At 66.3% G+C, this 55,931-nt stretch carries 53 protein-coding genes, 2 tRNA genes and 2 pseudogenes (2 of these 57 running past the window's edge); 29 read left to right on the top strand and 28 right to left on the bottom strand.

Annotated elements, in window-relative coordinates; all coding sequences use genetic code 11:
• The 3 genes in view from H2037_RS04100 to H2037_RS04090 are tightly spaced (each overlapping or abutting the next) and all read right to left on the bottom strand, a layout consistent with a single transcriptional unit that may run on beyond the window.
• Window positions 1–2,054, bottom strand: partial view of a cbb3-type cytochrome c oxidase subunit I gene (locus tag H2037_RS04100; RefSeq protein WP_292118043.1) — the 5' portion only. The gene continues 484 nt to the left of window position 1, outside the view; only the first 2,054 of its 2,538 coding nucleotides appear in the window; it begins with the start codon at window positions 2,052–2,054; its stop codon lies beyond the left edge, outside the window.
• Window positions 2,051–3,010 carry a cytochrome c oxidase subunit II gene (gene coxB / locus H2037_RS04095; RefSeq protein WP_292118040.1) on the bottom strand — a complete coding sequence of 320 codons (960 nt, stop codon included), beginning with the start codon at window positions 3,008–3,010 and terminating at the stop codon, window positions 2,051–2,053. Before coxB ends, H2037_RS04100 begins: the two co-directional genes overlap by 4 nt.
• Window positions 3,003–3,350: a c-type cytochrome gene (locus tag H2037_RS04090; protein ID WP_292118038.1), complete on the bottom strand. Its 348-nt coding sequence runs from the start codon at window positions 3,348–3,350 to the stop codon at window positions 3,003–3,005. The genes coxB and H2037_RS04090 overlap by 8 nt, the downstream gene beginning before the upstream one ends.
• 248 nt (window positions 3,351–3,598) lie before the next feature.
• Between H2037_RS04090 and H2037_RS17400 the strand changes: the two are divergent.
• Window positions 3,599–4,057: pseudogene (locus tag H2037_RS17400) on the top strand (c-type cytochrome); the annotation flags it as partial.
• Here the strand turns inward: H2037_RS17400 and H2037_RS04085 are convergent.
• Together H2037_RS04085 and H2037_RS04080 are read right to left on the bottom strand one after the other, a co-directional pair.
• Window positions 4,050–4,784 carry a cytochrome b gene (locus H2037_RS04085; RefSeq protein WP_292118036.1) on the bottom strand — a complete coding sequence of 245 codons (735 nt, stop codon included), beginning with the start codon at window positions 4,782–4,784 and terminating at the stop codon, window positions 4,050–4,052. The pseudogene H2037_RS17400 and the gene H2037_RS04085 sit on opposite strands and share 8 nt — an antisense overlap.
• Window positions 4,781–5,515: a cytochrome c oxidase assembly protein gene (locus tag H2037_RS04080; RefSeq protein ID WP_292118034.1), complete on the bottom strand. Its 735-nt coding sequence runs from the start codon at window positions 5,513–5,515 to the stop codon at window positions 4,781–4,783. The genes H2037_RS04085 and H2037_RS04080 overlap by 4 nt, the downstream gene beginning before the upstream one ends.
• A gap of 114 nt (window positions 5,516–5,629) precedes the next feature.
• Between H2037_RS04080 and H2037_RS04075 the strand changes: the two genes are divergently transcribed.
• Together H2037_RS04075 and H2037_RS04070 are read left to right on the top strand one after the other, a co-directional pair.
• Window positions 5,630–6,451, top strand: a complete 822-nt coding sequence (locus tag H2037_RS04075; RefSeq protein ID WP_292118031.1) for a TIGR02587 family membrane protein — start codon at window positions 5,630–5,632, stop codon at window positions 6,449–6,451.
• On the top strand, window positions 6,451–6,858 hold the full coding sequence (locus H2037_RS04070; protein WP_292118028.1) for a hypothetical protein: 408 nt from the start codon (window positions 6,451–6,453) through the stop codon (window positions 6,856–6,858). Before H2037_RS04075 ends, H2037_RS04070 begins: the two co-directional genes overlap by 1 nt.
• A 236-nt stretch (window positions 6,859–7,094) precedes the next feature.
• On the opposite strand, the gene H2037_RS04065 is transcribed toward H2037_RS04070, so the two are convergent.
• The gene (locus tag H2037_RS04065) at window positions 7,095–9,533 is read right to left on the bottom strand and encodes a TonB-dependent receptor (protein ID WP_292118026.1); all 2,439 of its coding nucleotides are present in this window, start codon (window positions 9,531–9,533) and stop codon (window positions 7,095–7,097) included.
• A gap of 150 nt (window positions 9,534–9,683) precedes the next feature.
• On the opposite strand from H2037_RS04065, the gene H2037_RS04060 reads away from it, so the two are divergent.
• The 4 genes from H2037_RS04060 to H2037_RS04045 all read left to right on the top strand — a co-directional run bounded on the left by H2037_RS04060 (window position 9,684) and on the right by H2037_RS04045 (window position 16,056).
• On the top strand, window positions 9,684–11,279 hold the full coding sequence (locus H2037_RS04060) for a tetratricopeptide repeat-containing sulfotransferase family protein (protein WP_292118024.1): 1,596 nt from the start codon (window positions 9,684–9,686) through the stop codon (window positions 11,277–11,279).
• Window positions 11,280–11,529: 250 nt separating this feature from the next.
• On the top strand, window positions 11,530–12,291 hold the full coding sequence (locus H2037_RS04055) for a GntR family transcriptional regulator (RefSeq protein ID WP_292118022.1): 762 nt from the start codon (window positions 11,530–11,532) through the stop codon (window positions 12,289–12,291).
• Window positions 12,292–12,430: 139 nt separating this feature from the next.
• The gene (locus H2037_RS04050) at window positions 12,431–14,614 is read left to right on the top strand and encodes a TonB-dependent receptor (RefSeq protein WP_292118021.1); all 2,184 of its coding nucleotides are present in this window, start codon (window positions 12,431–12,433) and stop codon (window positions 14,612–14,614) included.
• A gap of 92 nt (window positions 14,615–14,706) precedes the next feature.
• On the top strand, window positions 14,707–16,056 hold the full coding sequence (locus H2037_RS04045) for a citrate:proton symporter (protein WP_292118018.1): 1,350 nt from the start codon (window positions 14,707–14,709) through the stop codon (window positions 16,054–16,056).
• A gap of 12 nt (window positions 16,057–16,068) precedes the next feature.
• On the opposite strand, the gene H2037_RS04040 is transcribed toward H2037_RS04045, so the two are convergent.
• The gene (locus tag H2037_RS04040) at window positions 16,069–16,848 is read right to left on the bottom strand and encodes a class II aldolase/adducin family protein (RefSeq protein WP_292118015.1); all 780 of its coding nucleotides are present in this window, start codon (window positions 16,846–16,848) and stop codon (window positions 16,069–16,071) included.
• 89 nt (window positions 16,849–16,937) lie between these two features.
• Between H2037_RS04040 and H2037_RS04035 the strand changes: the two genes are divergently transcribed.
• A complete protein-coding gene (locus H2037_RS04035; RefSeq protein ID WP_292118013.1) occupies window positions 16,938–17,627 on the top strand; it encodes a Crp/Fnr family transcriptional regulator in 690 nt (229 codons plus the stop codon).
• Window positions 17,628–17,656: 29 nt separating this feature from the next.
• On the opposite strand, the gene H2037_RS04030 is transcribed toward H2037_RS04035, so the two are convergent.
• The 7 genes from H2037_RS04030 to H2037_RS04000 all read right to left on the bottom strand — a co-directional run bounded on the left by H2037_RS04030 (window position 17,657) and on the right by H2037_RS04000 (window position 27,475).
• Window positions 17,657–18,733: a tartrate dehydrogenase gene (locus H2037_RS04030; RefSeq protein WP_292118011.1), complete on the bottom strand. Its 1,077-nt coding sequence runs from the start codon at window positions 18,731–18,733 to the stop codon at window positions 17,657–17,659.
• 11 nt (window positions 18,734–18,744) lie between these two features.
• Window positions 18,745–20,037, bottom strand: a complete 1,293-nt coding sequence (locus H2037_RS04025; protein WP_292118009.1) for a glycerate kinase — start codon at window positions 20,035–20,037, stop codon at window positions 18,745–18,747.
• Window positions 20,038–20,040: 3 nt separating this feature from the next.
• Window positions 20,041–21,042, bottom strand: a complete 1,002-nt coding sequence (locus H2037_RS04020) for a phosphoglycerate dehydrogenase (protein WP_292118007.1) — start codon at window positions 21,040–21,042, stop codon at window positions 20,041–20,043.
• 24 nt (window positions 21,043–21,066) lie between these two features.
• The gene (locus H2037_RS04015; RefSeq protein ID WP_292118004.1) at window positions 21,067–21,381 is read right to left on the bottom strand and encodes a DUF4387 domain-containing protein; all 315 of its coding nucleotides are present in this window, start codon (window positions 21,379–21,381) and stop codon (window positions 21,067–21,069) included.
• Window positions 21,381–22,766: an acyclic terpene utilization AtuA family protein gene (locus H2037_RS04010; RefSeq protein WP_292118002.1), complete on the bottom strand. Its 1,386-nt coding sequence runs from the start codon at window positions 22,764–22,766 to the stop codon at window positions 21,381–21,383. Before H2037_RS04010 ends, H2037_RS04015 begins: the two co-directional genes overlap by 1 nt.
• Window positions 22,767–22,983: 217 nt before the next feature.
• Entirely contained in the window at window positions 22,984–25,470 is a 2,487-nt protein-coding gene (locus H2037_RS04005; RefSeq protein ID WP_292118000.1) for a TonB-dependent receptor, read from the bottom strand.
• Window positions 25,471–25,681: 211 nt separating this feature from the next.
• A complete protein-coding gene (locus H2037_RS04000; RefSeq protein ID WP_292118219.1) occupies window positions 25,682–27,475 on the bottom strand; it encodes a methyl-accepting chemotaxis protein in 1,794 nt (597 codons plus the stop codon).
• A 1-nt stretch (window position 27,476) separates the two neighbouring features.
• Here H2037_RS04000 and H2037_RS03995 point away from each other — a divergent pair, with 1 nt between their 5' ends.
• The 9 genes from H2037_RS03995 (at window position 27,477) to H2037_RS03955 (ending at window position 34,624) form a co-directional block, all read left to right on the top strand.
• The gene (locus H2037_RS03995) at window positions 27,477–27,632 is read left to right on the top strand and encodes a hypothetical protein (RefSeq protein ID WP_292118232.1); all 156 of its coding nucleotides are present in this window, start codon (window positions 27,477–27,479) and stop codon (window positions 27,630–27,632) included.
• A 304-nt stretch (window positions 27,633–27,936) separates the two neighbouring features.
• A complete protein-coding gene (locus tag H2037_RS03990) occupies window positions 27,937–29,022 on the top strand; it encodes a DUF2332 family protein (protein WP_292117997.1) in 1,086 nt (361 codons plus the stop codon).
• 197 nt (window positions 29,023–29,219) lie between these two features.
• Entirely contained in the window at window positions 29,220–30,365 is a 1,146-nt protein-coding gene (locus H2037_RS03985) for a zinc-dependent alcohol dehydrogenase (protein ID WP_292117995.1), read from the top strand.
• A gap of 10 nt (window positions 30,366–30,375) precedes the next feature.
• On the top strand, window positions 30,376–30,915 hold the full coding sequence (locus tag H2037_RS03980; protein WP_292117994.1) for a hypothetical protein: 540 nt from the start codon (window positions 30,376–30,378) through the stop codon (window positions 30,913–30,915).
• 285 nt (window positions 30,916–31,200) lie between these two features.
• Window positions 31,201–32,367: an alpha/beta hydrolase gene (locus tag H2037_RS03975; RefSeq protein WP_292117993.1), complete on the top strand. Its 1,167-nt coding sequence runs from the start codon at window positions 31,201–31,203 to the stop codon at window positions 32,365–32,367.
• Window positions 32,368–32,606: 239 nt separating this feature from the next.
• Window positions 32,607–32,879 (top strand): hypothetical protein, encoded by a 273-nt coding sequence (locus H2037_RS03970; RefSeq protein ID WP_292117990.1) that lies wholly within the window; start codon window positions 32,607–32,609, stop codon window positions 32,877–32,879.
• A gap of 32 nt (window positions 32,880–32,911) precedes the next feature.
• Entirely contained in the window at window positions 32,912–33,292 is a 381-nt protein-coding gene (locus H2037_RS03965; RefSeq protein ID WP_292117988.1) for a DUF1622 domain-containing protein, read from the top strand.
• 95 nt (window positions 33,293–33,387) lie between these two features.
• On the top strand, window positions 33,388–33,579 hold the full coding sequence (locus tag H2037_RS03960) for a hypothetical protein (RefSeq protein WP_292117985.1): 192 nt from the start codon (window positions 33,388–33,390) through the stop codon (window positions 33,577–33,579).
• A gap of 100 nt (window positions 33,580–33,679) precedes the next feature.
• Entirely contained in the window at window positions 33,680–34,624 is a 945-nt protein-coding gene (locus H2037_RS03955) for a DUF5655 domain-containing protein (protein WP_292117982.1), read from the top strand.
• A 242-nt stretch (window positions 34,625–34,866) separates the two neighbouring features.
• On the opposite strand, the gene H2037_RS03950 is transcribed toward H2037_RS03955, so the two are convergent.
• Window positions 34,867–34,956 (bottom strand) — tRNA-Ser (locus tag H2037_RS03950).
• A 139-nt stretch (window positions 34,957–35,095) separates the two neighbouring features.
• Here H2037_RS03950 and msrA point away from each other — a divergent pair.
• The 6 genes from msrA to H2037_RS03920 all read left to right on the top strand — a co-directional run bounded on the left by msrA (window position 35,096) and on the right by H2037_RS03920 (window position 42,747).
• On the top strand, window positions 35,096–35,746 hold the full coding sequence (gene msrA / locus H2037_RS03945; RefSeq protein WP_292117980.1) for a peptide-methionine (S)-S-oxide reductase MsrA: 651 nt from the start codon (window positions 35,096–35,098) through the stop codon (window positions 35,744–35,746).
• 85 nt (window positions 35,747–35,831) lie between these two features.
• The gene (locus H2037_RS03940) at window positions 35,832–37,160 is read left to right on the top strand and encodes a VOC family protein (protein ID WP_292117978.1); all 1,329 of its coding nucleotides are present in this window, start codon (window positions 35,832–35,834) and stop codon (window positions 37,158–37,160) included.
• Between the two features lie 67 nt (window positions 37,161–37,227).
• The gene (locus H2037_RS03935; protein WP_292117976.1) at window positions 37,228–39,111 is read left to right on the top strand and encodes an acyltransferase family protein; all 1,884 of its coding nucleotides are present in this window, start codon (window positions 37,228–37,230) and stop codon (window positions 39,109–39,111) included.
• Window positions 39,112–39,262: 151 nt separating this feature from the next.
• Window positions 39,263–41,239: a glucans biosynthesis glucosyltransferase MdoH gene (gene mdoH / locus H2037_RS03930; RefSeq protein ID WP_292117973.1), complete on the top strand. Its 1,977-nt coding sequence runs from the start codon at window positions 39,263–39,265 to the stop codon at window positions 41,237–41,239.
• Window positions 41,240–41,382: 143 nt separating this feature from the next.
• On the top strand, window positions 41,383–41,700 hold the full coding sequence (locus H2037_RS03925; protein ID WP_292117971.1) for a hypothetical protein: 318 nt from the start codon (window positions 41,383–41,385) through the stop codon (window positions 41,698–41,700).
• Window positions 41,701–41,760: 60 nt separating this feature from the next.
• Window positions 41,761–42,747, top strand: a complete 987-nt coding sequence (locus H2037_RS03920) for an SDR family oxidoreductase (protein WP_292117968.1) — start codon at window positions 41,761–41,763, stop codon at window positions 42,745–42,747.
• Here the strand turns inward: H2037_RS03920 and H2037_RS03915 are convergent.
• The 7 genes from H2037_RS03915 to H2037_RS03885 form a co-directional block, all read right to left on the bottom strand.
• The gene (locus H2037_RS03915) at window positions 42,732–43,118 is read right to left on the bottom strand and encodes a hypothetical protein (protein WP_292117966.1); all 387 of its coding nucleotides are present in this window, start codon (window positions 43,116–43,118) and stop codon (window positions 42,732–42,734) included. The two genes, H2037_RS03920 and H2037_RS03915, sit on opposite strands and share 16 nt — an antisense overlap.
• 67 nt (window positions 43,119–43,185) lie before the next feature.
• Complete coding sequence (locus H2037_RS03910; protein ID WP_292117964.1) at window positions 43,186–43,470, bottom strand: GNAT family N-acetyltransferase; 285 nt, start codon at window positions 43,468–43,470, stop codon at window positions 43,186–43,188.
• Window positions 43,471–43,531: 61 nt separating this feature from the next.
• The gene (locus H2037_RS03905) at window positions 43,532–43,915 is read right to left on the bottom strand and encodes a hypothetical protein (protein ID WP_292117962.1); all 384 of its coding nucleotides are present in this window, start codon (window positions 43,913–43,915) and stop codon (window positions 43,532–43,534) included.
• Between the two features lie 10 nt (window positions 43,916–43,925).
• Entirely contained in the window at window positions 43,926–44,579 is a 654-nt protein-coding gene (locus H2037_RS03900; protein WP_292117959.1) for a hypothetical protein, read from the bottom strand.
• Between the two features lie 78 nt (window positions 44,580–44,657).
• On the bottom strand, window positions 44,658–45,038 hold the full coding sequence (folB, locus tag H2037_RS03895) for a dihydroneopterin aldolase (protein ID WP_292118217.1): 381 nt from the start codon (window positions 45,036–45,038) through the stop codon (window positions 44,658–44,660).
• Window positions 45,039–45,060: 22 nt separating this feature from the next.
• Window positions 45,061–45,822 (bottom strand): SDR family oxidoreductase, encoded by a 762-nt coding sequence (locus H2037_RS03890; protein WP_292117956.1) that lies wholly within the window; start codon window positions 45,820–45,822, stop codon window positions 45,061–45,063.
• Window positions 45,823–46,016: 194 nt separating this feature from the next.
• Window positions 46,017–46,274, bottom strand: coding sequence for a hypothetical protein (locus H2037_RS03885; RefSeq protein WP_292117953.1), 258 nt, complete (start codon window positions 46,272–46,274; stop codon window positions 46,017–46,019).
• A gap of 279 nt (window positions 46,275–46,553) precedes the next feature.
• On the opposite strand from H2037_RS03885, the gene H2037_RS03880 reads away from it, so the two are divergent.
• The 4 genes from H2037_RS03880 (at window position 46,554) to H2037_RS03865 (ending at window position 49,035) form a co-directional block, all read left to right on the top strand.
• Entirely contained in the window at window positions 46,554–47,366 is an 813-nt protein-coding gene (locus H2037_RS03880; protein ID WP_292117949.1) for a sulfotransferase, read from the top strand.
• 28 nt (window positions 47,367–47,394) lie between these two features.
• Window positions 47,395–47,868: an NUDIX domain-containing protein gene (locus H2037_RS03875; RefSeq protein WP_292117946.1), complete on the top strand. Its 474-nt coding sequence runs from the start codon at window positions 47,395–47,397 to the stop codon at window positions 47,866–47,868.
• Between the two features lie 52 nt (window positions 47,869–47,920).
• A complete protein-coding gene (locus H2037_RS03870; protein WP_292117943.1) occupies window positions 47,921–48,799 on the top strand; it encodes an alpha/beta hydrolase in 879 nt (292 codons plus the stop codon).
• 160 nt (window positions 48,800–48,959) lie between these two features.
• Window positions 48,960–49,035: transfer RNA gene (locus tag H2037_RS03865), tRNA-Ile, on the top strand.
• A 28-nt stretch (window positions 49,036–49,063) separates the two neighbouring features.
• Here H2037_RS03865 and H2037_RS03860 read toward each other — a convergent pair.
• The 6 genes and pseudogenes from H2037_RS03860 to H2037_RS03835 form a co-directional block, all read right to left on the bottom strand.
• Window positions 49,064–49,351 carry a hypothetical protein gene (locus H2037_RS03860; protein ID WP_292117940.1) on the bottom strand — a complete coding sequence of 96 codons (288 nt, stop codon included), beginning with the start codon at window positions 49,349–49,351 and terminating at the stop codon, window positions 49,064–49,066.
• A gap of 66 nt (window positions 49,352–49,417) precedes the next feature.
• Window positions 49,418–50,730 (bottom strand): annotated as a pseudogene (locus H2037_RS03855) (Hsp70 family protein).
• A 53-nt stretch (window positions 50,731–50,783) separates the two neighbouring features.
• On the bottom strand, window positions 50,784–51,017 hold the full coding sequence (locus H2037_RS03850; RefSeq protein ID WP_292117937.1) for a hypothetical protein: 234 nt from the start codon (window positions 51,015–51,017) through the stop codon (window positions 50,784–50,786).
• A gap of 75 nt (window positions 51,018–51,092) precedes the next feature.
• Window positions 51,093–51,932, bottom strand: coding sequence for a CoA ester lyase (locus H2037_RS03845; protein ID WP_292117934.1), 840 nt, complete (start codon window positions 51,930–51,932; stop codon window positions 51,093–51,095).
• The gene (locus tag H2037_RS03840) at window positions 51,932–52,609 is read right to left on the bottom strand and encodes an SDR family NAD(P)-dependent oxidoreductase (protein WP_292118214.1); all 678 of its coding nucleotides are present in this window, start codon (window positions 52,607–52,609) and stop codon (window positions 51,932–51,934) included. The genes H2037_RS03845 and H2037_RS03840 overlap by 1 nt, the downstream gene beginning before the upstream one ends.
• 39 nt (window positions 52,610–52,648) lie before the next feature.
• Window positions 52,649–53,146 (bottom strand): GAF domain-containing protein, encoded by a 498-nt coding sequence (locus tag H2037_RS03835; RefSeq protein WP_292117931.1) that lies wholly within the window; start codon window positions 53,144–53,146, stop codon window positions 52,649–52,651.
• A 248-nt stretch (window positions 53,147–53,394) separates the two neighbouring features.
• Here H2037_RS03835 and H2037_RS03830 point away from each other — a divergent pair, with 248 nt between their 5' ends.
• Complete coding sequence (locus H2037_RS03830; protein WP_292117930.1) at window positions 53,395–54,894, top strand: tetratricopeptide repeat protein; 1,500 nt, start codon at window positions 53,395–53,397, stop codon at window positions 54,892–54,894.
• A gap of 15 nt (window positions 54,895–54,909) precedes the next feature.
• On the top strand, window positions 54,910–55,931 hold the 5' portion of the coding sequence (locus H2037_RS03825) for a hypothetical protein (protein ID WP_292117927.1). The gene runs 430 nt beyond the window's last position; only the first 1,022 of its 1,452 coding nucleotides appear in the window; the start codon lies at window positions 54,910–54,912; its stop codon lies beyond the right edge, outside the window.

Genomic DNA, 55,931 nt, shown 5'->3' with positions numbered 1-55,931 from the left:
ATGGCCAGCACCATGCCGGCGACGATCAGGGTGGTGACCATGGCCCACCAGCCATGGCTGGAGGGGCCGCTGACATAGGTGGGGACGCGGATTCCGGCCCCGATATCGACCTCGTCCTCGATCCTGGGTCGGTCCAGCATCCAGCACCAGCGCATCACGCACCAGACCGCCAACACGCCGCTGATGGCCGAGGCCATATAGGCCTGGATGGTCAGCAGCAGGAAAAACCCGGCCGTGAACACCGCCGCCCAGACATGCCAGGGCGAAGGCACGGGGATTCGCTGAAGATACTGGGGTTCTGCGTTCAGGGTGGAGGTGACGAGGGTTTCGCGGCCATGGGTCGGGGCGTCGGGCAGCATATAGCGGCCCGCCTCGACGTCGCGCGCCAGAGCCTTCTGTTCCCACAGCGGGTAGAGGCTGCTGATCACGGGGATCGAGCGCACCGAATAATTGCCGGTCGGCAACCACTCCAGCCCCGGCGCGTCGTGCGGATTGCCGGCGGTTCCGGACCCGAAAGGGCGGAAGTTCCGCGCCATGTCGACGATCCACAGGATGACGCCGACAGAGACCACCACCGTCCCAACCGTCGACAGCAGATTGGGCAGTTCCAGCCCCCGGCCGGGCAGATAGGTGAAGACCCGACGCGGCATGCCCATCAGGCCGCTGAAATGCATCGGCAGGAAGGTGATGTGGACCCCGGAGAAGATCAGCCAGAAGACCCACCGCCCCAGCCGCTCGCTCAGCGCCCGGCTGGAGGACATCGGCAGCCAGTAGTAGATGGCGGCGAAGAAGGGCAGGACCATGCCGCCGATCAGCACATAGTGCAGGTGGGCGACGATGAAATAGGTGTCGTGCACCTGCCAGTCGAACGGAACCATGGCCACCATGACCCCTGTCAGGCCGCCCATGGTGAAGGTGATGATGGCCCCCAGCACGAACAGGCCGGCCACCGAGAACCGCATCCGCCCCGCCGCTATCGTGGCGATCCAGGCGAAGACCTGGATGCCCGCCGGAATCGACACCGCCATCGAGGCTGCCGAGAAATAGCTGGTCGAGATGGTCGGCATGCCGGTCGTGAACATGTGGTGGGCCCACACGCCGAAACTGATGAAGCCGGTCGCCAGTATGGCCAGGATCACCGCCGTATGTCCGACCAGGGGGGCGCGAACTATGCCGGGGATCATGGTCGACATGGCCCCCGCCGCCGGCAGGAAGATGATGTAGACCTCCGGGTGGCCGAAGAACCAGAACAGATGCTGCCACAGCATCGGGTCGCCGCCCTTCAGCGGGTCGAAGAAGGGCCAGCCGAAGACGCGCTCCAGCTCCATCAGGGTCGTGGCCAGAATGACCGACGGGAAGGCGATGATGATCATCCCGGCGAAGATCAGCATGGCCCAGGCGAAGACCGGCATCCGGGCCAGGGTCATGCCCGGCGCGCGGTTGCGCAGGACGCCGACGATGATCTCGATGGCCCCGGCGATGGCCGAAATCTCGATGAAACCGATCCCCAGCAGCCAGAAGTCCGCGTTTATGCCCGGCGAAAAGGCGGTGGACGACAGCGGCGGATACATGAACCAGCCGCCGTTCGGGGCCAGGCCGAAGAACAGCGAACAGAAGAAGGCCAGACCGCCGATCAGATAGGCCCAGAAGGCGTAGGCCGAGAGGCGCGGGAACGGCAGGTCCCGCGCGCCCAGCATCTGGGGCAGCAACAGCACCGACAGGGCTTCCACCGCGGGCACGGCGAACAGGAACATCATCATCGTGCCGTGCACGGTGAAGATCTGATTATAGGTCTCGGTCGGCAGGATGCCGCTCATCGGCACGGCCAGCTGGGTGCGGATCAGCACGGCCAGGATCCCGGCCAGCACGAAGAACAGCATGGCGGCGCCGACGTAATAGACGCCGATATAGTTGTTGTTGATGGCCGTGATCCACTGCCACCCCTTGGGCGCGCACCACAGGGCTTCGAGCTCTTTCAGCTCCTCGGCCGGACGCTCGCCCGCGGTCGGGAACCGCTCGTATTGCTTGCTGTCGAAGCCGGTTTCGGAGGTCACTTCAGGCTCTCGAGCCAGGCGGAGACGTCCCGCAACTCCTGACCGGTCAGCACCGGATAGGCGGGCATGCGATTACCCGGTTTGATCGCCTGACTGTCGGAAATCCAGCCGACCAGCGTCCCCTGATTGTTCGGCAATATGCCGGCGCCGAGGGTGCGGCGCGATCCCACATGGCTGAGATCCGGCCCGGCTTGTCCGTTGAACACCGTGCCCGCGACCGTGTGACAGGCCCCGCATCCGGCCCGCTGGAACACCTGCATGCCCGGCATCGGAATGGCGACCGTTGCGGCGGGCTGTGACTGACGCGCGAACCAGGCCTGATAGTCCGCCGGCGCGTGGGCCACGACCACCAGCCCCATCAGGGCGTGGGGACCGCCGCAGTATTCGGCGCACTGGCCGCCGAAGGCCCCGGGAGCGTCAGCCTGGATGCGCATCAGGTTCCGCCGTCCGGGGATCATGTCCACCTTGCCCGCCAGACGCGGGACCCAGAAGCTGTGGATCACATCCGCCGAGTCCAGTTCCAGCACCACCGGCTGGCCCGTGGGGATATGAAGTTCATTGGCGTCCTGGAAGGCTTCGCGCCCTTCTCCGTCCAGATACGCGACCCGCCACCACCACATTTCGCCCGTCACCCGGATCCGCATCTCGCCCGGCTCGGGCTCCTGGGTCAGGTGGCTGGTCAGGCCGAGGCCGTAGATCAGCAGTCCGCTCAGCACCACGACCGGGAAGGCCAAACCGCCGATCCAGACCAACTTGCGTCCCCCCAGCCGGTCGCGCCATCGCCGGGGACCGAACAGGGCGACCGCCAGGGCCGCCACGACGATCAGGGTGACGATCAGGCCCATGCCGAACAAGACCCAGGACAGGGTGTGCAAAGGCTCCGCGAACGGGCCTGCGGGGTCCAGGGCGGGCGGCGGCCAGGAGGCCGTTCCATCGGGGGCGGCGGATCTAGTCATCGAGGTCATACAGATAGGCGGCTATGTCCCTGGCCTCGCTCCGGCTCAGGGGCATGGCCGGCATGCCGGTGGTCGGCGCCAGCGACGGCGCGTCGATCAGCCAGTCGACGAGGATGTCCGGTCGGTTCGGGAACCGGCCCGCCACCATCGAACGCTGCGCGAACCCTTCAAGGGATGGACCGGCGCGGCCCTGGGGCCAGGCCACGCCAGGAATGACATGGCAGGAGGCGCACCCGACCGACTGCATGACGGACAGGCCGCGCGCCTTGTCCGCGCCCGCGATCGTGCGCGACGGATCGCTCTTGTCAGAGCAGGCGCACAGCAGCGCCGCGAGGGACAATAGGCCCCACCTCACGCCGATCCCTGCTGGACTTGCCGCTTCACCATCGATCCCCTCGTTCCGGGTTTCAACCCCCCGATCCGGTCAAGGTTCCGGCCCGACCCCCAAGCGGAACCGCAGCCAGCCGCCCGTGTTGGTCATTCGTGCGCGCCCTGGTCCCGTCTCTGTTGTTGCTTGCAGCCGCCGGCTGCTCCCCCGCGACCAATGAAACCGGCGCGGCCTTCACGCGCACCGGTCAGATCATCGCCATGAGCGGCGGCGAAGGCGGCCCAGCCAACGCCTGTTTCACCTGTCACGGTCTGGATGGCGGGGGCGACGGCGTCAGCGTGCCGCGTCTGGCCGGTCTGGACTCGGGCTATCTGCAGAAACAGATGGAGGACTACGCCAACGACGTGCGCCAGAACGTGGTGATGACCGAGGTGGCGCGCTGGCTCGACGACGGGGATCGCCGGGCGGTCTCGGCCTGGTACGCCTCCCTGCCCGCTCCGCCGCGACCGACCGTGACATCGGTGTCGCCGCCGCGCCTTTATCTCGAGGGAGATCCCAGCCGCGGCGTGGCCCCCTGCGCCTCATGCCACGGCGTCGCCGGCGAGGGCGTGGGCACGGGCAATCCCGCTATCTGGGGCCAGCCCGCCGCCTATACAATCGACCAGTTGCACCTTTGGCGGAGCGGCCAGCGTCGTAACGATCCCCGCAACGTCATGAGCCAAGCCGTCGCCGGTCTGACCGATGGAGAAATCCGGGAACTAGCCGTCTGGCTGCAGAACGCACCCGCTTCTCGATCGCCCGGTACCGACGTTGCCAGCGCGTCCGCCGCCGCGACAGCTGCGGCACGACCGGCAACATCCCATGGAATACGTCGTCCCGATCGATGATCTGGTGCTTCAGCGCCGCCCCGACATGGATCGGGATCAGCACCAGAAGCGTGATCACCAATCCCCAGTGCATCCACTCCGCCACCGCCTCGACCTGCCAGCGCTGGACGTTGGACAGATCCTGCATCGGCATCAGGGGCCAGGCGGCGAGGCCCAGCAGCGTCAGATCCTGCTCGCGCGCCGTCGCCGAGATCATGGCCCAGCCGGTCAGCGGCAGGCCGAACAGGCAGATGTAGAACAGATAATGGGTCAGGCTGGCGGCGGTGCTTTCCCAGCCCGGCTTGTCCGCGTCGTTGATCGGCCCCGGCGCCAACAGTTTCCACGCGCCGCGCCCCATGGCCAGGACCAGCATCAGCACCCCGATCGCATAATGCAGGTCGTGCGCCGCGACCTTGCCGCCCCCGACCGGCTGGCGCCCCATCCACCAGCCCCAGAACAGCTGGAAGATCATCAGCCCGGCCATGCTCCAGTGGAACAGGATGGCGACGGGGGAATAGCGGCCCTCATCCGTGTGCCCGGCGGCCCATTCCAGGATGTTTCCGATCAGCCGATCGATCACGGGCGGACGTCCGCAGGGGTCATCGGACGCTCGTCGCCGATCCATCTCCCCAGCACCAGAAGGGCCGCCGCCAGATAGACCGCCGCCGCCGGCGCCCACATGATCAGTCCGGCCGTCTGCTGGTCCTCCAGCGGCGTCAGACCCCAGGCCTGGGTGGTCGCCAGGTGCGGCGCATAGACCGCCTGGTTGGCGAATGTCAGCAGGGCGCCCAGCAGGCCCATGGCCACCATGGCGATCAGCAGATGCCCCACCGCCGACGGCAGGGAGGCCGCCCGGACCCCGGCCCAGAACCACAGGGCTGTCGCCAGAAGGCTGATCTGCATCAGCCAGTAGATTCCATCATGGGACAGGGCCGCCGCATAGGCCGTCGGCGCGTGCCATCCCCACAGCACCACCGCCTGAACCGCCGTCGCCAGGCCCAGCGGCCCCGCCCGACGCAAGGGGCCGGCCCAGGCCAGCAGGGGCGCGACCGCCGTCACCAGCAGGACGTGGTGGACGGTCCTGGCCGAGAACAGGGCCGAACTCAGGGCGCAGAGCGGGGAGATGAAGATCACGACCAGTACGCCGACGGCCGCCAGACCCAAGGTGCGCGGACGCCCGGACGTGCGCCAGACGGTCAGGGCCAAGGCCGCCAGCAAGACGGCGATCAGGACCGGATCCAGATTCCAGCGCCACTCCCCCGCCAGGGGCGCGGCCCCGCAATAGGGTATCCAGACGGTGTTCGCGGTCATCGGCTCAACCTCCCCAGGGTATCGGAGATAAATAGTCGGCCCCGCCCCAGGGTTCCGCGCGATCCCAAGCCCCTGGGAAGCGGAGCGGTTTTTAGAGTGCCGCGTTGACGTCCCATGACCACGCACGCGCTCGAAGCCGCACGCGAGACCCACTACCGGCGCGATCTCGGTCGGGCCTTCGGCGGGGCGCTGCTGTTCGGCCTTCCTCTGCTGATGACGATGGAGATGTGGCGTTATGGTCTGACGCTCGATCCCGTGCGCCTGGCCGTCTTCCTGCTCAGCGGCCTGCCCCTGCTTCTCGGCCTCGCGGTCTTCGCCGGGTTCAGCCGCAGCCAGGGGCTTGTCCACGCCTTGGTGGATGTCTTCGCCGCCCTGGCCGTCGGCTTCGTCACCACCGGATTTCTGCTGGTCCTGATCGGCGTGATCGACGGCGAAGCCCCGTTGCGGCCCGCGACGGGCCAGATCGTCCTGCAGGCGGTCCCCGCCGCCATGGGCGCCCTGTTGGCCCGTCGCCAGTTCGGCGCCGACCGCAACGACGCCGAAAAGGCCGAGAGCCGCTATTCCGGTGAACTGTTTCTGATGGTCGCCGGCGCCCTCTTCCTGTCCCTGAACATCGCTCCGACCGAGGAGACCCGCTTGATCGCCTATCGTCTGGCGCCGTGGCCAGCGGTCGGCCTGATGCTGCTGTCCGTCGGCCTGATGCACGCCATCGTCTATCTGGTCGGCTTCGCGGGCCAGGAGGAACAGGGTCATCCCCTCACCGCCTTCGTCCACTTCACCCTGGCGGGCTACGGCCTCGTCCTGCTGACCGGCGTCTATGTCCTGTGGCTGTTCGGGGCGTTGGACGGGCACGGCGTCTTCGAGACGGCCAAGACCATCGTCGTGCTCGGATTTCCCGGCGCGATCGGCGCCGCCGCCGCCCGGTTGCTTGTCTGATGGCCGCCGCCCCGAAAAAGAAGAACGCCGGATCGGCCAAGCCGGACACGGAGCCGGGACCTCCCGTCCTGGCCTGGATCATGGGCGGCCTGGGTCTGGCGCTTCTGCTGACCTGTCTCGCCGTCATCCTGTCCCAGGGCCTGGGCGAAACCCGCCCCCCAGACATCCGCCCCCGCCTCGTCGAGGTCCGCGCCGCGGACGGCCAGTGGCTGGCCGAGATCGAGGTCCGCAACACGGGCGGCGAAACGGCGGCGGACGTTCAGATCGAAGGCCGGGCCGGCGGCGAGACCGCCTCCGTCACGGTCGACTATGTCCCCGCCGGCGGCAAGGCCGCCGTGGTGCTGGGCTTCACCCAGAACCCGCGATCAGACCTTCACTTGCGCGTGCGCGGCTGGACCGAACCGTGATGGCGCGCGGCCTCGATCATGGCCAAGCGGGCTTAAATGCAGCTCCACAATCAAAGGTAGGGTAAGTTCCGAGCCCCAGCAGCAAGCTCACAAAGGTGGCCAAGACAGCGTTCGGAGGGATGATTTGAACGTTCTCGATCCTGTACGAGCAGGGCCTAGCAAGGTCGCCTTCTTCAAATCGGACAGTATCCATCCCGCAAGGGCGTGAGGGTGTACCGCCCTCACGCCGCTCGGTGTTAAAGGCCGAATTTCTTGGTGAACCGCAGTCCGAATTTACGGGGCGGCAGTACGTTGGTGAAGAAGTTGCGGGCGTAGACCGGGCCGCCGTTTGCGTCCTCCAGCACCTGGTTGGCGAGCGGGGTCGAACGCGCGCCTGTCTCCGCGTACTCGTCCCAGACATTGTCGACATAGGCTGTAATCGCCCAGTCGGCGCCCGGCGCGCTCAACCGAACCGAGGCGTTGTGGATTTGGTAGGCGGATAAGGAGACGCCGCCGCCGCGCCCGCCCGTCCGGGTCAGCACATCGCCGGACGCGGTGAAGCCATACGCGAAATCAAGGTCGAGGCCGCTGGAGAGCGGCAGATTGTATTCTGCGTAGAGGCTGGCCTGATACTCCGGCGAGCCAGGCAGACGGTCGCCCTCCTCGCCGTCCACATAGACTGTGCCGAAACCGGGCGGATCAAGCGCCGTGATGAGGTTTAGCGCATCGTCCGTCAGTTCCGCCTGGGCGTAGGAGTAGCTGCCTCTCAGGCTGAACCGTTCGGTCACCGCCGCGTCGAAACTGACCTCGAAGCCCTTGGTCTCGGCGCCTTCCCCGTTCTTGGTGATCGGCGACAGGCCGACCAGGGTCGCGCCCGAGACCTGGGGATCCTTCCAGTCGATGTAGAAGACCGCGCCGTTCAGCGTCAGGCGGTGGTCGAACAACCGGCTCTTGATCCCGATCTCATAGTTGCGGGTCTTCTCCGAGGTGTAGACCATCTCGTCCGGTTGGGCGCAGACGTTCTGCTGGCCGCCCGAGTCGTCGCAAAGGGTCAGGTTGTTGTTTCCTCCGGCGCGGAAGCCGTCGCTGATCGTGCCGTAAAGCAGGACGTCGGGCGTCAGCTCATAAGAGGTGTTCAGTTTGTACAGCCACCCGTCTTCGTCATCACTGCTCGACTCGTAGTCCAGCACGAGGGACTCGGGATCGCGGCCATAGAATACCGTCTCCAGCAGCGGCAGGTCGGTGGCGCTATTGGTTTTCAGTTCATAGGTGTAGCGGCGGGCGCCGCCGGTGATCTGCCAGCCGCGCGCGATCTCCCACGTCAGTTCACCGAACAGCGCCGTTTCGGTGACCTCGCCATAGCTGACGGAATAGTATTCCAGGCTGTCGGGTCTCAGTTGAACCCCGTCCCAGTTGTCGACGACGAATTGGTCGAAGTTCGGCGTATATTCCGCGGATGAGTTCCAGTAGTCGTTCTTGCTGTAGTAGCCGCCGACGATCCAGCTGAGAGCGCCGGAATCCGGTTTGGACGTCAGCCGCAGTTCCTGGGTGAAGGTGTCGTCATCCTCCAGCTCCTGCGTATAGGCGGTGAAGGCGGGAAAGGCCTCATAACTGTAGCCTAGGCTGATCAGCAGATCCGTCTGGTCGCGCTTTCCGTCTCCTTCGAACGTCTGATAGCCCGTGGCGCTGATCAGGTCGGCCCAACCCAGGTCGAACTGCATCTCCAGCGCGACGAGGTCGCTGGTGCGCTCGTTGGGCTCCTCCACACGCTGGATCGCCTCGTACTTCCCGACCTCCACGGGGAAGGAATCCACCCGACGCCCGGAGACCTGGCGGCCGCCCACGTCCGAATGCTGGTAATTGTAGGACAGGGTGGCGTCGAACCATTCGGTCGGCCGCCAGCGCAGGGCCGCGCGCCCCGACAGCACCTCTTCGGTATTGACGTCCTTCTTGCCGTAAAGGTTCTCGGCGATGGCTTCAGGACTGGAGAAGTCATTGGCCAGAGAGACGCCGATCTCGCGCACCAGATAGGGCTGGTCGATGAAGCCCTGGTCGTTCAGCTGGTCCAGGTTGGCGCGGAACGACAGGGTGTCGCTGATCGGCAGGTTGGCCGTGAAGCCGAAGTCGGTGGAGACGCCCTCTCCTTCCGAATAGCCGTAGGCGTCGCCCCGGACGGTGACGAACGGTTCGTCGAACACAGGCGCATTGGGAATGTAGCGAATGGCCCCGCCCAGCGTGCCGGCGCCATAGAGGGTGCCTTGCGGTCCAAGCAGGAATTCGACGCGTTGGACATCGTTCAGCTTCAAGTCGATCGAGATCGGAACCTCGCCCAGATAGGTGGCGACCGTCCCGCCTCCGCCCTGGCCCACGGACTCTCCGAGAGGGTCGATGTTCAAGCCGCGCACCACGATGCGGTTGGCGTTCCGCGGCCCCTGGTCGACGATGTAGAGGCCAGGCACGTAACGTGAGATTTCGGCGAGGTCGCCCACGCCCAGCTGTTCGATCTGCTGGGCGCCGATGGCCGAGATGTTGATCGGGGCGTTCTGGACGGTGGAAGCGCCCCTCAGCGTCCCGGTGACGATGATGTCATCGACGATGGCGGATTGAGCCTCTTGCGCCTGGGCCGCGCCTGTCGCCAGCGTCATCGCGCTGACCGACGCCAGCAGACCCCACTTCACTCCACGTGACTTCGTCATGCGAACATCCCCTTTCGCTTTGCAGAAGGTTGATGCTGCGATGCAGAAAAAGCGGCCGTCAAGTTGCCAAGCTGACGCGAAACCGCCACCAAAGCGTCAAACACCATTTTTCGGACGTTTTCACCGCCAGGTGTGCGATTAATGAAACGAATGTCTGACGAGAAACTTCAAAGCCGCACCCTTCAGCAAGCTTCCACCCTGATCGCACGAGGCGACCACAGGGCGGCGCATGACTTGTGCCTGGTTGCACTGCAGAGAGAAGAAGCGCCTGCCCAGGCCCTGTTTCTCCTCGCCTTGATCGCGGCCGACCATCAGAACCCCGCCAAGGCGTTGCAATTGACGGATAGGGCTCTGTCGTTCAGCGGGGAACATACAGGCGCTCGGGCTCAACGCGCCCGTGCCCTGCTCGCGCTCCATCGCCAGGCCGAAGCACGCGCCGAGGCGGAGGCCACGGCGGCGCTGGATCCGCGCGAGGGCCATGTGCTGGACACGCTCGGCGTGGTGCTGAGCCGCACCGGCGCCTATCACGCAGCGGCGGCTCTGTTTCGAAAGGCGGTCGCGCGACGCCCGGACCATGCCGGTTGGCAGTATAATCTGGCCTCGGCCCTGCAGTTCACCGGCGACCTCGAGGGCGCCCGCCGCGCCTATGAGGCGGCGCTGGCGATCGCCCCCGATCACCACCGGGCGCTGTCGTCCCTGGTCGCCCTGTCGCGCCAGACCGGAGCCGACAACCGGATCGCGGCCTTGGAATCACTGTTCGACGACGCCGATCCAGATCCCGCTCGCCAGCAGCACCTGGGCCACGCCCTGGCGAAGTCTTTCGAGGACATGGGCGACTATCCGACCGCTCTAGCCTGGCTGATCCGCGCCAAGGCGGGCCGGCGCCGCACATTGGGCTACACTGTCGCGCGCGATCGCGCGCTGTTCGAAGCGGCGGCGCACACGGCCGCAAGACCCGCCCTCAAGGGCTGCGACGACGCCGCGCCGATCTTTATCGTCGGTCTGCCGCGCACGGGGACCACCCTGCTCGACCGGGTGCTGTCCAGCCATCCCGACATCGTCTCGGCCGGCGAGCTGGGCGACTTCTCCTTGTTGGTGAAGCGGATGACCGGCACGCCCTCGCCGATGGTGCTGGATGTGGAGACGTTCGAGGCGGCGGAAAGACTGGATTTCGCAGCCTTGGGCCGGGCCTATGTCGAACGCGCTCGCGCGACTGTGGAGGACGGCGCGGGCGCGAGCGCAGCCCGCGTCATCGACAAGATGCCGCTGAACGTGCTGAACGCCGGCCTGATCCACCGGGCCTTGCCGAACGCCCGAATCGTGTGCCTGCGACGCCACCCGGTCGACAGCGCCCTTTCCAACTACCGTCAGCTGTTCGCGACCGACTTTCCATATTATGACTACGCCTTCGATCTGGGCGACGCAGGCCGCTACTACGCCCTCTTCGACCGGCTGGTCGGCCATTGGCGCGACACTCTTGCCTCAGATCGGTTCACCGAAGTCGCCTATGAGGATCTGGTCGCGGATCTGGAAGGCCAGACGCGTCGGCTGCTCGACTTCGTCGGTCTTCCGTTTGATCCGGCCTGCCTGTCGTTTCAGGACAACAAGGCGGCTGTATCGACCGCCAGTTCGGTCCAGGTCCGTTCCCCGCTGTATTCGACCTCGATCGGCCGCTGGAAGCGCTATGGCGACGGATTGAAACCGTTGATCGACGCCCTGCGCGAAGAAGGGGTCGCGGTGAACTGAGGCCTCTTCGCCCATGAGCGGACGGACACCCGATCAACCGTCCGTCCTCCGGCGCTCTCTTGCCGAGACACATGCCGCTTGGGCGGCGGCCGCTGCCGGAGATCAGGGGTTAGACCAGATCCGAGCCGTGGCGGAAAACCTGACAGCGGGTGTCGGCAGGGGTTAACCTGCCAGCATACGCCGGTTCCCGGTTGTCACGCCGGGGGGGAGCCGTCACCATAAGATACTGATTTCAGACGAGCCGCCCTTGATGTCCGACGCAGCCCCCCCTGATCCGATCGACTTCCTGAGCGATCCTCCGAGCACGGAGCCGGCGACCCATACCGTTCTGTCCACCCTGCGCGAGAAGATCCTGACCGGCGAGATCGCTCCCGGATCCCGCCTGCGCGCCGAGGCGCTGGCGACGGAGATGAACGTCTCTCGCACGCCGATCCGAAGCGCCCTGGCGGTTCTCTCGGCGGAGGGGATCGTCCAGTACAGCGTGAACCGGGGCTATACGGTGCGATCCGTCACCATCGGCGACATCCTGGCCGCGGTCGAGGTGCGCGCCGCCCTGGAGGGGACGGCCGCGCGGATGTCGGTGGACCTGGGCTGGACGCCGGGCGACCTCGCCCGCCTGGAGGACTGTGCGAAGAAGGGCCGCGAGATCGTTGACCGGGGCGACTGGTCGGAAGAGATCGAATTCGCCTGGTACGAGCTGAACTGGATCTTCCATCGAACGATCAACATCGCCGCGCGCAATCCCGTGCTGAGGACGGCGATGCGCATGACCATCCTCAGCCCGGTCTCGGGCGACGTCATCCACACCTCGCCGGTGGTCGCGGCCCATGTGCCCCAGCGACTGCGGCAGATCCCCCAGACCACGCCGGAACATGTCCAGCGCTCCCAGGCCGATCACGAGGCGATCCTGGCCGCGATCCGGGCGGACGACGCCGGGCTGGCCGAGCGGCTGATGACCGCCCATGTGCTGGCGACCAAAACACGTGTCCATGCGGTGGCCACCCTCCGTTAGGCGAAGGCGCGCGGTCGATAAAATCCAATAAGTTCCATCATTGCATCCAATCCATTGACCTCTCGCATCCAGTCTGCCTAACCTCCCCTACTGACCGGTCTGACCGGCGGATAAAAAAACACGACCCAGGGAGGGCGCATTGGATAGGAACACCCGTGGGGTGCTGGCGGCCGGCGTGGCTGTCTCGGCGCTCATGACGACCGCCCCGGCGTGGGCGCAGACGACCGAGGCTTCGCCGGCCCAGCAGACGGCGCCCCGACAGATCGCACCCCAGCTCGACGAGGTCGTGGTGACGGCCCAGCGGCGCGAGCAGCGTCTGCAGGACGTCCCCGTCACCGTGACCGCCTTCGGAGCGGAAGAGCTGGAGCAGGCGCGGATCAAGGACGTCGACGACGTCGCCACCCGCACCCCCGGCCTTCAGTTCGACGCCTTCCCCGCCTCCCAGCCCCGCATCGCCATTCGCGGCATCGGCTCGACCGATCGCGGCGCGGCGGGCGATCCGAGCGCGGCGGTCTTCCTGGATGAAATCTATCTTGGCCGCCCCGCCATGGTGGCGTTCGACGCCTTTGATATCGAGCGGATCGAGGTGCTGAAGGGCCCGCAAGGCACGCTCTACGGTCGCAACGTGGTAGGCGGGGCCGTCAATATCGTCACCCAGCGCCCCGATCTGGACGCTTTCGGCGCCTCTGCCGAGGCAACCGTTGGCAACTACGGCCGGCTCGAAGGCGCGGCGGTGGTCAACGCCCCCTTCGCGGACGGCCGGGCGGCGGTGCGGGCCAGCGGCAGCTGGCGCACCCATGACGGCTATACGGATAACAGCTTCACCGGCGGGGAAGTCGACGATCAGGACACCCTGAGCGGCCGGATTCAGATCGCCGCCGAACCCTCGGACGCCGTTCGGCTCTCCCTCACCCTGGACGGCACGCGAGACCGGGCGGCGGGCCCGGCCAACCGGGTGCTGGATCTGGACGAAAGCGATCCGCTGTCAATGTTCTGGGAGCCCAATCGCGACAGGGACCAGTTCGCCGGCTCGACCGACGGCCATCAGGACCGTGACACCTGGGGTCTGCGGGGCGAGGCCCAGTTCGACCTGTCCTTCGCCACCCTCACCTATCTCGGATCCTATCGCGATCTGGACTACAGCACCGCCTATGATTTCGACGGTGGAAACCCGTCCACCAATTTCATCCAGATCTCGGGCGGCAACGACGAGCAGAGCCAGACCTCGAGCCATGAGCTGCGGCTGTCGTCCCTGCCGGACAGCCCCATCCAGTGGGTCGCGGGCCTTTATAACTACAATGGCGACACCCACCGTCTGGACACGCTGATCCTCGACATCGGCGGCGCCGGGACCGAAACCTACACTCAGGACGCGGAGTTGAAGAGCTATGCGGTGTTCGGCGACGTCACTGTGCCGATCGGCGAACGCATCTCGCTGATCGGGGGGCTGCGCTACTCCAAGGACGACAAGGACTATCGGGTCTCCAACACCGCCGGGGACAGCATCTTCCGCGGCGACGAGGTGTTCGACGTCTCGGCTTCGGCCTCGTTCGACGCCCTGACCTGGCGTATCGGCGCGGACTACAAACTGGCCGCCAACCACCTTCTGTATGGAATGGTCTCGCGCGGCTTCAAGAGCGGCGGTTTCCAGGACATTCCCGGCACGGCCGAAGAGGCGGCCGATCCCTTCGAGCCCGAGTACGCGACCCAGTACGAGATCGGACAGAAGAGCGTCTTCCTTGCCGGTCGCGTCACCTGGAACAACACCATCTACCTGCTGGACTACACCGACCTGCAGACCCGGCGCACCCTGCCGAACGGGGCGGTGGTGACCGACAACGCCGGGGCGGCCACCATCAAGGGCTATGAGACCTATCTCAGCTGGCGGCCTTTCGAGGGCGCGCGACTGGTCGCCGGTTACGGCTATACGGACGCCACCTTCGATGATTACCGCGTCGATGAAACGACCAACTACGCCGGCAACCGGATCGCCCGTGCGCCGGAGCACAAGCTGGTGCTTTCGCCATCCTACGACTGGGGCCTCGCGAACGGCGCCATGGTCCGGTTCGCCGTCGACTATCGCTACGAGAGCCTGATCTACGAGGATAATTCCAACACAGGCCCGGAACGTCGCGAGCCGACGAACTTCTATGACGCTCGCATCATCTATTCGGACGCATCGGATCGCTGGTCGGTTTCACTCTGGGGCAAGAACCTCGGCGACGAGGTGACCCGCTCCTTCCAGGGCGCCTTCCTCGGCGCCAACTTCGGCGCCTATGCCCCGCCTCGAACCTACGGGCTGTCGCTGAACTGGACCCTGTGATCACCTGAAGCCTTCGCCGTGCCTCGATGAAGACCTGATCCCAACCTCGGCCTGCCGGTTCGCCGGCAGGCCGCCCCTTTGAAAGGCGCAGCGTGACCCTGACCGCCCTCCAGAACCCCGCCCTGCTCGGCGCAGGCATGATCCTGACCTTCATGATCCTGATCATGACGAGGCGGCTGTCGGCCATCACCGCGCTGATCCTGGTGCCCATCCTATTCGGTCTGCTGGCCGGCGCCGGCGCCGGCATCGGCGAGATGATGATTCAGGGGGTCACGGCCCTGACGCCGACCGTTCTGATGCTGGCCTTCGCCGTCCTCTATTTCGGCCTGATGATCGACGCCGGCCTGTTCGATCCGCTTGTCCGTTTCGTGCTGCGCAGCGTCGGGGACGATCCGGTCCGGGTCACGATCGGAACGGCGCTTCTCTGCACCGTTGTCTCGCTGGACGGCGATGGCGCGACCACCGCCCTGGTGACCATTTCCGCCATGCTGCCGGTCTATCGCCGCCTCGGCCTCAACCCGCTGATCCTGGCCCTGCTGCTCGGGCTTTGCAGCTCCGTGACCAATCTCATCCCGTGGGGCGGACCGACGGCGCGTGCGGCCACGGCCCTGCAGATCGAGCCCGCCTCCCTCTTCCTGCCGATGATGCCGACGATGCTGGCGGGAATCGGCTTCGCCGTGCTGGTGGCCTGGCGGATGGGAGTGATGGAGCGCAAACGGCTCGGTGCGCTGACGCTTCAGCCGCTTGCCCTTGGGCCCCAACCCGAGGCGCCGGTGATGGCCGAGGAGGGCGATCCCCGACCCCATGCCGAGACCCGGCGGCCGAAGCTCTTCCTGCTCAATCTTGGCCTCACCCTGGCCCTGATGGCGGGTCTCCTGCTGGGTCTAGCGCCCCTGCCCGTCCTGATGATGGGGGCCTTCGCCATCGCCCTGATCGTCAACTATCCAAGCCTGAAGACCCAGCGCGAGCGCATCGCCGCCCACGCTGAAAATGTCATCAACATCGTCCTGCTGATCTTCGCGGCCGGCGCCTTTACGGGCATCCTGCAGGGTACGGGCATGGTCGAGGCCATGGCCGCAGCCCTGGTGGCGGCGATCCCGCCGGCCCTGGGACCCTATATGGCCCCCATCACCGCCCTGGTCAGCATGCCGCTGACCTTCTTCATGTCCAACGACGCCTTCTATTTCGGGATCTTGCCCGTGATCGCCGAGACGGGCGGGCATTATGGCGTGGCGCCCGAGGCCATAGCTCGAGCATCGCTGACCGCCCTGCCCATCCACGCCATGAGCCCCCTGATCGCGGCCATCTATCTGGTCTGCGGCCTGTTGAAGGTGGACGTGGGCGCGGCCCAGCGTTTCTCGCTGAAATGGGCCGTTCTCTCCTGCCTGGTGATGCTCGGCGCCGCCCTGGCCAGCGGCGCCGTCCCGTTCCGCGTCGGCTGACCCGCCCGCCCGTCAATCGCGGTAGCTTGGATCGATCCGGTCGAGTTTGCGCAGCAGGGCGGGCCAGGCGACCTGTTCGGCGATGATCCGGGATTGCGGCGAACGGACCTGGGTCCTGACCGTCTCCACCGCCTCCGTCGAAGGGTCGTTGAGGCCTGCCCGGCCGGCCCCGAGCATCAGAACCTGGGCCTGGCAGGCCCGTTCGAGGAAATACATGCGCATGAAGGCTTCGGCGACGCTTCTCCCGACGGTGAGGGTGCCGTGGTTTCTCAGGATCAGGGCGTTTCGGTCGCCCAGGTCGGCGACGATCCGCTCCCGCTCGTCCAGTTCGTCGGCGATGCCCTCATGATCGTGATAGGCCACGTCGTGGTGGGCGATCATCGCCGTCTGGGTATGCGGCAGCAGGCCCTCCTTCATGGCCGAGACCGCCTGGCCCTGGGGCGTGTGCAGGTGGATGACGGCGGCGGCGTCCTCGCGCGCGCCGTGGATGGCGGAATGGATGACGAAGCCCGCCCGGTTCACCGCGCCGGCCCCGTCGCCGACCTTGTTTCCATCGAGGTCGATCTTGACCAGGTTGGACGCCGTCATCTCTTCGAACATGTGGGTGTAGGCGTTGATCAGAAAATGATGCTCGGGGCCGGGAACGCGCGCCGACAGATGGGTGAATATCAGGTCGTCCCAGCCGTAGAGGGCCACGAGTCGGTAGGCCGCGGCGAGGTCCACGCGCGCGGCCCATTCCTCGGGCGAGACCTGATCACGCAGGCTCGGTTCAGTCTTCAGATGCAAGGTCATGGTCGTGTCTCCCTTTGTGTGGTCGAAAGCCTATCGACCGGACGGAGGGGGATTGTCGCCGACGCGACATTCCAGGCGGAGCATGCGCGATGAGCCTTGCGGCGGAACAAATAGCGCTTCTGGAAAGGGACAGCTGGTTCGGCGCGATCGCCCCTGAACGCCGCGACGCCCTCTTGGCGTCGGCGACGATCGTCGCGAGGAAGAACGGCGCGCGGATCTACGCCACGGGCGATCCGCCCAACGGTCTTTGGGGCGTGGTCGAAGGGCGGGTCCGTCTTCTGGATTATCCGGTCGTCGGCGCCGAGGTCCTGATCCGAAGCCTGTGTCCGGGCGCCTGGTTCGGTGAACTCTCGACGATCGATGCGGGGCCGAGACCCCAGGACGCCGTCGCCTTCGGGTCGGTCACGCTCCTGCACATTCCGCACGCCGTCTGGGTCGGCCTCGCGCGCAGTCTGCCGGACCTGCATCACGATCTCGCCCTCTTGGCCTGTGCGCACCAGCGCGCCGCCCTGGCCTTCATCGGCCAGCGCGTGGCCCAGCCCGTGCCGGCGCGGCTCGCGGGCGCATTGCTCAGCGCGACCCACGACGGGGGACAAGGCCCGCTGGCGATACGACAGGACGAACTGGCCCTGATCGTCGGCGTCAGCCGTCAGACCCTGAACCGGACCCTGAAGTCGTTCGAGCGCGACGGCGTCCTGCGCACCCGCTACGGCGCGATCGAAATCCTCGACCCGGACCGTCTGCGCCGTCTGCAGGAGGGCGTATCGGTCGCGCCCTGAGGTTGCGCCCTCTCAGGGAGACGATCGTCTCAACGGATCGCCGCCGCGATCGCCTTTCCGCAATCCGCCGTGCCCAGCGGACCGCCCAGGTCGCGGGTCCGCAAGGCTTCGACGGCGAGCGTCGCCTCGATGGCGGCGACCACGGCCGCAGCGGCCTGGGGTTCGCCCAGGTGATCCAGCATCAGGGCGGCGGACCAGATTTGTCCCACCGGATTGGCGACGCCCAGGCCTGCGATGTCCGGCGCCGAGCCGTGCACCGGCTCAAACAGGGAGGGGAAGGTCCGTTCGGGATTGATGTTGCCGGCCGGGGCGATGCCGATGGTGCCGGTGCAGGCCGGCCCGAGGTCCGACAGGATGTCGCCGAACAGATTGGAGGCCACCACCACGTCGAACCAGTCGGGATGCTGGACGAAATGGGCCGTCAGGATGTCGATATGGTACTTGTCCCAGCGCACCTCGGGATAGGCTGCGGCCATCGCCTCCACCCGCTCGTCCCAATAGGGCATGGTGATCGAGATGCCGTTGGACTTGGTCGCCGAGGTGAGGTGTCTCTTGTCGCGCCGCTGGGCCAGATCGAAAGCATATTTGAGGATGCGGTCGACGCCGGTGCGGGTCATGACGGTCTCCTGCAGGACGATCTCGCGATCCGTATTGGGGAACATCCGGCCGCCGATGGACGAATATTCGCCCTCCGTGTTCTCGCGCACGACGTAGAAGTCGATGTCTCCCGGCCGGCGTCCCGCCAACGGGCTGGGCACGCCCGGCATCAGCTTGACCGGCCGCAGATTGACGTACTGGTCGAACTCCCGCCGGAACTGGATCAGCGAGCCCCACAGGCTGACATGGTCCGGCACCGTCTCGGGCCAGCCGACGGCGCCGAAGAAGATGGCGTCATGCCCGCCGATCCGCGCCTTCCAGTCGTCCGGCATCATCTTGCCGTGCGTCAGATAATAGTCGCACGAGGCGAAGTCGAAGACGTCGAACTGGAAGGTGCAGCCGTAGCGGGCGGAAACCGCTTCGAGCGCGCGCAGGCCTTCGGGCACGACCTCCTTGCCGATCCCGTCTCCCGGAATCACGGCGATGCGGTAGTGGCGAGCGTTGCTCATGGCGGTTCCTCTCAGGCGGTCGAAGGCCGATCGATCAGGATCGCCCGAAAATCATTGACGTTGGTGAGGGTCGGGCCGGTCGTCACCAGGCCGCCGACGGCCGCGAAGAAGCCGTAGGCGTCATTGTCCTCCAGCCGGCTCCTGGCCGATACGCCCAGGCGGCGGGCCCGAACCAGAATGTCGGAACCGATCACAGCGCCGGCGTTGTCCTCGGACCCATCGATTCCATCGGTGTCCGCGGCGAGCGCGTGGACGTTCGGGGCGCCGTCGAGCGCGACCGCCAGGGCCAGGATGAACTCGGCGTTGCGGCCGCCCCGTCCCCTGCCCTGCACCGTGACGGTCGTCTCGCCGCCCGACAGGATGACACAGGGCGGCGCCACGGGTCCGTCCCCCGCCAGAATCTGGCGCACGATCGTCGCGTGATCGCCGGCGACCGCGACGGCGTCGCCTTCCAGATCGCTTCCAAGGATGAGGGGCGCATAACCGTGCGCGCGGGCGACGGCGGCTGCGGCGGCGATGGCGTCTGCGGGCGTTGCGATAAGACGGAAGTCGGGCGGGTGCGCCGGATCAGGCTTGGGCGTTTCGGAAGCTGGATCGAGCAGGCGGGCGCGAACCGCAGCGGGCGCCTCGGGGATGTAGCGATCGAGGATCCGCAGGGCTTCCTCGCGGGTCGTCGGGTCGGGCACGGTCGGACCTGAGGCCAGGGTCGACGGATCGTCGCCCGGAACGTCCGAGATGGCCAGGGTCACGAGCCGGGCCGGAGCGATCCGTTGCGCGAGCCGCCCGCCCTTCACCGCCGACAGATGCTTTCTGACACAGTTGATCTCGGCGATCGTTGCGCCGCTCTTCAGCAAGGCGCGCGCGACCGCCTGCTTGTCTTCCAGCGTGACGCCGGGAACGGAGGCGGCGAGCAGCGCCGAACCGCCTCCGGACAGCAGACACAGGACCAGATCGTCCTCGGTCAGGTGGGCGACCCGGTCTAGCAGGGCGGAGGTGGCGGCCAGGCCCGCAGTGTCGACCACCGGATGGGCGGCCTCCACCACCTCGATCCGACGACAGGGCGCGCCGTGGCCGTAACGGGTGATCACCAGCCCCGACAGCGGACCGTTCCAGACGGCTTCGACGGCCAGAGCCATCGACGCGGCCGCCTTGCCGGCGCCGATGACGACCGTGCGGCCGCGCGGGGGAGACGGCAGATGCGCCGAGACGGTATTGGACGGCAGGGCCGCCGCCACCGCCGCCTCATAAAGCCGTCGCAGCACCGCCTCCACAGTCTCTGGCGGGATCGGCGGCCTTTGGGACATCGCTCAGGCGCGGCCGTCGGCGACGACGCAGGCCGCCGGCGGCGTTTCTCCGTCGAGTACGGCGACGACGTTCATGGCCGCAACCCGGTTGGTCCGATCCAGCCCCTCGCGCGACGAGGCCGCCGCGTGAGGCGTGGCCACGACGTTCGGAAGGGCCAGCAGGGCCTCGCTGACGGGACGATAGTCGGGATCGCTCTCGCTCATGAAGGTGTCCAGTCCGGCGCCGGCGATGGTCCCGTTTCGAAGCGCCTCGAGCAGAGCCTGGTCATCGACCAGTCCGCCGCGCGCGGTGTTGATCAGATAAGCTGTCGGCTTCATCCGGGCCAGGGTCTCGGCGTTGATCAGGAAACGCGTCTCGGGCGTCAAGGGTGCGTGCAGACTGACGTAGTCGGAGGCGGCCAGGAGCTCCGAAAGCGAGACATGGGCGATGTTGTTGGCGGCCGCATAGTCGGGGTCCCGCCCGGCACCATGGACCAGAATCCGCGCCTCGAAACCCTGCAGCCTCTGAACCAGACTACGGCCGATCCGGCCCAGGCCGATGATCCCGACGGTCTTGCGATAGAGGTCGGACCCCATCAGGATCGACCAGTTCCCGCTGAGCATATTGGCCTGGCTTTCCCGGAACCGACGGCCCAGGGCCAGCATCATGGCGATGGCGTGGTCCGCCACCGAGGCGTCATTGCCGCCGGCCGCGATACAGGCGACGCGGCCAAGGTCGCGCACCGCCTCCAGATCGATCCGCTCATAGCCCACGCCCCGGCGCGATATGACCTTGAGGTCCGGCAGAGCCGCCAACAGATCGTGGGTCACGCGCGCATGGCCGACGATCCACCCGTCGGCGCCGGTCAGCAGGCCGTGGAGCGCCTCGGGCGCAAGGTCGCCGTCCGCCTGGCCGGGCGGAAGATCGGCGACGATGACCTCGCAGCCGTTCGCCTCCAGAAAAGCGATGGTCGCGGCGTCAAAGAAGCGCTGGGTGACGACCACGCGGCGGGTCTTGGGCGACATGGCGGACCTCCGTCGGATTAGGCCTCAGGCCGGGTCGAGCGCCACGTCGAGCAGGCGAACGAACTGCTGGCCGGCGTGCATGTCCCGTTCGACCATCCCGCCCTGGGGCGAGGTTCGGGCGTAGGAGATCTTGATCATGTTCAGACTGGGCACGGCGAACCGCTTGACCAGGGCGGGATCCGCGCCGAACAGCCGATGGATGAGGTCGGGACCCAGCACCGGGCTGTCGTGATAGCGCGCGAACTCGTCCGGCCCCTTGAAGAAGAGATCGAACGTCACCCAGTAGGGGCCGGCGTTCTTGGAGCGGACATGGTGGCAGACGTCGTCGACGGTCGTCATCAGGCGGCCTCCACCTTGCGCAGATCGACCCATTCGGTGCGAACGAGCTCCATCGGATCATCGACATGGACGACGTGGTTGAGCCGGAACTCGAACACCGGGCCGCGGTCGATGTCGGCGGGCGAGAAGGCGAAGCCGTAGCTGGGCAGTTCCTTGTCCATGGCGACAGGGAAGTGGAAGAAGTAGGGATTGCAGGCCTTGGCGATCTGCGACGCCATCTCCTGACTGTCGGCGGTGGCGACGAACAGCACGCCGATCTCGCGGGGCGGCGGCGTGCCTTCCGGCGGCCTGTCGCCGGACACGGCGTTCCAGCCATAGAGGCGCAGGGAGATGTGAAAGTCGCCGGCCGCATCGCCGATCGTGCTGCGCGTCCGGGCGTAGAGGGCCGCCAGCAGCCGGTCGTGGAACTCGTCCACGCGCCCCAGGACTTCAGGATCCTGGATACCGATGAGCATGATCGTCTGGTAACGCCCCCCGGACGCCCCCTCGAGCTTCATCGTATAGGGTTTGGGCTCCCACACTGAGCCTGTCACGCGGACGATCCGGTCGTCGAGCGGGGTGTAGACCGCGTCCGTAACATCCAGCACCCCGCCCGGCTCCGTCAGCCTAAAGGGGTCGCTGTTCTCGTAAAGCATGTGAGCCGAGACGCTCTCGACGTCGCAAGAATTGCTCAACGTCAGGGGTTCGACGGTGAAGCCGTCCGAATCGATGGAGATCAGAACACCCGAACCGCGATCGCGATGGGCGGTGCACTGGGCGCCGCACTCGGACACCTTGCCCGCGTGCCAGGATGGACCTTCAGGCGCGCCATGAAGAAGAGCGAAGGCGGCGATGACGGCGGTGTCGGTCGTGCGCCCGCCCAGGATCAGGTCCGCCCCCGCCTTCAAGGCCTCCATATAGGGCTCCGGCCCCATGGCCGCGACGATGTGATCACAGGCGTCGATCGTGGCGTCGTCCAGGGCGCCGAGGGGCGCCAGGGGCGTGATCTTTCCGTCCGCGTTTTTGGCCTTGAGCGTCGCCTTCCGCTGTTCCGAATAGAGCAGGGCTATGCGCGGCGAGAGACCCAGTTCCTGGGCCACCTCGATGGCGATGTCGCGGGTCCAGTCGACATTCTTGTCGCCGCCCGCCTGGCCGCTGGTGCCGACGATAACGGGAATGCCGGCCTCGGCGCCCGCCTTCATCAGGATAGCGAGATCGCGTTTGACCGATCCCCGGTTGTTCTTGGAAATGCCGAGCGCAAGATAGGCCGCGCCACTGTCCGTGGACCCGGCGTCCGTGGCGATGGCCCGCGCGCCCTGTGCGATGCCGTAGCGAACTTCTTCCTCGAGCGCGCCGGCGCCGAGGGAGCCGGTCGGCACGACTATCTTGATCGGACTGTTCACCATCGCGGAATCCTTGGTTCAGGGCCCGCTTCGTGGCGACGCCTCATACCGTGTCTAACGCTGGTGAATGCAATAGGTCAATGGATTGGATGCAAAATGACGCCTGATCGGCCGGTTGACCTGACAACACGCACTGAAGGGCCAGGCCATAAGCCCGGCCCTCCAATACGCTCGAAGTCCTTAGCTCGACTTGCGAACTGAGCGCTTCATTCCTGTCCGGTCAGAAGTAGAAGCGGACGGCGGCGGTGACGGTTCGGCCAGGCAGAGTCTGGGCCAGGACCACGCCGCTTGCGGGCAGGGTGTCCGCCGACACATCGGTGATCGCCATTTCGTCGAACAGGTTGTTGGCGTTCAGCGAAAGCACGACCCGCTCGACCGGCCGGATCTGGAGGAAGGCGTTGACCGTCGCATAGGCCGGCAGCTTCAGCTGGTTCTGATCCTGGCTGTAGCTTTCGGTGGTGCCGACGATGCTCGCTCCGACGGTGAACAGGTCGTTCTCGTACTGCGGCATCACCTGGAAGATCACGTCCGCCTGGCGCCGCGGCGTGTTGCCGACCAGGGTCGGATCTTCGGCCTCGGTGATCTCGGCGCTGGTGACAGTCGCGCCTGCGGTCAGGCTGAGCGGTCCGCGACGAACGCCGCCTTCGAACTCCGCCCCCATGGCCTCATAGCTGCGCTGGACCAGCACCAGCTGGGTGACGCCGTTCGCACCGGGGCGGATCTGCTGATTGGTTTCGCTCACCTCCGCCCAGAAGCCGGTCACGTTCGCAAACAGCCCGTCCGTACGATACTTCAGGCCGATTTCGGCCTGGTCGACCGGATCATAGGCGGCGTCGGGCTGCACCAGGTCGCCGTCGACCGAGCTGATCGCGGGCGAGCGCAGGATCTTCTCCGCCGCCGCACGACCGCCCTGGCTGTAGCGTGCGAAGGTCGAGAAGGTCTCCGACACCCGATAGTTCGCACTGACCGAATAGGACGTGTAGTCATAGTCGTAGTCGACCGGCGTGGTCTTGGCCGCCGGGGCGAAGGCGAAGGTGCGCTCTGCCTGTGTGATGACGCCGTCGTTGTCGACGTCGATGGTTCGCACGTCGGTCATGCCGTTGGCGACGGTCGAACCGGTCACCTCGCCGCTGTCGAACCGAACGGAAGCCCCCAGGGCGAGCTTGCCGATCCGATAGTTCAGCGAGCCGTAGGGCGCGATGATGCTGTAACGGACATCGGTGCGGGAGTTTGAGCCCGCCGTCGACGGCCCAAAGAAGTTGTAGACGCCGTCCTGGGTGCGCGGCGTGCCGTTGGGATTGATGATGTCGACCAGGGCGGAGTCGCCGCCGCCGACCACGTCCTGGAAGAACGGGATGTATTGGCGGTCGTATTCCAGATCCTGTTCGGCGTTGTAGACGCCCAAGGTGGTCGTCAGTTGCCCGCCGCCGACATTCCAGACGCGACTGGCGCGCAGGTCGTTGGTGAAGTTGTTGAGGCTGTTGATGTCGGTGTGAACCAGCGTCGAGTAGGCCAGAAGGCCGTTGCCGTTCAGCGTCGTCGGGCTGGTGATCGCCTGACCGGCCTGCGGGCCGGTCGCATAGGCCAGGGTGCCGGCGCCGCCGAAGGCGAATGGCGCGAGAGCCGCCGGAACGACGGCGAGCGGGTAGTTCAGGGACTGGTCACCCGACTGGTCCGCATAACGCATATGGTCGGTGACGGTCCAACCCCGCAGGTTGAAACGCGTATGGAAACCGAGCGAACGGACGACTGCATGATTGCCGTCGTGAATGTTCACCTCGGTCAGATCGCCGTCGCCGTTGATCAACGGGATGGTGGAGATGTTGCGCGAGGTCAGGGTGTCGCGCGTGATCGAATAGTTGGGCGTGCTCGTATAGTCGGGGTCGTCATTCGTGCCCGAGACCATTAGCGGCGCGGGGCCGTAACCGATCACCGTGTCATCCAGGATCTTGCCCTCCAGGCGCACGAAACCGCCCTGGAACTCCTTGGTGATATTGGCCTTGATCTGACCGCCGTGATTGCCCTGGAAGCCCGAGTCCCGGGGGCCTTCGCCCTCGCGATAGAAGCCGCCGACGTTGAAGCGGATGCTGTCCGTCAGGTGGCCGCCGTAGTTGAAGTCGCCGCGGTAGGTGTCGTAGTCGAGGCCCGACGAGGCCTGGAACGATCCGCCTTCGACCTCCCCCGTCTGCGAGATCAGGTTGATCACCCCGCCCGGCGCATTGGACGCGAAGGTCGATGACGATCCGCCGCGGATCGACTCGATCTGGCCGATATTGAAATCGTATCGGATGAAATAGTCCGGCGTCAGCGCCAGGATGTCGCCGAACTCCAGGACCGGCAGACCGTCCTCCTGGAACTGGAGGTATTTGGCGCCGCTGCCGACCATGGGCAGGCCGCGAATAGTGTAGTTGCCGTTGACTTCACCCGTTGAAGCCTCGGCGCGGATGCCGGGAATGGTGCGAAACAGGTCGCTGATCGAATAGGCGCCGATCTTGGTGATCTCGACGTCATTGATCGAGCTGGTCGAGGTGGCGCTGTCGAGACGATCCCGCGCCTTGGCCACGCCCGTGACGACGACATCGTCGCTGACGCGCGTGCGGCTGGCTTCCCACGCCGTCTGGCGAGCCGGGCTCTGCTCCGCCTCCGCGTGAGACGATGTCGCGAAGAGAAGCGGCGCGAGCGCGACCGTGAAGTACAGGGATTTCAAGAAAGCCTCCGAAGATTGTTTTTAATTGGCTCTGCTGCAGAGCAATTGATTGATCGACGGCCGATGAACGGACCCCCCGTCAGCAACCCTCGATAATAGAACACACGACTGTTCAAGTAGTCGTAAACTTGGACTACGCATTTTTACTGACATATACAGTCAGATTTGGGCGTTTTTCACCGATCAGGCCGTCAGTGGGCTGACTTCCGAGCTAGAACTCTTGCCAGTCGTCCTCTTGGGGCCTGCTGCTCAGAGCCAGGTTTCCCCTCGTCTGCAGCGTCGAGCGCACCGGCTTCGCGACGGGAGGCGACGAGGCGGCCATATCCCGTCCAGCAGGCCTGCTTGGGGCGTTCAGGCGGAAGCGCGCCACCAGCGTTGCGAGTTCGTCGGCCTCGGTCGCCAGGATACGCGCAGCCGCGGTCGCCTCCTCGGCCATGGCCGCGTTCTGCTGGGTCATACGATCCATGCTGCCGACCGCGTCATTGACCTGCTTCAGGCTCTCCGCCTGGGTTTGAGCCCCATGGGCTATCTCGACGACAAGGGCGTTGGCGTCGCCGATCTTCGCCAAGACCCTCGCGAGCATATTACTGGTCTCTCCGACACGGTCGACGCCGAGCCTGACCTCTTCGGACGACTTGTTGATGAGGTCCTTGATATCCTTGGCGGCGTCCACGGTTCGTCTGGCGAGTTCTCGCACCTCGCCCGCGACCACGGCGAATCCTCTGCCCGCATCACCGGCGCGCGCGGCCTCTACGCCGGCGTTGAGCGCCAGAAGATTGGTCTGAAGGGCGATGGCGTCGATCATGTTGATGATCTCGCTGATCTTCTCGGATCCCGACTTGATCGCATCTATGGCGGAGATCGCCTCTTCCACGATCAAGCGCCCGTCGGTCGCGTCGCCATTGGCCTGGGTGATCACGTTGCGGGCGTCGCCCGCGCTCCGCGCGGTCTCGCCGACCATATCGGTGACCTGGTTGGTCGCCATGGTCGTTTCTTGAATACTGGACGCCTGTTGCTCGGTACGACGCGAGAGATGCTCGGATGCGGAGCAGATCTGAGTCGATCCAAGCCGAACGCTCTGAGCCGAGCCTGCAACGCTGGCGAGGCTCTCTTCCAATCCCCGAACCGTATCGTTGAAAGACTTGCGCAGCCTTTCGTATTCCGGTGCGAAGGGGGTGTCGATCAAATGGGTCAGATCGCCCGCAGCAAGGGTTTCCAGGGCGGTGTCCAAGGCCTCAACGACCTGACGTTGCGCCGCGTCGGCCACAGCCTTTTCACGGTCGGCCGCCTCCTTGGCCAGTTTCGCGGACGCCTCCGCCTGCTCGACCTCGGCCTTGGCCAGGGCGGTGTCGCGGAAAACCAGAACAGCCCGCGCCATGTCGCCAAGCTCGTCGGCGCGATCGGCGTCAACGACGATATTGTTGTCGCCCTTGGCCAGTTCTCCCATGGCGGCGGTCAATGTCGTGATGGGGCGAGCAATCATGCGGCTCAGCATCGCCGACAACGTCATAGCGATCGCGATCAGGGCGACGCCCCCGACGACCAGGGCGATGATCGCCGTAAGGATCGCGGCTTCCTGGCGCTCCAAATTCTTGACCGTCAGGGCCGCCGCGCCGTCCCGAATATCGCGCAGCGGCAGAACCGCCGCGCTTACCAGCACCTTCGAGCCTGCGTCACGCACCTCCTGCGCCGCTTCCTCACGGCGTCCCGCGCGGACCAGGGCGATCATGCGATCACCCCAGTCGGTCCGCCAGGCCAGGGTCGCCGTGCGCGACTGCTCCAGAAGGCGCTGATTTTCCGGTTCCGAAAGCATGGCCCGAAGATCGACGACCACGTGGTCATAATCGTCGCGTCCTTCATAGTAGGACTTCAGGTAGGTCTCGTCCCCAGTCACCAGAAACCCACGGAACTGGCTGTTCTGTCGGAGAATCGAGGTCTCTAGCGACATGGCCTGAGCCTCGATCGCCCGGCTGAGATTGTTGCTCTCGGTCGAGGCGCGGATCATCATGATCGTCGCGAAGAAAACCGCCATCATCACGGCCGCGGACACGCAGATCAGAACGAACGAAAGGCTCAGCTTTCGAGGAATTTTCATGGAAGACATCATGATTCAAGAGTTCCGAGAACGCTCGCCGAAGACCTCAGAACCACGCGAAACGTGATCGCCAGGCACGATGAAGTCATCAGAAAAACCCCAATTGAACGATGGCGCCGCTTTCGCCGACGCCCAGGCTTTGCGTTTAAGCGAGCGCCGCTGAAGAGATGGTTAAAACACACTCCCGTTATGCGAGAGCCGAAAAATTCTTTACTTATAAGGACCTTTACAGAGATCGCGCTTCATCGGTCGTTAATAACGTCGAATTACATTTTCAAAGCTAAGTGTGCCGGCGGGCGCTGATCGACGCCTGTGTTTCCGAAATAGAGTTCTGGTTTGTTCGAGGCTCACGCTTTGCAGTTCATGGTTCGATGATTGGTCTCGCAGCCGTCGTCCGTGAAAACGAACTGGTCCGCCAAGCCGACCGTTGCCGCGCCATGGGATCACCCTTCGTCGCCAGCGTGCTCGAAGCCGCTGACCGACAGTTGGTCCGCGCGCCCCTCACCGCCGCCAAAGTACGAAACTGGCCGGGCGACCCGGCCGCCGCCGCCGTCGCCCTGCGGATAAACGGCGCGCTGCACGCGCTCGCCAGACGGGGCGCGCCCGCCTATCTTTCCGAGTTGTATCGTCGAGAGCACGACGATTTCGACGGGGCGGTCGCGACCGCCTTCACGCAGGCGGATCAGTTCATCGCCGACTGGATACGTCACCCCACGCAGACCAACGAGGTCGCGCGAACCGCCGCGATCATGTCCGCCCTGATGGCGACGCCCGTCGCGCGCGCCATGCCGTTCGAGTTGCTGGAGCTCGGATCGAGCTGCGGCCTCAACCTGAACCTCGACCGGTACGCCTATACGCTCGGTTCGGTCACCGCCGGCGATCCCCGGTCGCTCGTGAGGATCGCGCCGGAGTGGCGCGGGCCTCCGCCTCCGGCACGTCTGGTCTCCGTCACAACGGCGCATGGCGTCGATCTTCAGCCGCTGACCGTCGCCGACCCCGCCCACCGCGAGCGCCTGCTGTCGTTTGCGTGGGCGGATCAGCCGGCCAGATCGAAACGGCTGGAGAAGGCCTTGCAGGTTGCGGCGCAGCACCCGCCCCAGGTCGATCAAGGCCACGCCGCGACCTGGCTCGCTGACCGCCTCGCCGAACCTCAGGACGCGGGGTGCTGTCGCGCCGTCGTGCATGCAATGGTGCTGCAGTATCTGAACACCGAAGAACGCAAGGAAATTGCGGCTCTGATGGCGACCGCCGGGGCCCGCGCCTCAGCCGAGCGACCGCTGGTGTGGATCGGTTTCGAGTGGACCCTCGACCGCCGCGACGTAGAGCTGCGGCTCACCTTCTGGCCGACAGGCGTCAGCACTGTCCTCGCCCGATGCCATCCCTACGGAGATTGGCTGGAATGGCTCGGCCCAGACGCGATGGCTGAAGAGTTTCACCCGGGCTTCAGGCCGGAATAATAGCCCGTTCCGCGCCTTACGGCAGCAGGGTTCCGAGTGCTTTGAAGGCGGGATCGCCAGCAGCCGAGGCGCAGGGTCCTGAGGCAGACCGATCGGTCTTCACCTCCGTCAATAGCTCCTCGCCGTGTCCATGGGCGGACATAAGGAACCGGGCGGGCGAAGGCTTGTTGGTTGTCCCTCAAGACAAAGGAAACCGCATGCTGGCGATGGATTACAGAGGGCCGCGACGGGTCAGGATCGAACACAAACCGATGCCGGTGATCCAGCATCCGCGCGACGCCGTGGTGCGTGTGACGCGGTCCTGCATCTGCGGTTCGGACCTGCATCTCTATCACGGCATGGTGCCCGACACCCGGGTCGGCATGACCTTCGGCCACGAGTTCTGCGGCGTGGTCGAGGAGGTCGGGCCTGAGGTCGAAAACCTGAAGCGAGGCGACCGGGTGTTGGTGCCCTTCAACATCGCCTGCGGCCAGTGTCACTTCTGCAAACAGGGGCTGTTCGGCAACTGTCATGAAGCCAACCCTCAGTCCACAGCGGTCGGCGGCATCTTCGGCTATTCTCATACGGCGGGCGGCTATGACGGTGGTCAGGCGGAGTATGTGCGCGTTCCCTATGCCGACTTTGGCCCGACGCGGATTCCCGACTGGATGGATCCCGATGATGCTGTCCTGCTGACCGATGTCGTCCCCACCGGCTACCAGGCGGCGGAGATGGGCGGCATCCAGAAGGGCGACACGGTGGTGGTGTTCGGCGCCGGACCCGTGGGCCTGATGGCGGCGCGCTGCGCCTGGCTGTTCGGCGCAGGGCGGGTGATCGTCATCGATCACGTCGAGTACCGGCTGGAGTTCGCCCGCACCTATTGCCCGGCAGAGGTCTATGATTTCCGCGAAATCGGCGATCCGGTCGTCTTCCTGAAGAAGATCACCGAGATCGGCGCCGACGTCTGTATCGACGCGGTCGGCGCCGACGCCTCCGGCAACGCCTGGCACACGCTGTTCGGCAAGAAGCTGAAACTGGAGGCTGGCAATGCGACCCCACTCGCCTGGGCCATCAACTCGGTAAAGAAAGGCGGGGTGGTGTCGATCGTCGGGGTCTATGGCCCCACCGGCAACATGATCCCCATCGGCAATGTCGTGAACAAGGGCGTCACGCTCCGGGCCAATCAGGCCTCGGTGAAACGGCTTCTGCCTCGCCTGGTTGACCATGTGCAGGCGGGCCGGATCGATCCCAAGGGACTGATCACCCACCGTGTGCCCCTGGAGGACGTTGCAGAGGCCTATCACCTGTTCTCCTCCAAGTTGGACGGCTGCATCAAGCCCATCCTGATCCCCAATGCTGCGTGATCGGAACCCCATGACACAGAGCGAAAAGGCAACCGCCGCGGCAGACGAGGCTCCGACTGCCTCCTATCCGCTGATCGACGCTAAAACGGTGGTCGGCTGGGGCGTGGACGCCGATCCTGAAAACGATCCGACCTGGCCAATCCGGGACCGCAGCCGCGACGACGGTCCCGGCGCCAACTGGACGCCGCCAAGCGCCCAGGTCGCTGGCGTCGAAATCCTGCAGTCGGTGGAGTACGGCCGCCGGCCTGCAGTGGTCGGTGAATCGACGCCGCCCGCCGGTCTGTCCGGCCTGATGCGCCGCGCCGCCTTCCGCTTCAGCGAAGGCCAGTGGGGCCACTGGCTGCTGCTGATGGGCGCCGACCGTGTGAATACGGTTGAAGGCCTGTTTCAGGACGTCGGACGTGGCCGAATACCCAATCCGCTCGTCGAAATGGGGTTCGTCAAATACGAGCGCCGACACGAAGCGGCTCTGGCGACAGCGGCCGTTATGGGGATCGCGGTGGCGGGCGTCGTGCTGCTGAACCGTCGGCGCCGTCACCTTTCCCTTTAACCCCTTCAGAAGCGAGAGACGCCATGCATCCCGAACCTACGAAGACGCGCTCGATCTCGAAGACATGTCCGATGAGGCTCAGGAAGAGGCGGCGCGTCAACGCGAGGAATTAGGGCGCTGAACCTATTTCCCAGCAATATCCGGATCATGATCAACACTCCCCGCCACTGCGTCCGTTGATGGAACATTGCCGCCTCTCTTCCCCTCCGCTCCCTATGGCGGGTTTCGTTCATAGGAACGCGGGGTGCGTCCCCGCATTTCGGGTTTTGCTGGATGGAGCCGCCAATGCCCCTGCTGTTTATCGCCCGGACAATCACGGGCCTTCTATCGCTGCTGATCCTTGGAACTGCGATCTACTTAGGGTGGTCCTGGTGGGTCGGCGAGACCGCCGCAGCGCCCGACGGCGAGTGGATAAGGGTCCGCGAGGACTGGCGCCTGTGGCTCGCCCTGGGTCTCCTCCTCTGGTCTTTTGGAGGACGTCTTGTGCTGCCGTTCATCCTTGCGAAGACCGATGGCGTGACGCCGCAGGGGTTCCCCCGCGCGGAAAGCCAACTGACCAGTCCTACCGGAGCCCGTCTCTACGTTGAGAAAGAAGGAGAGGATGGACCCACGATCCTGCTGACACACGGGTGGGGACTCGACAGCACCATCTGGTCCACGAGCCGGTCAGAGCTTGGTCGGCTTCGATCGCTGCAGCCCCACCGCCTTCTGGTTTGGGATCTACCGGGTCTCGGAAAATCGAAGACCCAACCGGGCTGCATAGGCCCTGACGCCTTTGCGAAAGAACTCGCCTTCCTGCTTGAGGAAGCAACCGAGGGGCCGGTCATTCTCGTGGGCCACAGCATCGGCGGCATGACCATGCAGAGCCTAATACGTCAGCGCCCCGACCTTTTCGGAAGTCGCGTGGTCGGCGTGGTGCTCCTCAATACCACCTATACCAATCCGCTGCGGACGATGATCCTAAGTCGGCTGGCGCTGGCGCTGCGCCGACCGCTCCTGGAGCCTTTGATGCACCTTATGATCTGGCTGCAGCCGCTTGCATGGCTATGCGCCTGGCAGAGCTATCTCAGCGGATCGGCCCACCTCGCAAACCGCATCGGCTTCGGGCCCGACGTGACGCGGGCACAACTCGACCATGTGTCGCTCCTTGTGACCCGCAACTCGCCGGGGGTCCAGGCGCGAGGCAATCTGGCGATGTTCCGCTGGGATGCAAGTGGAGCGATCTCAGCAGCCGCCTGTCCCACTCTCATAATAGGCGGCGAGCTTGACTTGGTGACGAAACTGGAAGCCAGCGAGGCCATCGCCTCGCAGGGCCGCTCAGCTCGCCTTTGCGCCGTGCCCCGGGCGAACCACATGGGCTTCCTCGAGCAGGCCAACGCCTATCATTCAGAAATACTCCAGTTCGCGCGAGCCCTAGCGATGCGGGATTCCCCCAAAGCCCCTCTGCCTTGACCCGAAAAAGCGCGTAGGACTCGGAGCTACGCCAGAGACACGACACAGTCCTGAAAACCTGCGGCGACCCTGTCGCAGGCCGTTTCTGCGGAAAGACGGGTTTTACCTCTGCAGCTTCTCGCCGCCAGCGCTAGCGCCGTGGCTTTGCGACACAGGGCAACCGCTCCCTACGGAGGACGTTGCCTCTTGTCACCGCGCCGCGATACGGCGCCCGACAAGCTACGATTCAGGAAGAGCGCATGAGCGACGATCGCACCTCCATTCATCTGAACCTCTCACCGCGCGAGGACCTCGAGGGCGTCAAGGCCATCAGCGGTCGCGCCTCGGCCGTCATCGCCAACCGTCCGTATCAGAACTGGTCGGATCTCCGGCGCGCGGGCCTTTCCAGCGACGACATCGATCGCATCAAGGCCAGCGGCGTCGGCCTCGGCGAGGCGGCCGAAGGCCCCATCGGCGAACCCGGCAGCGGCGGCAGCGCGGAAAAAGCCAGCGGCAACCTCGGTCGAGCCTGAGCGGTTCCCCGCCCGCCTTGGACGCCCTACCCATGCTGAGTGGCGCGCACGCCTTCATCCAGCCCTTCGCGGTGGTTCTCGAACTGATCGGCGCCGGAATCATCATCGGCGGCGTTCTGATCTCGACCGTTCTGTTCTTCATCGTCGGGCAGCGCGGGGGGGACTGGCGTGACGCTTACACCCGCTATCGCGCCAACCTCGGGCGCGGCATCCTGCTGGGTCTCGAGTTGCTCGTCGGCGCCGACATCATCAGCACCATCACGGCGCCGCTGACATTGGAGACCGTCGGTCTACTGGGGCTCGTCGTGCTGATCCGTACCTTCCTCAGCTTCTCGCTAGAGACTGAGATCGAAGGGGCTTGGCCCTGGCGCCGGGCGGAGGTGCAGGGCGACCGCAGTGAGGATCGGCGCTGATCTTCGCCCAGGAAGGCGATGTCGCTGTTAAGCGCAGGAATCGTGACAATCGGCGCGGCCTTGGGCGTGCAACGCCAACTGAAGGTCGCCGCCGGATGAAAACTCAGGGGCAGGTCACGGGGTCAGCGCTTGAAGTCGGATCCTTGTCGGCGAGCAACATCATGATCCTTTGTGCGAACCATCATCGTCAGATGCATTACGGGACAATCGAGCTTGAGCGGGACGAACAAGAGTTCATCGTCAAGCTCGACGGCGAAGCTGTCCGGATCAAACGGTTCGCCATCTAGCGCTGGCTTCGTCCCGCCAAGGCGGGGGTGAGCGAAACTGCCTATCCTGCCACCGGGGTCTGGCTATTCTCGCACATGAGCAAATAGGGCGTGAACCGACATGAGCGACATTAAGCTATTCCGCATCAGTCAGGCGTCTGTGGCTGAGTTGCCGACACAGAGTCCCCAAGTTGAGAAATCCCTTCAGAACCTTTTCGAGACCAATCTCGAAGCCCTTCTAGGTGTCCGGTTCCTGGCGTCGGAATACAGCACGGGCCCGGTCCACGGCGGACGCATCGACACCCTTGGGATCGACGAGGACGGAAGCCCAGTCATCATCGAGTACAAGCGGTCGGTGAACGAGAACGTCATCAATCAGGGCCTGTTCTATCTCGACTGGCTGATGGACCATAAGAAGGATTTCCTCTGGCTCGTCATGGACAAGCTGGGCAAGGAATCAGCCGACAAGGTTGAGTGGGGCACCCCCCGCTTGATCTGCATCGCGGGTGACTTCACCCGATATGACGGACACGCCGTGAAGCAGATCAACCGCAGCATCGAGCTCATGCGGTATCGGCGGTTCTCGGACGACATGCTCATGATCGAGCTGATTCACACGCCCCGTATCGCCGCGCGTACGCCAACTATCCTAGACACGACATCAGCGGACGCCGCGGTGCCGACGAAGGGCGGGAAGGATCCCTATCTCAGCTCCCGTATCGACTACCGGCTCAGCAACTCGACCGGCGAGCTTCGAGATCTTTGGGATGCAACCAGCAGCTTCTTGATGGGGCTGGGCGACGAAGTCCAGATGAAGGAACTGAAATTCTATTATGCATTCAAGCGCATCAAGAACTTCGTCTGCCTCGAGCTTTACCCCAGCGCCAAGACAGTTGCGGCCTACGTGAGGGTCAATCCCGATACAGTGTCGCTTGAGGCGGGCTTCACACGCGACGTTCGCAAGATCGGGCATTTCGGGACGGGCGACCTTGAGATCACTATGCGAAATATCGACGACCTAGCGAAGGCGCAGCCGCTTTTCCAGCGCGCCTACGAGGGCGGCTGACCGAATGCTCCGATGCGAACAACGGTTCGTTGCGAAGGATAAGTTGGTTGTCGATTTCCATATTGCGGGGTCTGATTTCCCGATCTGCTGCCCAAGAAGTCTCTCTCAGCTCACCGCGCGCGAACAGGCCTGAAACGCTCTGAACATCGCTGAAAAGCAAAATTCAGGCACAAATCAGTTGGGGGGCGCGATGGTGGGCGAACCCCTAAAAGATCCGAAAAACTGTTTAAAAACAATACGTGTGGCGGACAGAGAGGGATTCGAACCCTCGGTAGGCTTTCACCTACACACGCTTTCCAAGCGTGCGCGATCGACCACTCCGCCACCTGTCCGTTCCACGCCACGTCGTGCGCGCCGCCGGAGGTCGATCCGGCGGGAGGCGGGCCTGATAGAACACCATGGCCCCCTCGGCAAGCGCCTCTGACGTCCCCATATAGGGGCCGAAGTCATTTTCCTCCGGAGACCCCGCGAATGTTGTTCAAGAAAAGCGCCGAACTGCCCACCGCCGAGACCGCCCTGCCCGGCCGCGCCGAACCTCTGGCGACCGACGAGACCCACTATGTCAGCGGCCATCCGTTGAAGGGCCCATACCCGGACGGGTTCGAGACGGCGATCTTCGGCATGGGCTGTTTCTGGGGTGTGGAGCGGATCTTCTGGAGCCTGCCGGGCGTCTGGGTCACTTCGGCCGGCTATTCCGGCGGCATCACCCCCAACCCCACCTATGAAGAGACCTGCACCGGCCGCACGGGCCATACCGAGGTGGTCAAGGTGGTGTTCGATCCGAAGGTCATCTCCTATGCCGAACTGCTGAAAGCTTTCTGGGAGAACCACGACCCGACCCAGGGCATGCGCCAGGGCAATGACGTGGGCACCACCTATCGCTCGGCCGTCTATACGCTGAACGACGACCAGCAGCGCGAGGCGGAAGCGTCGCGCGACGCCTATCAGGCGGCCCTGACCCAGGCTGGGCGCGGAATGATCACGACCGAGATCGAACCGGCCGGCGAATACTTCTACGCCGAGGGCTACCATCAGGGCTATCTGGCCAAGAATCCGGCCGGCTACTGCGGCATCGGCGGGACCGGGGTGGTCTGCCCCATCGGGATCGGCGTCGAGGCCTGAGCGGGCGAAATGTCCGAGGCCGTCGGCTTTGCGCCGGCGGCCGACAGGCGTAGGGAACGGCGAAAACGTCCAGGGAGCTTCGTCCATGACCGCCTTCGTCCATCCCGACGAGATACGCAGCCGCTTCTCGGCCGCCCTGTCCGCCATGTATCGGGCCGAGGTGCCGCAATACGGCGAACTGCTGACCCTGGTCGCCGACATCAACGCCCGGACGCTGAAGGCAGACCCGACGACGGCGGATCGGCTGGCGGCCTCGGGCGAGCTGGGGCGGCTGTCGCAGGAACGGCATGGCGCCATCCGGGTCGGCACGGCCGACGAACTGGCCACCATCGCCCGCGCCTTCGCCGTCATGGGCATGGTTCCGGTCAGCTATTACAATCTGGCGCCGGCCGGGGTGCCGGTCCATTCGACCGCCTTCCGCCCCGTCGATCCGGCGGCCCTGGCGCGCAATCCGTTCCGGGTCTTCTGCTCCCTGCTGCGGCTGGAGCTGATCGAGGACGAGAGCCTGCGTCAGGAGGCCGCCGCCGCCCTGGCGCGGCGCGACATCTTCACCCCCGAGGCGCGCGTCCTGATCGAGACGGCCGAAACCGACGGCGGACTGGACGCGGACCAGGCCGACCGGTTCGTGTCCGAACTGCTGGAGACCTTCCGCTGGCACGCCGAGGCCACGGTCAGCGCGGAGACCTATGAGCGGCTGGTCGCGGCCCACCGGCTGATCGCCGACGTGGTCAGTTTCAAGGGGCCGCACATCAACCATCTGACGCCGCGCACCATGGATATCGACGCCGCCCAGGCCGCCATGCCCGAACGCGGCATCGTCCCCAAGGAGACGATCGAGGGGCCGCCCGCCCGCGCCTGCCCCATCCTGCTGCGCCAGACCAGTTTCAAGGCCCTGCAGGAGGCCGTCGCCTTCCCGTCGCAGGACGGCGGCGCGGTGTCGGGCGTCCACACCGCCCGGTTCGGCGAGATCGAACAGCGCGGCTGCGCCCTGACCCCGACCGGCCGCGCCCTCTATGACGCCGCCCTGGCGACGAAGGACTTCTCGGCCCTGCCCGACGACTGGACGGCGTTGCGGCGCGACGGCCTGGCCTGGTTCCGCTATCGCCCCACGCCCCAGGGCTTGGCCGCCCGCGCCGAGACGACGGATCTGGCGGCCCTGATCGGCCTGGGTCATGTGGTCGCGGAGCCGATCACCTACGAGGACTTCCTGCCGGTCAGCGCGGCCGGCATCTTCCAGTCCAACCTGGGCGCCGAGGCCCGCGGCGCCGCCTATGCCGTGGACCCGGCCCGGTCCGACTTCGAACTGGCCCTGGGTCGGTCGGTTCTGGACGAAATGGCCCTGTACCAGGCCGAACAGGACGCTTCGGTCGCCGCGACGCTGAAGGCGCTGGGGCTGACCACGGCGGCGGCCTGAAATCGTTTCGTTGCTCTCGATTCCGAAGAGGCGGATCAGGCGAACAGTCCAGAGACGATCAGCCATATTGCCTGACGCCGCCGTCCGGATCATAGACGCGGTCGTGCCCCCCTCCGCCCCCTCGTCCACGCGCCGTCATGATCTGGACTGGATCCGGGTGGGCGCCTTCGGCCTGCTAATCCTGTATCACGTCGGCCTGGTCTACGGGGTCTACGGCTGGCACGTGCATAGCGTCCACACCTTCGGGTGGATGCGCGAAGCCATATTGATCACCAATCCCTGGCGGCTGACCTTGCTGTTCCTGGTGTCCGGGGCGGCCCTGCGGTTCATGACCTTCCGCCGCACTCCGCGCGAGGTGGCGCGGGCCCGGTTCGCCCGCCTGGTCCCGCCCCTGCTGTTCGGCGCCGTGGTTCTGGTGCCAATCCAGTCCTGGATCGAGGCGATGGACAAGGGCGGCTGGCCGAACGGCCTATCGGGCTATCTCGCCTGGATGGCGCACGAGTTCGGCTGGAGCGGCCTGGCCGACGGGGTGCCGGTCAATCACTTGTGGTTCATCGTCTATATCGCCGCCTACAGTCTCGTGACCGTGCTGCTGTGGCGCCGGCCGGGCCTGATCGACCGGATCGGAAGCTGGCTGGAGACGAGGCTGACGGGACGACGCGTCCTGATCCTGCCGATCCTTTATCTGATCGCCATCCGCGTCCTGCTCTATCCCTGGTTCGGGGTGACAAATGTCCTGCACGCGGACTGGTACAATCACGCCCTGTCGTTGGGCGCCTTCCTGTTCGGTTTCTGCATCGTCGGGCGCGAGACGATCTGGCGCGATATCGAGCGGTATCGCTGGGTCGCCTTGGGCCTGGCCGCCGTCGCTCTGCCGATCATGATGGCCCAGGTCTGGCATCCGGGCGGCCGGGCCTTCTGGGGCGTGCCCAAGGCCATGGTCTATGGGCTGGACCAATGGGCGGTGATCGTCGCCATCCTCGGCTTCGGCAGCCGATATCTGCGGTCGCGCGGCGGCCCTGTCCTGACCTATCTGACCGAGGCGACCTTCCCCCTCTATCTGGCGCACCAGACGGTTCTGGTCGCCGCCGTCTGGATCATCCGCCCCGCACATCTGCCGGTGGGGCTGGAGGTCCTGTCGCTGATCCTGATCACCTTCCTGGGCAGTCTGGCGATTTTCGAGGTCGTAAAACGCATCCCGGCCATCCGTCCGCTGTGGGGATTGAAGCCGCTGAACGGCCGACCCTGGCCGCTGGATCTTCAGGCCCTGCGCCGGCCGAGCCCCCTTTATCACCGTCGCCGACGGCTGCTGGCGGTCGGGGTGGCGGCGCCCCTGCTGGCCCTGACGGTCGTGGCCGCCGCCATCGCGGCCTATCCTGGTTTCGACAACGCTACCCAGTATCTGAGTGAACTGGGCGGGGCGACGGCGCGGGCGCCGGTCATCTTCAACGGCGGGGTCTTCGTCGCCGGGATCATGGCGGCCTTGGCGGGCATTGGTTTCGGCCTGGCGGTCTATGCCCTGACCAATGCGCGGATCGCCGCCGCCGTGATCGCCGTGGTCTTCATTCTGGCCGGGGCGGGCATGTCTGCCTCGACCCTCTATCCTTGGCCGGACCCGCGCCACATGGTCATCAACCTGGCCCTGGGCATTCAGTTGGCGCCGCTCCTGCTGCTGTGGGGTCTGGCCTCGCGCCGGGACGTGCCGCGGCTGAAGATATTCCTCGCCGTCACCTTCGTCATAATGGCGATACTGACCATTGTTACAAAACACTTGGTCTTTCCGGGTACGGTCAATGACGCCAACGTGGGCTGGTGGGAACGCGCCTACGCCCTGGTGTTGGTTTGCTGGGTAGGGGTTGCAGCTTGGCTTTTGGACCGTAAACTGCTGCGTATCGCGCCGAAGTCGCCGTCTGACGGGGTTTCCGGACCCGATACGGCTGAGCCTGGTTAAAGATCCCTGATATTTTTCACTCGTATCAACATTGCGTGATTGAAAATCGCGCGAATGTGATCGACTATAGGGGTCGTGCTGCAGTGCAGCGCGCCACGGCTTCCCTGCCTTCGGGAATGCGGTCGGTTAACACGGGGGCGTCCAGAGCGGCATGAACAAGCTGGCGATCCGGCCTGTCGAACAGGCTGAAATCGAGACGAACAACCAGACGGCCCCGGATTCGGTCCATGGCCCGGCCTGGTCCTGGCTGCCCGACGAAGCGCGTCTGGCCATGCCGGTCCAGTCGCTGGCCGCGCCCGACTCGGTCGCCGACACGACGCCGGCGACCTCGCCGCACGGCGTGGCCCTGCGTCGCCTGATGCTGCTGGCCGGCACCGTGGCGCTGACCAGCCTGTCGGCCATCACCCCCTTCTACCTCTACGCCCGCAAGGGCTGGGACCCGACCGAGATGCTGGCCTTCGGCATCTTCATGGTGCTGATCACCGCCATCTCCTGCTGGTTCGTCAGCGGCCTGATGGGCCTGTTCGTGATGATGCGCGACAAGGACCAGGCGGACCTGGCCTTCGCGCCCCGCCCGTCCCTGCCGAAGACCCGCACCGCCCTGCTGATGCCGCTGTACAACGAGGACGCCCGCGCCTCCTTCGCGCGTCTGGCCATGATCGACGCGTCCCTGGCCCGTCTGGGCGCCTCGGCCGCCTTCGACATCTTTGTGCTGAGCGACTCGACCAAGGACGCGGCGGCCGCCGCCGAACGTTCGGTCTTCCAAGCCTTCCGCCTGGCCGCCAATTCGCACGCCTTCTATCGCCGCCGTTCGAACAATGTCGAACGCAAGGCCGGCAATCTGGCCGAATGGGTCCGTCGTTTCGGCGGCGCCTATGAGAACATGATCGTGCTGGACGCCGACAGCACCATGGCCGGCGAGACCCTGCTGCGCATGGTCGACGCCATGGAGCGCAATCCCGGCGTTGGCCTGATCCAGACCGCGCCGGTCATCATCAAGGCCCGCACCATCTTCGCCCGCGTGTCGCAATATTCGGTGCGCCTGTACGGCCGCGTCGCCGCTGCCGGGCTTGCCTACTGGACCGGTTCGGAATCCAGCTACTGGGGCCACAACGCCATCATCCGCACGCGCGCCTTCGCCGCCTGCTGCGGTCTGCCGCACCTGAAGGGGCGCAAGCCTTTCGGCGGCCATATCATGAGCCACGACGTGGTCGAAGCCGCCCTGATGCGCCGCGCCGGCTGGGCCGTGCACGTCACCGCCGCCCTGGACGGATCCTGGGAAGAGACCCCGCCGTCCATCACCGACTTCATCCGCCGCGACCACCGCTGGTTCCAGGGCAATCTGCAGCACCTGGGCCTGATCGGCGCCAAGGGCCTGTCGCCGATGAGCCGCCTGCAGCTGGCCATGGGCTGCATGGCCTATCTGTCCTCGCCCCTGTGGTTGGCGTCGCTGATGGTCGGCCTGTTCATCCAGATGTTCTATCCGGTCGACTGGACCAGCTTCTTCTACATCCTGAACCCCCAGTTCACCCCCTTCATGCTGGCCTCCTTCCTGTCGGGCGTGCTGCTGATCGGGCCCAAGTTCATGGGCGCCGCCCTGGTCCTCAGCCGTCCGGCCGAGCTGCGGGCCTTCGGCGGGCGTCGCGCCATCGCCAAGGGCATGGCGGCCGAGATCGCCCTGTCGGCCATCCTGGCCCCCATACTGATGGTCGCCAACACCAAGGCCTTCATCCTGATCGTCTCGGGCCACGACACCGGTTGGACCACCCAGCAGCGCGAGGCCGACGGCCTGGCCTGGTCCGACGCCCTGCGCGCCATGCGCTGGCAGATGATCGCCGGCGTCGGTTTCATCATCCCCCTGTGCGTCCGTCCCGACTTGGCCACCTGGTTCGCCCCGATCGTTCTGCCGCTGCTGCTGGCCGCTCCGATCGCGGTTTGGACCTCGCGCGTCCGCTCCGGCGACGCCCTGGCCGCCAAGGGCTTCCTGGTCACTCCCATCCAGGACGGCGTCAGCGTCAATCCCGCCGTCCTGCACACGCCGCGCTCGCCGCTGCGGGCGGTCGCCGGCGGCGTCCTGGCCCCCGTCGCCGCTCCGGCCATGGTGCCGGCCCGCGCCCCCGAACTCTGAGCCGAAGCCTCGGTCGAGGCTTTATGCCCGCGAAAACCGATGCATGGCGGTCACAGCGCCGCCATAACCGCTACGGTCAAGCTCGACGTGCGCGGGAACAAGGATCATTTTCGATCCTCAGCCTCGCTCGGGATCCGATTCCAATGACCAAGAAAACCGGCGCCGATTCAAAGCCCGACCTGCGCCTAGTCGGGGCCGAAGCCGCCGTCTACGACCTGATGCGTGCGCCCGAGACCACGAGCGAACGCGTCAAACGGCTGCAGCTCGAGGCCCACGCCCTGGCCCTGGAAGAGATCGAACAGTTCGAGACCCTGCTGACCCAGGCCGCGACCAAGGCCAAGGACATCGCCGGCGGCGGCGACGCCTATCCGGTCGGCGTGCGCGAAATCGCGGCCCGCATCGCCGCTGACCTACCGACCCGCGCAGAGACTATCCGCACCATCGTCGGCCGCGTCGGCTGACGGGGAACGGGTTTCAGTCTCGTCCACTTTCCTGAAGACCTCACCTTCAGGAGACCCGTCATGGACGACCGCTTCGACGCCCGCGCGAACGATATCGCCGACCAGGAACGCGCCATCCAGCGCGACATAGACGCCAAGGACCGGGCCTCGGGCGACAACAAGCCCTCGGGCGCGGTCCAGGCCGGCGCCCGCCACTATCCCGAGCCGCCCTTCCCGGAGCAGCACCAGATCAAGCCCGGCGACGAATCCGCCCTGGCCCCCGCCCCTTTGTACGACGCCCCCTTCTGGAAGGGCTCGGGCAAGCTGGAGGGTTTCGCCGCCCTGATTACCGGGGCGGACTCCGGCATCGGCCGCTCGGTCGCCGTCCTGTTCGCCCGCGAAGGCTGCGACGTCGTCATCTGCCATCTGGACGAAGACAATGACGCCGAGACCACCAAGTCCGCCGTCGAGGCCGAGGGCCGCCGCGCCGTCGTGCTGAAGGGCGACGTCTCCGACCCCGCCTTCGCCGAGGCGGCGGTCAAGGCCACGCTGGACGCCTTCGGCCGGCTTGACGTCCTGGTGCCCAACGCCGCCTTCCAGGAACATGTCGACGCCTTCGAGGATCTGACCTTCGAGCATTTCGACCGCACGCTGAAGACCAACCTCTACGGCTATTTCAACATGACCAAGGCGGCCGTCCCGCACATGAAATCCGGCGGCGCCATCGTCATGACGGGTTCGGTCACGGGGCTTCAGGGCAACAAGGACCTGCTGGACTATTCGATGACCAAGGGCGGCATCCACGCCTACGCCCGATCGCTGGGCACGCATCTGGCGCCGCGCGGCATCCGCGTGAACGTGGTCGCCCCCGGCCCGGTCTGGACCCCGTTGAATCCGGCGGACAAGAATGCGGAAAAGACGGCCCAGTTCGGCGCCCAGACGGTGATGAAACGCCCGGCCCAGCCGGAAGAGATCGCCCCCGCCTACGTCTTCCTCGCCTCGCCCCAGATGTCGAGCTTCATCACCGGCGAGATCCTGCCGATTATCGGCGGCTATTCCGGAGGCTGACGCGGGGCCGCGATCCAGGAGTTTTTTCCGGCGGGAGTCCAGGCGTCAGGCGAAGCCCAGGTGTTGCTCCCGCCTCGCCACCTGGCGACCAGCAAGGCTTCAGGATCGACTTCGACATCGTCCAGTCGCACTTCGCAGCTGATGCCGTTCATCCGTGAACGCAGCCGCACGGACAACTGGCCCTCGCCTATGGGCGTAAGCCAGTCTTCCTTGAAGTCGCGCGACATCCCGAACCAGCCGCCTGCCGTACGCACCGCTTCGTCATTCACGATCAGGCGCTCCTGAGCCCAACCCAACCACGCGAAGGCGTTCTCGACCCGCACCGTCGAGTTGCCCACGTGATAGACCCACGCCTGTCCGATCAATTGCATGGTGTGATTCTAGCAAACACCGTGACGTCCGCTATGGGTCAGAACGCCAAGGCATGGACCAGTCGCCTCAGGCCAGCACGTCGTCGTAGTCGGGATGCCGTTTGTGCCACAGCACCGCATAGCTGCAGCGCGGGAACAGCCTCAGGCCCTTCTCACGCGCATATTCGGCCATCGACTGCATGAAGCGGCCGGCCGCGCCCGAGCCGCGCAGTCCCTGTTCCGCCTCGACATGCAGGATCATCCGCGCCCCGCCGCGCACGGCGTAGTCAGCCCAGACGCGGCCATGGCCGCCGTCGCTGTCGAAGTCCTGTTCGAAGCGGTTCTCGCTTGGTTCGTCCTTGAACTGTCCCATATGCAACTCCCTTTTCGCTTCAACAGCTTGGGAGGCGGGATGTTCCATGAACGCGCCTGCGTCAGATCGGCTTGTCTTGCAGCAGGTTGATCAGCCCCAGCACGCTCTTCACCGTGAACCAGACACTGAGCAGGAACCAGATCAGAACAAACAGCAGCAGGAAGGGAATTCCGACCAGGATCACCGAGGCCACGGCGCTGACCGCGATGCCGATCCAGGCGGCGATGGTCCACCAGAAGACTGACCAGAACAGCCGGATCTGCGCCTCGATATGCTGGCGCGGCACGCCGACCGCCGTCCCGCGCCCCACATAGGAGACCACCAGACCGACCAGAACCAGCACATTGGCGCTGGGGATCGACAGGATGAACAGGGCCCAGGCGATCAGGGCGGCGACTTTGCCTTCCGATTCCTGTCCTGCGGTGAAATTCGGTTCGGTGGTCATGTCGCCCCTCTCAGAACAGCCAGCTGCGCGGATTGCCAATCGCTCGCCCCGCCTTCAGCCGCAGGACGCCGAAGACGCCGCGCGCCAGGGTCCACAGGGCCAGCAGGAACAGGACGAAGACGCCGATATTGACGATCACCAGCAGGCCGCCCAACCCCGCCGCCACCGCGGCGCTCCACAGGGTCCGTTGCTGATAGACGAAATGGCTGGCGGCCAGGGGCTCGTCCGGCCCGTCGCGTCCGGTCACCGCCAGCAGGGCCAGCAGGGCCGACAGACCCAGGGTCGGCACCGCGAGCAGGATCAGCACATAGACGGCGTACAGGCTCATCGGCGCGACCGGAGGCTCCACGCGCGTGACGGTCTCTCGCTCGGCGCCGACCGAGGCGACCGCTTCTCGCCTCCCCGCAGGCGTCCGCGCGGGCGCAACCGGTTCGGTCCGATCGAACGGACCGGGTTGGGACAGGGGCGCGGGCTCCGGCGGATCGAACAGATCGGGCTCGCGCGCTACGGGGGTCGTCTCGCCAGACTCAGGCTTCGGCTGGGGCTTCGGTTCGGGCGGCCGCGAACGACCGGCCAGCGACGCCGGCGAGACGAAGCCGATATGGGCGTCGTGATCGTGGTCGGAATCGGCCTCGGGGCCTTTCGGATCGCCGGGTTCGGCCATGGATGAAGAACGCTTCTCTCGCACAGCCGAAGCGGCTGGATCATTAACGACAATGGCCGCCGGACGGTTTCGACGCAACTACCGCCCCAGCACGATCTCGCATCCCGGCGCGATCACGGCCTGAAGCGCGCCGGGCTTTTCGATCCGCACCGTCGCCCGCATCACCCGCCCGTCCTCCAGACAGGCGCGCGCCAACCGTTCGGCGAAGGTCTCCACCAGGCCCACATGCCCGTCGGCGGCGATGGCGCGCGCCGCATTGGCCACCGTCTCATAATTGATGGTGTCGCCCAGCCGTTCGATCGGCCGGGGCTCCAGCTCCAGGGTCACGTCGATGACCAGCCGCTGCAGCCGCCCCTGCTCGTGGTCATAGACCCCGATCCCGGCCTCGACCTCCAGCCCGCGCACGAAGACGCTCAGACGCTCGAAACGCAGCGGCTCGTCCGCCGGAAACGGCGACACCGAAGACGACTGGACCACGCGACTACTCCTGGATGTCGGGGGTGCGCCAGGCCAGATGCTGGCCCCCGTCGACGGCGATCATCTGGCCCGTGACCATCCGCGCGTCAATGAGCCACAGCACCGCCTCGGCCACCGCATCCGGGCTGCCCGGCGTCTGCAACAGGGTGCCGCGCGCCTCGGCGGCGAATTCTTCGGGGGTCTGGTGGATCGACGGCAGGGTCGGCCCCGGCCCCACCCCATTGACGCGGATCCCCGGCGCCAGGGCCTGGGCCAGGGTCTGGGTCGCCCACCACAGACCGTTGCGCGACAGGCTGTAGGAGAAGAAGCGCGGATCGGGCTTCAGCACCTTCTGATCCAGCAGATTGATGATCACGCCCTGCGCCGTCTGGGCGGCGAAGGCCTCGGCCAGCACCAGAGGCGCCCGCAGATTGGTCTCCAGATGGGTGTCCCAACTTTCGCGGCTCAGGCCGCCGACCCGGTCGTCCTCGAACACCGAGGCGTTGTTGACCAGCACCGTCACCGGCCCCAGGGCCTCGGCCGCCGCGGGAACCAGGGCGCGCACCCGGGTCTCATCCGTCAGATCCGCCTGCAACAGGCAGGACCGCCGCCCCAGGGCCGCGATCTCGTCCGCCAAAGTCCGGGCGTCCTCGCCCGACGCATGATGGTGCACGGCCACGTCATAACCGGCCTTGGCCAGGGCCAGACAAATGGCCCGCCCGATCCGCCTCGCCCCGCCCGTGACCAGGGCGACCCCCCGCACGGCGCTGGGGCCCTGATCAGTCAACCCGGCCGAACTCGACCAGGTTCATGAGGGCGATGACGGCGATGAAGCCGAAGATGATGCCGAGCGCCAGCATGTTTATGCTCCTGTTGACCTTCAGGATTAGAGCGAGTGGCGGCGGGGTTCAAGCGGCCACTCCACGCACTCATGCGGGTTCGCCACGACCGAATAAAAAGGTAAAATTTGACTAAAAATATTTAAAATGGAGGGAAATCAGGACCTTTGATATTATTGCACCAGTAGTGCATGGTTTGAATTCTGTATGCAGTAACCTGACCCGAACCGTAATCGTTGCCGTTGCACGTCTTTCCGTACATTCCAACTATCTCAGTCATTGAATCATCAGAATAATATTCATACTCGTCCCAGTAAGCCGGCATCGCCGCTGCCGGTCCCGATGCCATAATGGCCATCGATGACAAAACAGTTGCACCGATGTACTTTTCGATACCCATAATTGAATTCCTTATCATCGAGGACATAAACCCTAATATGCACAGGCGCCCCAGCGGTTCAATCTAGAATTTCTTTCATAACACGTACAGGTGGATTCTTAATTGCCCTTTGTCAGCTACAGACGAGTTGACCGTTATAAACTAGTCTACGGCGTGCTTAGCGCAGTCATCTCACGCGCGAAACATCCGCCCCCGGACTGAAACACCACCGATACCCGATCACCCCACGACGCCCGCAATGCTCGGCTTCACTGGCGCCTCGCTTTCAAGAGGACCAGAATGCACGACGCCCCCCGCCCGAGACGCCTGCACATCACCGGCGCGCCCCGCAGCGGCACCACCCTGCTCCACGTCATGATCCTGACCTGTTTCGACATCGACGGGCCGGTCGAGGCGGAACAGCGGCTTCGTCGGCCTGTCCCGCGCGACCGCCGCCTGGTCTGCACCAAATGCCCGGGCGAGGTCGAGGCGGCGGTCGATATCCTGAAACTGGATCCCCGACTGGACGTCGTCTATCTGGCCCGCGATCCGCGAGAAGTGATCACCAGCGAGCATGCCGACTACCCCGGCCGCTATTTCACCAATCTGCGGGTCTGGCGCCGCGCCGCCCGCGCCGCCGCCCGCGCCCGAAACCATCCGCGCTTTCATGTGGTTGACTATCGCCGACTGGTGACCGAGCCCGACGTGGTCCAGACCGAGCTGATGACCGTCATGCCCTGGCTGCGGCCGATCCGTCACTTCTCGGACTATCACCTCGCCGTGGAGCGGCCGAACGCCGAATGGGCCCCGGCCATGCGCCAGATCCGTCCCGTCTGTCCGTCCAGCCTGGGCGCCTGGCGCCGCCATCTGCCCCGGCTCCAGGGCCAGTTGCGTCGTCACGGCGACCTCGGCGCCGAACTGATCGCCCAAGGTTACGAGCCCGACCGCGACTGGATGCGGCTCCTGGACGGGGTCGAGCCCGACCTGTCCCCCAGCGTCAACGCCGAAACCCTGTCCCTACGCCGTCGCCTGAAGGAACGCCTGCCCCGCCTGCGCGACATGACCCTGTATGTAATGCGCAACCGTGGCGCGGCGGCGCGGTCCTTGACCTAGCGGTGATCCGTCATGCCATGGTTGCGGCATGAGCACCTGGCGCACCCACATCGAACCCTTCACCCGTCCCCTCTTCTTCGTCTGGTCGCGGCTGACGCGCGGCAAGACCCTGGGGGTGCGCGGCGTCGCCGTCGATGCGGGCGGGCGGGTGCTGCTGGTCAAACACACCTACCTCGCCGGCTGGTGGCTGCCCGGCGGCGGCGTGGACAAGGGCGAGACCACACAGGACGCCGTGGTGCGTGAACTGAAGGAAGAGGCCGGCCTGATCGCCCGCGCCCCGCCGCGCCTGATCTCGATCCATTCCAACGAGCGCTTCTTCCCGGGCGATCATGTGCTGGTCTTCCGCATCGACGCCTTCGACCTGGGCGAGCGGTCCAGCGAGGGCGAGATCGCCGAGATCGGCTGGTTCCACCCCGCCGTCCTGCCCGCGGACGTGAACCGCGGCACGCGCGCCCGCCTGGCCGAGATCTTCGACAAGGTACAAACCGATACAAATTGGTGAGACGGATCGCCCGCAGGACGGCGTTATTTTGGGACGAACGAAAGGACCTCCCATGCCCGTCTCCCGCCGCGCCGCCCTGCTTGGCCCGATCCTTGCGGCCACGACGCTCGCCGCCCTATCGACCCCCGCCCTGGCCCAGCGCCGTCTCGCGCGACGGAGAAAAGACTCCGGCCGCAGCTCCGTCGCCCCCGCCCACACCTGGTCTTTCGGCCCCGATCCGCTCCAGGCCTATGACGTCTATGCGGACCGTGGAACCGGGCCGATCCTGATGTTCGTCCACGGCGGCGGCTGGTCGCGTGGCGAGCGGGCGATGGTCAGCGAACTGCCCGCCTATGCCCAGCGCCACGGCCTGACCCTGGCCTCGACCAGCTATCGCCTGGCGCCGGCGGTCACCGCCCGCGAGTCGGCCCTGGACGTCGCCGCCGCCGTGGCGGACCTGAAACGCCGTCTGCCGGGCCGGCCCGTCTGGCTGCTGGGCCATTCGGCCGGCGCCCACCTGGCCGCCCTGGTTGGGATCGATCCCGACTATCTGGGCGCGGTCGGCCTGACGCCCTCCGACCTGGCGGGCGTCATCCTTCTGGACGGCGCCGGCTATGACGCCACCGCCCCGCGCGGCGACGGCCGCATCGATCAGTGGCTAGGCCGGACCTACCACCAGGCCTTCGGCGACCAGGCGGCCGCCCTGTCCCCGACCCTGCGTGTCCGGGCCGGCGTCGCCTATCCGCCCTTCCTGATCTTCCACGTCGCCCGACGCCAGGACTCCGCCGTCCAAAGCCGCGCCCTGGCCGAAGCCCTGACCCGCGCCGGCGGCAGCGCCCAGGTCGTCGCCGCTCCCGACGACAGCCACATGACCATCAACCGCGGCTTCGGCGCCGTCGGCGATGCCGAGGGCGAACACGCCGCCCGGTTCATCTCGGAAAGGGCGTCATAGCGCGACGCCCCTCCGCCCGGACATTACGCGTCTCTACAGTCCTGGCGTCCGGCTGCGCCGTTGCTATCCGCCCAAGTCGCCGCGGAGGCCCTTGGCAAGCCGCTCCAACCCCTGCTAGGCGGTTCCTCCCGCCGCGCCGCGCACCGCGCGCAGGCATCGGGGGCCTGTAGCTCAATGGTTAGAGCCGACCGCTCATAACGGTCTGGTTGGGGGTTCGAGTCCCTCCGGGCCTACCACTTCCCCAGACAAGCTTCGTCGCCGGCCTCACCCCTGATCCAGGTCGTCGACGTCTTCGTCCTTTTGCGTCGTCGGGACCGGCGTCTTGGGGTCGGCGCTGAGGGGGCCTTGGGGGAGGTCGCCTTCGGGCTCGCGGCTGAAGGACGGACCTTCCTGGAGGCGGCGGGTTTTGGGGTCCGGTCCGATCTGACCGCCCGGCCCGATGCCGCCGGCGCGCAGTTGCAGCTCTTCCGGCGGGGTGTTCAGCGATCGGCCTCGGGCGACGCCCGGAGGCAGGGCGTCCTCGGCCTCTTGCTCGCGATTGCGGTCGGTCATCGGTCTCTCCCGTGGTTTCTGGAATAAGACCTGGGCGCCGACGATGTTCCGATGCGGAGGCGCGTCTCAGCCTTCGGTCCAGCGCTCCACGTCCGGTTGGAGCCCGATCAGGGCCAGGCCCGCGGCGATGGATTCGAACTCGCCGCCGGTCTCGATGCGCGCCGCGCCGAAGCGTCGGTGGAACAGGGCGCGCACGCGGGGGTCAGGGAGGTGCCGCCGGTCAGGAAGACGCGGTCGATCCCCTCCAGCGGCAGGCCCGACAGTTGGAGCGCCTCATCCAGGGCGGTCTCGATGGCGGTCAGTTCCGGGGCGATCCAGTCTTCGAACTGCGCGCGCGTGACCGGCGCCTCGATCCGCACGCCGCCGGCGACGAAGGAGAAATCGGCCGTCTCGGCGCGCGACAGATCCTGTTTCAGCGTCGAGACGGCGCGGTACAGGGCGTGGCCGTGATTGTCGTCCAGCACCTCGATCAGCCGCTCGATCTTCTCGGGCTCCAGCGAGGTCGTGGCCAGGCCCCGGATGTCGCGCATGTCGCGCGAGGCTCGCAGCAGGGCCAGCTGGTCCCAGCGGGCGAAGGCGGAATAATAGCGCTGGGGCGCCGGCAGGGTCTTGCCCAGGCTCTTGTAGAAACTGCCCTTGCCCAGTTCGGGCGACACCAGATTGTCGATGATCCGATAGTCGAAGGCGTCGCCGGCCACGCCGACGCCGGATCGGGCCAGGGGGGTGGACTTCAGCCCGTCGGGCGTCTGTTCGAAACGGATGATCGAAAAGTCGCTGGTGCCTCCGCCGAAGTCGGCGACCAGGACGGTGGCGTCCTGTGTCAGCGTCCGGGCGAAATAGAAGGCGGCGCCGACCGGTTCATAGGCGTAGCGGACGTCCTCGAACCCCAGCCGTTTGAAGGCGGTCTCGTAGCGCGACAGGGCCAGGGCCTCGTCGGGGCGGCCGCCGGCGAAGGTCACGGGCCGGCCGACGATGACGCGCGGCGGCAGGTCGGCCATGGCCCCGCCCGCGTGGTGGCGCAGCTTCAGCAGGAAGGCGGACAGCAGATCCTCGAACGTATAGCGGCGGTCGTGGATACGGGTCTCGGTGAAGGCGGCGCTGGCGGCGAAGGTCTTGAACGACTGGATGAAGCGCGTGTCGTGCGGATCGTCGACATAGGCCTCGATGGCCCAGGGGCCGGCCTCGACGATCCGTTCGGGCCGGCCGTCGCCCTCGGCGGCGTGGAACTGGAAGCTCAGGGCCGAGCGGAAGGTCGAGCTCTCGCCCCCCTCGACCGCGAACTGAACCAGGACGGCGCCGGTGGCCGGATCCGCCATGGCGACGACGGAATTGGTCGTGCCGAAGTCGATGCCGATCGTCAGCGGCTGTGGCGTGGTCATGACCCGGCTCCTGGAAGGGCGGGCTTCCTAACGTGTCCTCGGGGAATAGGGAACTAGCCTTGGTCGTGCGGGGAGCATTGGGTCGCGGTCGCGGCGACGTCCAGCCCTTCGGCGCAGCGGCGCTCGCGGTCACCGTGGTCTCGGACCAGGCCGAACAGGGCCGTCCAGACAAGTAGGGAGAAAACCAGCGCCCCGCCCCAGCCGAGCATCCGCCACAGCGCGCGGCGCGGCGCCTCCATCTCATGGTCGTCCATCTCGACGTCCCGATCAGCTTCAGGCCGTTTCAATTCGCCTTCTGGGCGAACACCGCAACCGGTCAGGATGCTTAACGACGGCAAGACCTGTGGATGGGCGTCCGTCGATCAGCGAACCGCGTGCGCGTGGCGCGCCAGCAGGGCCTCGGCCTCGGCGAGATGCAGACGTTCGACCATGGCGCCGCCGACCCGGATCGCGCCCCGCCCCTCGGCCTCGGGCGCGGCGAAGGCGGAGATGATCGCGCGGGCCTGGGCGATCTCGGCCTCGGTCGGCGAGAAGGCGGCGTTGGCGGCGGCGATCTGGGACGGGTGGATCAGGCTCTTGCCGTCGAAGCCGTAGAGCCGCCCCTGGGCCGCCTCGGCCGCCAGCCCCTCCGCGTCGTCGATCCGGTTGAACACCCCGTCGATAGCCAGCAGTCCATGCGCCCGCGACGCGGCGACCAGAGCGGCCAGCCAGGGCTTGAACGGCTCCCGGTCGGGCGACGCCCCCGTGCCCAGACCCTTGGCCAGGTCGTTGACGCCCAGCATAAGTCCATCCAGCCCCCCGCCCGCCTGGGCGATCCGGCCCAGGTCGATCATGGCGCGCGGCGTCTCGATCATGGCCCACAAGGCCGCGTCCGGCGCGCCGGCAGACAGGGCGTGGACCGTCTCGGGCGTCTCGACCTTGGGCGCGACGATCAGGCGGGCGCCGGCCTGGGCCAGGGCGTCCAGGTCGTCCTCGCCCCATTCAGTGTCCAGGGCGTTGATCCGCACCCCCAGCCGGGGACCGAAACCGCCCGCCCGAACCGCCTCGACGGCCGCGGCGCGGGCCTCGATCTTGGCCTCGGGCGCGACGGCGTCCTCCAGATCCAGAATGGCCACGTCGCAGTCCAGCGTCCGCGCCTTGTCGATCGCCCGGGCGTTCGACGCGGGCAGATAGAGGACGCTGCGAACCGGGTCGCGCCGCATCAGACCCGGCCGGTGACGGGCACCAGGGCGCCGGTCACGGCCCGGCTCTCCGGCGAGGCCAGGAACAGGATCACCGCCGCAAGATCGGCGGGGGCGACCCAGGCCGCCGGATCGGCGTCGGGCATGTCCTGGCGATTGGCCGGGGTGTCGATGATCGAGGGCAGGACGGCGTTGACCGTCACCGAGGTCGTCTTCAGCTCTTCCGCCAGGGCCTGGGTCAGGGCGTGGACGCCCAGCTTGGCCGCGCCATACGGCCCCATGCCGGCGCCGGGCTTCAGGACGGCGGCCGAGCCGATATTGACGATCCGGCCCTCGGGCGAGGCCTTCAGGTAAGGCAGGGCGGCGCGGCTGGCGTTGACGGCGGTGGCCAGGTTCAGCGCCTGCATCCGGCTCCAGGCCGGGGCCGCGTCGTCCACCGTCTGCCAGACGAAGCCGCCGGCGATGTTCAGCAGGGCGTCCAGCCGCCCGAACCGGCCGATGACGGCGGCGAAAGCGGCCTGGGCCTGGTCGGCGTCCGTAAGGTCGATCCCGCCGAGCTCCAGCACCCCGTCCGGCGCCGCATGGCCCTGGGCGTGGTCGATGACGGCGACCGTCAGCCCCGCCCCCAGCGCCGCCTCCAGCACCGCCCGGCCCAGCACCCCGTGCCCGCCCGTGATCGCGATCACCCGTTCCGTCATCCTCATCTCCCTTTCGCCCTCCTGGACCCTAGCCCCGGATCAACGGGCGGCGAAGACCTTGGCCAGAAGGCTTTCCAGTCCCGCCTGGTCAACCCCGTCAAAGGCGGCCCGGGTCGTGGCGTCCACGTCGAACACGGCGATCAGTTCGCCAGAGGCGTCCAGCACCGGCACCACGATCTCGCTTTCCGACCGGCTGTCGCAGGCGATATGGCCGGGGAAGGCGTGGACGTCCTCGACCACCTGGGTCTGCCGCGTCGCCGCCGCCGTTCCGCACACCCCACGGCCGAAGGCGATCCTCAGACAGCCCAGCGTGCCCTGATAAGGCCCGACCACCAGTTCGTCCGCCTTGTCCGGCGCCACCACATAGAAGCCGGTCCAGAAGAAATGGTCGAAAGCGTCGGCCAGCATCGAGGCGACCGTGGCCATTCGCGCCGTCATATTCGGCTCCCCATCCAGCACGGCCAAAACCTCGGCCTCGACCTCGGCATAGCGTTGCGTCTTGTCAGCGGGACGGTCGTCGCGGGCGAGGTAGGACATGGGCGGCTCCTTCGATTCGGAGGCCGATATAGGACGCGTCCACGCTCCGCGCGAGGGTTCGAGCTTGACCACGAAATTCTAAACACCGGAAATCACACAACAAGGTTCGAAACACGGAAATTTGGGGCTTGCTGCGGCGCCGCTTTGTCGCAAAACATCGTTAACCATGTTGGAATCTTCGACCTGCCGGCGCTCGCGCGCCGTCCTGTGTCGTGGGTCGAAACAGGGATCAGGAGCGGCGGGGACCCATGGGGGATTACGACAACGGCGATCGCGGTCCGTCCCGGCTCCAGCGGCATCGCATGCCTCTGGCGGGCGGCGCCCTGGCCGTTCTGGTGCTCTTGATCGCGCTTCTGGTCCTGGCCAGCTGTGGCGACGGCCGCCCGGCCTTCTGGCGCCGCGGCCAGAACGACGCCGCCCTGTCCTGCCCCCGGCCGGCCTCGGTCACGGGCTCGGAGTTCAACGCCCAGGAGACCGGCCTGCGCTACCTGCGCCGCGCCGCCTTCCGGGGCGACGTCTTCGCCCAGCTCGAACTCGGCTCGCGCTACAGCGCCGCGCGCGCCACGGACAAGAATATAGAGGACCCGATCGAGAGCTCGGTCTGGTACGCCATGGCCCTGGCCAATGACGAGGGCTACGCCCCGGTCAACGGCGTCGAACGCCGCGCCGGGGCCTTCGGCGGCGGCCTGCGCCCCCTGTCCAAATACGACGACTGCCGCGCTTTCGAGCGTCATCGCGCCTATCAGGTCCTCGACCGCCAGCTGGCGCGCATGAGCCGCGAGGAGCAGGAGGCGGTGCGCGACCGGGTCATCTATATCCTGTCGACCCAGGACGCCGAGGGCTATCGCACCCTGGCCCGGCTGCACGACGGCCTGTACGGCCCGTTCGGCGAGCCCGAGGACAATCGCGAAGCCCGCGAAGCCATCGGTCGCGCCCCCGAGGGGCAGGCGCTGGGCCAGAAGCGCCGGCGCGGCGGCTACTGGGCGGCGGTGAACCTGTTCCAGCGCAACGACGTCGACGCCTATCTCTACAACTATCTGGCGGTTCAGACCGGCGACGTCGGCGCCTATGTGCTGATGAAGGACTTCGAACGCTCGTCGCCGGGCCGCGCCCAGTACGCCGGATTCGTCGAGGCCAAGGCGCGGCAGTGGACCCCGCCGTTCGAATTCTATCCGCTGGAGGCGCCGGCCTCGGGCGTGCCCTTCTCGGACGAGAGCCGGCCGCGCGGCGACGCCTATGAATACGCCCTGTCGCGGATGCAGGGCGAGCTGCCCTTCCTCCATGTCGGCCGCGCCCTGCGTTATCTCGGCGTGACCCAAGAGGTCGCCACGACGCCCGAACAGCTGTCGAAACAACAGATCGAGGCGTTCGAGGCCATGATCGGCCATGCGACCGAAAGCCGGCTGTCGGCCGTCGAACGGGTGCGCGCGATACAGCTGGCGGCGGTCAACGGCTCGTCCGAGGCCCAGTTGGTGCTGGCGGTCATGTACGCCGAGGGCATCGGCCTGCCCGCCGACTACGCTCGCTCGTTCAAATGGTTCAGCGAGGCGGCCCGCCAGGGCAGCCCCGAGGCCAAGTTCGCCATGTCGACCTATTTCGCCCTGGGCGTCGCCGGGGTGGCCGACCAGGACAAGGCGGACGCCGTCGCCTATCGCATCGAATCCGCGCTGTCGGGCTTCGGCCCCTCGGCCTCGCGCCTGCAGGCCCTGCTGGCTCAGGTGTCCCGCGCACAACAGCAGCGCCGTTAAGGGAGGGTCTGTCGCATGAATATCCGCTCGCTCGCGAAAGTCTCGCTCCTCGCCGCCCCGATGCTGCTGGCGGCCTTCGCCCTCACCGCCGCGCCCGAGACGGCCCAGGCCCAGGTCGCGGCCAAGGTCGAGGCCCAGACCCGGCCCAACTTCGGCGTCCTGCTGGACCCGCCGACCCGCAGCCGTCCGCGCGCCAATCGCCGCTATGACTACGGCCGGTATCGCGGCCCCGCCTGGCGCCCCCTGCCCCGCCCGCCGGTGCAGGAAGAGGTCGTCCTGGTCGATTGCGGGGGCAATCCCGGTTCCGGCGCGATCGAGAGCGCGGTGCAGCGGGTGCGGCCGGGCGGAACCCTGATCATCCGGGCCAGGGGCGGCGCCTGCGTCGGCTGGCTGAACATCGACAAGCCGATGACCATCATCGGCGACAGCGGTTTCGATCCGCGCCGCTGGGACGCCGCGACGCCGACGCTGCAGGCGCCGGACGGCCTGCCCTGTCTGACCGTGGCCCAGGGGGTGCGGGTCGAGGTTCGCGACCTGGTCTTCGCCTCGCCGCGCGGCGGCGACGCGGCCTGCGTGGTCGGCTACAACGCCGAACTGATCATGAGCCGCGTCGGCTTCCGCCATGCGGGCGACGAGGCGGCCATCTACGCCGACGGCGGCCTGCTGGACCTGCGCGACGTCCTGATCGACGCCCGCACCGTATCGGCCGCAGTGGTCGCCGACGGCGCCGTCGCCACCCTGTACGAGACCGTCATCACCGGAGCCCAGACGGGCGTCGAACTGACGCCGGGCGCGGGCGGCCCCTCCACCCTGTCCTCGGTGACACTGATCGGTTCGGAACAGCCGAACAATTTCGGCCCGCGCGCCATCGGGGTGATCGTCCGCGCCTCGCGCGACTATGGCCAGGTCGCCATCACCAACGCCAAGATCTGCGGCTATGTCGAAGGCGTGGCGATCGAGGGCGCCTCGGTCTCGGTGTCCAAGAGCAAGATCTGCAAGGGCGACAAGGGGGCGGTTCTCTACAACGGCGAGCTGCT

It is taken from the genome of Brevundimonas sp. (assembly GCF_013912065.1).
GTDB lineage: Bacteria > Pseudomonadota > Alphaproteobacteria > Caulobacterales > Caulobacteraceae > Brevundimonas.
This window is presented reverse-complemented; position numbering and strand designations above follow the sequence as displayed.

What these genes read in the sequence shown, in the direction of transcription:
- coxB (WP_292118040.1), bottom strand. Translation starts at nt 3,010, where the DNA reads ATGACTAGATCCGCCGCCCCCGATGGAACGGCCTCCTGGCCGCCGCCC.
- H2037_RS04080 (WP_292118034.1), bottom strand. Translation starts at nt 5,515, where the DNA reads ATGACCGCGAACACCGTCTGGATACCCTATTGCGGGGCCGCGCCCCTG.
- H2037_RS04075 (WP_292118031.1), top strand. Translation starts at nt 5,630, where the DNA reads ATGACCACGCACGCGCTCGAAGCCGCACGCGAGACCCACTACCGGCGC.
- H2037_RS04070 (WP_292118028.1), top strand. Translation starts at nt 6,451, where the DNA reads ATGGCCGCCGCCCCGAAAAAGAAGAACGCCGGATCGGCCAAGCCGGAC.
- H2037_RS04065 (WP_292118026.1), bottom strand. Translation starts at nt 9,533, where the DNA reads ATGACGAAGTCACGTGGAGTGAAGTGGGGTCTGCTGGCGTCGGTCAGC.
- H2037_RS04060 (WP_292118024.1), top strand. Translation starts at nt 9,684, where the DNA reads ATGTCTGACGAGAAACTTCAAAGCCGCACCCTTCAGCAAGCTTCCACC.
- H2037_RS04055 (WP_292118022.1), top strand. Translation starts at nt 11,530, where the DNA reads ATGTCCGACGCAGCCCCCCCTGATCCGATCGACTTCCTGAGCGATCCT.
- H2037_RS04040 (WP_292118015.1), bottom strand. Translation starts at nt 16,848, where the DNA reads ATGACCTTGCATCTGAAGACTGAACCGAGCCTGCGTGATCAGGTCTCG.
- H2037_RS04035 (WP_292118013.1), top strand. Translation starts at nt 16,938, where the DNA reads ATGAGCCTTGCGGCGGAACAAATAGCGCTTCTGGAAAGGGACAGCTGG.
- H2037_RS04030 (WP_292118011.1), bottom strand. Translation starts at nt 18,733, where the DNA reads ATGAGCAACGCTCGCCACTACCGCATCGCCGTGATTCCGGGAGACGGG.
- H2037_RS04025 (WP_292118009.1), bottom strand. Translation starts at nt 20,037, where the DNA reads ATGTCCCAAAGGCCGCCGATCCCGCCAGAGACTGTGGAGGCGGTGCTG.
- H2037_RS04020 (WP_292118007.1), bottom strand. Translation starts at nt 21,042, where the DNA reads ATGTCGCCCAAGACCCGCCGCGTGGTCGTCACCCAGCGCTTCTTTGAC.
- H2037_RS04015 (WP_292118004.1), bottom strand. Translation starts at nt 21,381, where the DNA reads ATGACGACCGTCGACGACGTCTGCCACCATGTCCGCTCCAAGAACGCC.
- H2037_RS04010 (WP_292118002.1), bottom strand. Translation starts at nt 22,766, where the DNA reads ATGGTGAACAGTCCGATCAAGATAGTCGTGCCGACCGGCTCCCTCGGC.
- H2037_RS04000 (WP_292118219.1), bottom strand. Translation starts at nt 27,475, where the DNA reads ATGATCCGCGCCTCGACCGAGAGCAACAATCTCAGCCGGGCGATCGAG.
- H2037_RS03995 (WP_292118232.1), top strand. Translation starts at nt 27,477, where the DNA reads ATGATCGTCGCGAAGAAAACCGCCATCATCACGGCCGCGGACACGCAG.
- H2037_RS03990 (WP_292117997.1), top strand. Translation starts at nt 27,937, where the DNA reads ATGATTGGTCTCGCAGCCGTCGTCCGTGAAAACGAACTGGTCCGCCAA.
- H2037_RS03985 (WP_292117995.1), top strand. Translation starts at nt 29,220, where the DNA reads ATGCTGGCGATGGATTACAGAGGGCCGCGACGGGTCAGGATCGAACAC.
- H2037_RS03980 (WP_292117994.1), top strand. Translation starts at nt 30,376, where the DNA reads ATGACACAGAGCGAAAAGGCAACCGCCGCGGCAGACGAGGCTCCGACT.
- H2037_RS03975 (WP_292117993.1), top strand. Translation starts at nt 31,201, where the DNA reads ATGCCCCTGCTGTTTATCGCCCGGACAATCACGGGCCTTCTATCGCTG.
- H2037_RS03970 (WP_292117990.1), top strand. Translation starts at nt 32,607, where the DNA reads ATGAGCGACGATCGCACCTCCATTCATCTGAACCTCTCACCGCGCGAG.
- H2037_RS03965 (WP_292117988.1), top strand. Translation starts at nt 32,912, where the DNA reads ATGCTGAGTGGCGCGCACGCCTTCATCCAGCCCTTCGCGGTGGTTCTC.
- H2037_RS03960 (WP_292117985.1), top strand. Translation starts at nt 33,388, where the DNA reads ATGAAAACTCAGGGGCAGGTCACGGGGTCAGCGCTTGAAGTCGGATCC.
- H2037_RS03955 (WP_292117982.1), top strand. Translation starts at nt 33,680, where the DNA reads ATGAGCGACATTAAGCTATTCCGCATCAGTCAGGCGTCTGTGGCTGAG.
- msrA (WP_292117980.1), top strand. Translation starts at nt 35,096, where the DNA reads ATGTTGTTCAAGAAAAGCGCCGAACTGCCCACCGCCGAGACCGCCCTG.
- H2037_RS03940 (WP_292117978.1), top strand. Translation starts at nt 35,832, where the DNA reads ATGACCGCCTTCGTCCATCCCGACGAGATACGCAGCCGCTTCTCGGCC.
- mdoH (WP_292117973.1), top strand. Translation starts at nt 39,263, where the DNA reads ATGAACAAGCTGGCGATCCGGCCTGTCGAACAGGCTGAAATCGAGACG.
- H2037_RS03925 (WP_292117971.1), top strand. Translation starts at nt 41,383, where the DNA reads ATGACCAAGAAAACCGGCGCCGATTCAAAGCCCGACCTGCGCCTAGTC.
- H2037_RS03920 (WP_292117968.1), top strand. Translation starts at nt 41,761, where the DNA reads ATGGACGACCGCTTCGACGCCCGCGCGAACGATATCGCCGACCAGGAA.
- H2037_RS03915 (WP_292117966.1), bottom strand. Translation starts at nt 43,118, where the DNA reads ATGCAATTGATCGGACAGGCGTGGGTCTATCACGTGGGCAACTCGACG.
- H2037_RS03910 (WP_292117964.1), bottom strand. Translation starts at nt 43,470, where the DNA reads ATGGGACAGTTCAAGGACGAACCAAGCGAGAACCGCTTCGAACAGGAC.
- H2037_RS03905 (WP_292117962.1), bottom strand. Translation starts at nt 43,915, where the DNA reads ATGACCACCGAACCGAATTTCACCGCAGGACAGGAATCGGAAGGCAAA.
- H2037_RS03900 (WP_292117959.1), bottom strand. Translation starts at nt 44,579, where the DNA reads ATGGCCGAACCCGGCGATCCGAAAGGCCCCGAGGCCGATTCCGACCAC.
- H2037_RS03885 (WP_292117953.1), bottom strand. Translation starts at nt 46,274, where the DNA reads ATGGGTATCGAAAAGTACATCGGTGCAACTGTTTTGTCATCGATGGCC.
- H2037_RS03880 (WP_292117949.1), top strand. Translation starts at nt 46,554, where the DNA reads ATGCACGACGCCCCCCGCCCGAGACGCCTGCACATCACCGGCGCGCCC.
- H2037_RS03875 (WP_292117946.1), top strand. Translation starts at nt 47,395, where the DNA reads ATGAGCACCTGGCGCACCCACATCGAACCCTTCACCCGTCCCCTCTTC.
- H2037_RS03870 (WP_292117943.1), top strand. Translation starts at nt 47,921, where the DNA reads ATGCCCGTCTCCCGCCGCGCCGCCCTGCTTGGCCCGATCCTTGCGGCC.
- H2037_RS03860 (WP_292117940.1), bottom strand. Translation starts at nt 49,351, where the DNA reads ATGACCGACCGCAATCGCGAGCAAGAGGCCGAGGACGCCCTGCCTCCG.
- H2037_RS03845 (WP_292117934.1), bottom strand. Translation starts at nt 51,932, where the DNA reads ATGCGGCGCGACCCGGTTCGCAGCGTCCTCTATCTGCCCGCGTCGAAC.
- H2037_RS03840 (WP_292118214.1), bottom strand. Translation starts at nt 52,609, where the DNA reads ATGACGGAACGGGTGATCGCGATCACGGGCGGGCACGGGGTGCTGGGC.
- H2037_RS03835 (WP_292117931.1), bottom strand. Translation starts at nt 53,146, where the DNA reads ATGTCCTACCTCGCCCGCGACGACCGTCCCGCTGACAAGACGCAACGC.
- H2037_RS03830 (WP_292117930.1), top strand. Translation starts at nt 53,395, where the DNA reads ATGGGGGATTACGACAACGGCGATCGCGGTCCGTCCCGGCTCCAGCGG.